At 60.9% G+C, this 57,671-nt stretch carries 47 protein-coding genes, 2 pseudogenes and 1 CRISPR repeat array (1 of these 50 running past the window's edge); of the genes and pseudogenes, 44 read left to right on the top strand and 5 right to left on the bottom strand.

The features are described from left to right. Nucleotides 1–37: 37 nt before the first annotated feature. Nucleotides 38–1,048 (bottom strand): IS5 family transposase, encoded by a 1,011-nt coding sequence (locus tag GZH52_RS14645; RefSeq protein ID WP_163317530.1) that lies wholly within the window; start codon nt 1,046–1,048, stop codon nt 38–40. A gap of 174 nt (nt 1,049–1,222) precedes the next feature. On the opposite strand from GZH52_RS14645, the gene GZH52_RS14650 reads away from it, so the two are divergent. The 8 genes from GZH52_RS14650 to ubiT all read left to right on the top strand — a co-directional run bounded on the left by GZH52_RS14650 (nt 1,223) and on the right by ubiT (nt 8,544). Continuing rightward, entirely contained in the window at nt 1,223–1,663 is a 441-nt protein-coding gene (locus GZH52_RS14650) for a putative zinc-binding protein (RefSeq protein WP_163317532.1), read from the top strand. Nucleotides 1,664–1,709: 46 nt separating this feature from the next. Then, complete coding sequence (gene moaA, locus GZH52_RS14655) at nt 1,710–2,699, top strand: GTP 3',8-cyclase MoaA (protein WP_163317534.1); 990 nt, start codon at nt 1,710–1,712, stop codon at nt 2,697–2,699. A 14-nt stretch (nt 2,700–2,713) separates the two neighbouring features. Next, entirely contained in the window at nt 2,714–3,382 is a 669-nt protein-coding gene (locus GZH52_RS14660) for a carbonic anhydrase (protein ID WP_163317537.1), read from the top strand. 79 nt (nt 3,383–3,461) lie between these two features. Then, nucleotides 3,462–5,366 carry a type IV pili methyl-accepting chemotaxis transducer N-terminal domain-containing protein gene (locus GZH52_RS14665; RefSeq protein WP_163317539.1) on the top strand — a complete coding sequence of 635 codons (1,905 nt, stop codon included), beginning with the start codon at nt 3,462–3,464 and terminating at the stop codon, nt 5,364–5,366. Between the two features lie 15 nt (nt 5,367–5,381). Then, the gene (locus GZH52_RS14670; RefSeq protein WP_163317541.1) at nt 5,382–6,032 is read left to right on the top strand and encodes a response regulator; all 651 of its coding nucleotides are present in this window, start codon (nt 5,382–5,384) and stop codon (nt 6,030–6,032) included. Nucleotides 6,033–6,172: 140 nt separating this feature from the next. Further along, nucleotides 6,173–7,180 (top strand): ubiquinone anaerobic biosynthesis protein UbiU, encoded by a 1,008-nt coding sequence (ubiU, locus tag GZH52_RS14675; RefSeq protein WP_163317543.1) that lies wholly within the window; start codon nt 6,173–6,175, stop codon nt 7,178–7,180. Between the two features lie 16 nt (nt 7,181–7,196). Continuing rightward, nucleotides 7,197–8,123 carry a U32 family peptidase gene (locus GZH52_RS14680; protein ID WP_203525786.1) on the top strand — a complete coding sequence of 309 codons (927 nt, stop codon included), beginning with the start codon at nt 7,197–7,199 and terminating at the stop codon, nt 8,121–8,123. Beyond that, complete coding sequence (gene ubiT, locus GZH52_RS14685) at nt 8,110–8,544, top strand: ubiquinone anaerobic biosynthesis accessory factor UbiT (protein WP_163317545.1); 435 nt, start codon at nt 8,110–8,112, stop codon at nt 8,542–8,544. The genes GZH52_RS14680 and ubiT overlap by 14 nt, the downstream gene beginning before the upstream one ends. Nucleotides 8,545–8,774: 230 nt before the next feature. Here ubiT and GZH52_RS14690 read toward each other — a convergent pair whose 3' ends face one another. After that, a complete protein-coding gene (locus GZH52_RS14690; protein WP_163317547.1) occupies nt 8,775–9,230 on the bottom strand; it encodes a ferritin-like domain-containing protein in 456 nt (151 codons plus the stop codon). A gap of 292 nt (nt 9,231–9,522) precedes the next feature. On the opposite strand from GZH52_RS14690, the gene GZH52_RS14695 reads away from it, so the two are divergent. Then, nucleotides 9,523–9,966: an RrF2 family transcriptional regulator gene (locus GZH52_RS14695; RefSeq protein ID WP_163317549.1), complete on the top strand. Its 444-nt coding sequence runs from the start codon at nt 9,523–9,525 to the stop codon at nt 9,964–9,966. Between the two features lie 135 nt (nt 9,967–10,101). On the opposite strand, the gene GZH52_RS14700 is transcribed toward GZH52_RS14695, so the two are convergent. Continuing rightward, nucleotides 10,102–10,473, bottom strand: a complete 372-nt coding sequence (locus GZH52_RS14700) for a hemerythrin domain-containing protein (RefSeq protein WP_163317551.1) — start codon at nt 10,471–10,473, stop codon at nt 10,102–10,104. A gap of 245 nt (nt 10,474–10,718) precedes the next feature. Here GZH52_RS14700 and GZH52_RS14705 point away from each other — a divergent pair, with 245 nt between their 5' ends. The 4 genes from GZH52_RS14705 to chrA all read left to right on the top strand — a co-directional run bounded on the left by GZH52_RS14705 (nt 10,719) and on the right by chrA (nt 14,938). Further along, nucleotides 10,719–10,985: a DUF2249 domain-containing protein gene (locus GZH52_RS14705; protein ID WP_239058144.1), complete on the top strand. Its 267-nt coding sequence runs from the start codon at nt 10,719–10,721 to the stop codon at nt 10,983–10,985. Nucleotides 10,986–11,121: 136 nt separating this feature from the next. Further along, nucleotides 11,122–11,847, top strand: coding sequence for an iron-sulfur cluster repair protein YtfE (gene ytfE, locus GZH52_RS14710; RefSeq protein WP_163317552.1), 726 nt, complete (start codon nt 11,122–11,124; stop codon nt 11,845–11,847). 4 nt (nt 11,848–11,851) lie between these two features. Beyond that, entirely contained in the window at nt 11,852–13,096 is a 1,245-nt protein-coding gene (locus tag GZH52_RS14715) for an NnrS family protein (RefSeq protein WP_163317554.1), read from the top strand. 669 nt (nt 13,097–13,765) lie between these two features. After that, entirely contained in the window at nt 13,766–14,938 is a 1,173-nt protein-coding gene (chrA, locus tag GZH52_RS14720) for a chromate efflux transporter (protein WP_163317556.1), read from the top strand. 241 nt (nt 14,939–15,179) lie between these two features. Here the strand turns inward: chrA and cobA are convergent, their stop codons facing one another. After that, nucleotides 15,180–15,965, bottom strand: coding sequence for a uroporphyrinogen-III C-methyltransferase (cobA, locus tag GZH52_RS14725; protein WP_163317558.1), 786 nt, complete (start codon nt 15,963–15,965; stop codon nt 15,180–15,182). Nucleotides 15,966–16,113: 148 nt separating this feature from the next. Between cobA and GZH52_RS14730 the strand changes: the two genes are divergently transcribed. From GZH52_RS14730 to moaC, 25 genes and pseudogenes are all read left to right on the top strand, one after another. After that, a complete protein-coding gene (locus tag GZH52_RS14730) occupies nt 16,114–16,539 on the top strand; it encodes a c-type cytochrome (RefSeq protein WP_163317560.1) in 426 nt (141 codons plus the stop codon). A gap of 47 nt (nt 16,540–16,586) precedes the next feature. After that, the gene (locus GZH52_RS14735) at nt 16,587–18,017 is read left to right on the top strand and encodes a cbb3-type cytochrome c oxidase subunit I (RefSeq protein ID WP_163317562.1); all 1,431 of its coding nucleotides are present in this window, start codon (nt 16,587–16,589) and stop codon (nt 18,015–18,017) included. 91 nt (nt 18,018–18,108) lie between these two features. Further along, on the top strand, nt 18,109–18,636 hold the full coding sequence (locus GZH52_RS14740; RefSeq protein ID WP_239058145.1) for a cytochrome c oxidase subunit 3: 528 nt from the start codon (nt 18,109–18,111) through the stop codon (nt 18,634–18,636). Between the two features lie 37 nt (nt 18,637–18,673). After that, entirely contained in the window at nt 18,674–18,934 is a 261-nt protein-coding gene (locus GZH52_RS14745; protein ID WP_163317566.1) for a cytochrome C oxidase subunit IV family protein, read from the top strand. Nucleotides 18,935–19,229: 295 nt separating this feature from the next. Beyond that, nucleotides 19,230–20,558 (top strand): RNA-guided endonuclease IscB, encoded by a 1,329-nt coding sequence (gene iscB, locus GZH52_RS14750; RefSeq protein WP_163317568.1) that lies wholly within the window; start codon nt 19,230–19,232, stop codon nt 20,556–20,558. Between the two features lie 108 nt (nt 20,559–20,666). After that, on the top strand, nt 20,667–21,458 hold the full coding sequence (locus tag GZH52_RS14755) for a CbbQ/NirQ/NorQ/GpvN family protein (RefSeq protein ID WP_432417441.1): 792 nt from the start codon (nt 20,667–20,669) through the stop codon (nt 21,456–21,458). A gap of 9 nt (nt 21,459–21,467) precedes the next feature. Continuing rightward, nucleotides 21,468–23,279, top strand: a complete 1,812-nt coding sequence (locus tag GZH52_RS14760) for a nitric oxide reductase (RefSeq protein WP_163317572.1) — start codon at nt 21,468–21,470, stop codon at nt 23,277–23,279. 357 nt (nt 23,280–23,636) lie between these two features. Beyond that, the gene (locus tag GZH52_RS14765) at nt 23,637–25,361 is read left to right on the top strand and encodes a nitrite reductase (protein ID WP_163317712.1); all 1,725 of its coding nucleotides are present in this window, start codon (nt 23,637–23,639) and stop codon (nt 25,359–25,361) included. A 51-nt stretch (nt 25,362–25,412) separates the two neighbouring features. After that, on the top strand, nt 25,413–25,721 hold the full coding sequence (locus GZH52_RS14770) for a c-type cytochrome (RefSeq protein ID WP_163317575.1): 309 nt from the start codon (nt 25,413–25,415) through the stop codon (nt 25,719–25,721). Between the two features lie 57 nt (nt 25,722–25,778). Next, nucleotides 25,779–26,129, top strand: a complete 351-nt coding sequence (locus GZH52_RS14775; protein ID WP_239058146.1) for a c-type cytochrome — start codon at nt 25,779–25,781, stop codon at nt 26,127–26,129. Next, a complete protein-coding gene (locus GZH52_RS14780) occupies nt 26,126–27,283 on the top strand; it encodes a cytochrome D1 domain-containing protein (RefSeq protein WP_163317577.1) in 1,158 nt (385 codons plus the stop codon). Before GZH52_RS14775 ends, GZH52_RS14780 begins: the two co-directional genes overlap by 4 nt. After that, nucleotides 27,283–28,266, top strand: coding sequence for a siroheme decarboxylase subunit beta (gene ahbB, locus GZH52_RS14785; RefSeq protein WP_163317579.1), 984 nt, complete (start codon nt 27,283–27,285; stop codon nt 28,264–28,266). The genes GZH52_RS14780 and ahbB (GZH52_RS14785) overlap by 1 nt, the downstream gene beginning before the upstream one ends. Next, entirely contained in the window at nt 28,247–29,224 is a 978-nt protein-coding gene (gene ahbB / locus GZH52_RS14790; protein WP_163317581.1) for a siroheme decarboxylase subunit beta, read from the top strand. Before ahbB (GZH52_RS14785) ends, ahbB (GZH52_RS14790) begins: the two co-directional genes overlap by 20 nt. Before the next feature lie 89 nt (nt 29,225–29,313). After that, nucleotides 29,314–30,528: a heme d1 biosynthesis radical SAM protein NirJ gene (nirJ, locus tag GZH52_RS14795; RefSeq protein ID WP_163317583.1), complete on the top strand. Its 1,215-nt coding sequence runs from the start codon at nt 29,314–29,316 to the stop codon at nt 30,526–30,528. Next, entirely contained in the window at nt 30,513–32,045 is a 1,533-nt protein-coding gene (locus GZH52_RS14800) for a nitrite reductase (protein ID WP_163317585.1), read from the top strand. The genes nirJ and GZH52_RS14800 overlap by 16 nt, the downstream gene beginning before the upstream one ends. Before the next feature lie 86 nt (nt 32,046–32,131). After that, on the top strand, nt 32,132–32,815 hold the full coding sequence (locus GZH52_RS14805; protein ID WP_163317587.1) for a Crp/Fnr family transcriptional regulator: 684 nt from the start codon (nt 32,132–32,134) through the stop codon (nt 32,813–32,815). A 331-nt stretch (nt 32,816–33,146) separates the two neighbouring features. Further along, nucleotides 33,147–34,451, top strand: a complete 1,305-nt coding sequence (locus tag GZH52_RS14810; protein ID WP_163317589.1) for an MFS transporter — start codon at nt 33,147–33,149, stop codon at nt 34,449–34,451. Nucleotides 34,452–34,475: 24 nt separating this feature from the next. Continuing rightward, nucleotides 34,476–35,861 (top strand): NarK family nitrate/nitrite MFS transporter, encoded by a 1,386-nt coding sequence (locus tag GZH52_RS14815; RefSeq protein WP_163317591.1) that lies wholly within the window; start codon nt 34,476–34,478, stop codon nt 35,859–35,861. Nucleotides 35,862–36,184: 323 nt separating this feature from the next. After that, nucleotides 36,185–39,916, top strand: a complete 3,732-nt coding sequence (locus tag GZH52_RS14820; RefSeq protein ID WP_163317593.1) for a nitrate reductase subunit alpha — start codon at nt 36,185–36,187, stop codon at nt 39,914–39,916. Continuing rightward, the gene (narH, locus tag GZH52_RS14825; protein ID WP_136555817.1) at nt 39,913–41,463 is read left to right on the top strand and encodes a nitrate reductase subunit beta; all 1,551 of its coding nucleotides are present in this window, start codon (nt 39,913–39,915) and stop codon (nt 41,461–41,463) included. The genes GZH52_RS14820 and narH overlap by 4 nt, the downstream gene beginning before the upstream one ends. Nucleotides 41,464–41,508: 45 nt before the next feature. Further along, the gene (gene narJ / locus GZH52_RS14830; RefSeq protein ID WP_163317595.1) at nt 41,509–42,162 is read left to right on the top strand and encodes a nitrate reductase molybdenum cofactor assembly chaperone; all 654 of its coding nucleotides are present in this window, start codon (nt 41,509–41,511) and stop codon (nt 42,160–42,162) included. Then, nucleotides 42,159–42,839, top strand: a pseudogene (narI, locus tag GZH52_RS14835) (respiratory nitrate reductase subunit gamma); the annotation flags it as partial. The gene narJ and the pseudogene narI, both read left to right, overlap by 4 nt. 169 nt (nt 42,840–43,008) lie before the next feature. Next, entirely contained in the window at nt 43,009–43,755 is a 747-nt protein-coding gene (locus GZH52_RS14840; RefSeq protein ID WP_163317599.1) for a peptidylprolyl isomerase, read from the top strand. A 177-nt stretch (nt 43,756–43,932) separates the two neighbouring features. Further along, nucleotides 43,933–46,272: a carbamoyltransferase HypF gene (hypF, locus tag GZH52_RS14845; protein WP_163317601.1), complete on the top strand. Its 2,340-nt coding sequence runs from the start codon at nt 43,933–43,935 to the stop codon at nt 46,270–46,272. A 98-nt stretch (nt 46,273–46,370) separates the two neighbouring features. Further along, a complete protein-coding gene (moaC, locus tag GZH52_RS14850; protein WP_163317603.1) occupies nt 46,371–46,850 on the top strand; it encodes a cyclic pyranopterin monophosphate synthase MoaC in 480 nt (159 codons plus the stop codon). 208 nt (nt 46,851–47,058) lie between these two features. Here the strand turns inward: moaC and GZH52_RS17175 are convergent. Further along, nucleotides 47,059–47,758: pseudogene (locus GZH52_RS17175) on the bottom strand (IS66 family transposase); the annotation flags it as partial. A gap of 184 nt (nt 47,759–47,942) precedes the next feature. On the opposite strand from GZH52_RS17175, the gene cas1f reads away from it, so the two are divergent. From cas1f to cas6f, 6 genes are all read left to right on the top strand, one after another. Then, complete coding sequence (gene cas1f, locus GZH52_RS14870) at nt 47,943–48,893, top strand: type I-F CRISPR-associated endonuclease Cas1f (protein WP_239058147.1); 951 nt, start codon at nt 47,943–47,945, stop codon at nt 48,891–48,893. Then, complete coding sequence (cas3f, locus tag GZH52_RS14875; RefSeq protein WP_163317616.1) at nt 48,890–52,243, top strand: type I-F CRISPR-associated helicase Cas3f; 3,354 nt, start codon at nt 48,890–48,892, stop codon at nt 52,241–52,243. Before cas1f ends, cas3f begins: the two co-directional genes overlap by 4 nt. 140 nt (nt 52,244–52,383) lie before the next feature. After that, a complete protein-coding gene (csy1, locus tag GZH52_RS14880) occupies nt 52,384–53,823 on the top strand; it encodes a type I-F CRISPR-associated protein Csy1 (RefSeq protein ID WP_239058148.1) in 1,440 nt (479 codons plus the stop codon). Next, on the top strand, nt 53,810–54,805 hold the full coding sequence (csy2, locus tag GZH52_RS14885; RefSeq protein ID WP_163317618.1) for a type I-F CRISPR-associated protein Csy2: 996 nt from the start codon (nt 53,810–53,812) through the stop codon (nt 54,803–54,805). Before csy1 ends, csy2 begins: the two co-directional genes overlap by 14 nt. Continuing rightward, on the top strand, nt 54,802–55,824 hold the full coding sequence (gene csy3, locus GZH52_RS14890) for a type I-F CRISPR-associated protein Csy3 (protein ID WP_163317620.1): 1,023 nt from the start codon (nt 54,802–54,804) through the stop codon (nt 55,822–55,824). The genes csy2 and csy3 overlap by 4 nt, the downstream gene beginning before the upstream one ends. Nucleotides 55,825–55,827: 3 nt before the next feature. Continuing rightward, nucleotides 55,828–56,415 carry a type I-F CRISPR-associated endoribonuclease Cas6/Csy4 gene (gene cas6f / locus GZH52_RS14895; protein ID WP_163317622.1) on the top strand — a complete coding sequence of 196 codons (588 nt, stop codon included), beginning with the start codon at nt 55,828–55,830 and terminating at the stop codon, nt 56,413–56,415. A gap of 169 nt (nt 56,416–56,584) precedes the next feature. Beyond that, nucleotides 56,585–57,671: direct repeats of the CRISPR family, unit length 28 nt; unit sequence GTTCACTGCCGGACAGGCAGCTCAGAAA (it continues 5,424 nt past the right edge of the window).

Genomic DNA, 57,671 nt, shown 5'->3' on the forward strand with positions numbered 1-57,671 from the left:
AGCCCGCATTTCGCGGACTCCGGACGCACTCCGAGCGTCAGAAGGCGGCCACCCCGTTGTTTTTCAGCCAGCACATCCGCTTCAGGTTGTAGGTCAGCACCTTGAGATGCAACTGCAAGTTCGCCCGAGCCAAGCCTACGCTGCGCAGGCACTTGCCACCCAAAGCACGTAACCCCGCGAACGGATGTTCGCCGCGTGCCCGGATCCTGGCGATGCGCCGGTTACGACCGGCCTGCGTTTCGGAGAGTGCCTGTTTCGGCTTGGCGCGGCGCTGGATGTGTTGCCGCCAACCGCACGCTTTGAGGACCTCCAGTGCGGTGTAGCCGCGATCGGCGTACAGGTCATGACTGGTATTGCTCCAGTCAAGCACCTTCAGCAGGTGAGTCTGGTCGCCTTCGTTGGCCGGACTGATGTACACGGTGCGGATCAGCTTGTAGCGGCAGCCGGTCGATACCGACAGCTTGTAGCCGAAGGTCTGCTTGCCGTGCTTCTCGGTCCAGCAGGCATCGACATCCTTGTGCGCGAGCTTCTTGGCCGACCAGTCCTCCGGCGTTTCGCCCTGCTTGATCTGCGCGTTCTCGGTCCGTCCGTTGCGCTGGATCGGCACCGGCACCAAGGTGGCGTCGATGATCTGGCCACAACGGGCGAGGTAGCCCTCGGCCTGCAGCTGGCGGTTCACTTCGTCGAACAAGCTTGCGCCCAGGCCCGCCTGCACCAAGCGCTCGCGAAAGGCCCACACTGTATTGCGATCCAGAACCTTGCCGGTGTCGCGGATGCCGAGGAAACGCTGGAAGCTGGCGCGGTCGAGCACCTGGAATTCAAGCTGGGCATCGGACAGGTTGAACAACTGCTGGATCACCAGCAGGCGGATCATCAACTCGGTTGGGTACGGCGGCCGACCGCCAAAGTAGCGATGCGGCCTCGGCAATGCGCGGTCGACGCTGGCCGCCAGCGCGGCGAAGTCGACATGACGGCCCAGCGACTCCAGCGGATCACCCAGCTTGGACAGCTTGCTTTCACGTTCTTCGGCGGCAAACAGGCTCTTCATGTCGGTGCGTCTCGGTCAGTGCATGCTCAGATCATGCCAGAACGGGAGGTTTCTGGAAGTTCCCAGCGGGCGTCGTGCCAAAGTGATTAGTTCCATCGGGCAATAGTCATGCAAGCGGCAAGACATGATCATGCCAACATCCATTGTGTGATGTCTTCAAGGCAGGAGAGATGTATGACTGGGCACCCGGATCGGCGCGTCGTTCCTTTGGTCTATGCCTGCAGCGGCTGTTCAAATGTGGCTCAGTTGTGCAACAACATCGCACTTGATCTTGATCGGAGTGGCCGGGCGCGGATGTCATGCATTAGTGGCGTTGGTGGCGGTGTGCCATCGCTAGTCCGACTGGCTAGGTCGGGATTGCCCATTCTTGCCCTGGATGGGTGTGAACTCTCCTGCGTGGCAGCCTGTCTTGGTCAGGTCGGTATCGTCCCGGATGAGCATTTGGTGTTGACAAATATTGGTTTGCGCAAGCGACAGGGTTGTGATGCTGCAGAAGAAGCTACGGCACTCGCGAATGCCCTCGTCGAAGCATCACTTGCCAAACTCTCAAATGAAGGTAGTAGCGATGCAGTGACTGTTGCGTCACCTGTTTGCTACCGGGAATTGGAAGAGTAGTCCGCTCCTATGAGCAGGAATATTTTGAATGAATGCGGGCGATTAAATGTCAAATAAAAAAAGGCTGATCGATGGTTTTGGACGGCAGATCAACTATTTACGGGTGTCTGTGACAGATCGATGTGATTTGCGCTGTAGTTACTGTTTGCCTAAGGGGTTCAAAAGCTTTGAAGAACCTGCACACTGGCTTTCTCATGAAGAAATGGCAAGACTTGTTGGTGTGTTTGTATCGCTTGGCATTGCTAAGATCAGACTGACCGGAGGAGAACCACTGACCAGAAAAGGAATCGCCGATTTCGCGGCTATGGTTTCGTCTTTGGATGGGGTTGAGGATTTGTCACTCTCGACTAATGCTACTCGACTTTCGGGTCAAGCCCAGGCACTTTACAGTGCAGGAATTCGTCGCCTCAATGTCAGTTTAGATACCCTTGATAAGGCTTGCTTTGCAAGCATCACAGGGCGTGATTGCCTAGAAGATGTTTTGGCAGGCCTTGATGTGGCTAAGTCAGTCGGGTTTAAGCCTATAAAACTTAACTGTGTCGTTCAGTCTGGTGTAAATGTAGAAACACTTCACACCCTATTTGACTATTCGTTGAATAATGGATTTGTTCTAAGGCTGATAGAGACTATGCCAGTTGGAGATACCGGGCGTGCTGCCGGATATGTCGATGTTACCCAACTTGGGGCAAGTCTGGCCAGAAAATACGGGTTGCTACCCCATTTGGATGACGCAGGGGCCGGTCCTGCCCGTTACTGGTCTAGGGGGGATGGTTTGGTGAATTTTGGTGTCATCACTCCACGTTCACAACATTTCTGCGAACGTTGCAATCGGGTTCGCTTAGGTGCAGATGGAACATTATATTTGTGCCTTGGGCACGAAGACAGTGTTCCGCTTGGCACTATGCTGCGAGATGGTGCAAGTGATTCCGCGATTGAATCGGAAATTCTCTCGGCAATTTCAGAAAAGCCAGAACGTCATTATTTCAATACGCAACCTGATAAGGTTGTGCGCTTTATGGCCCAGACTGGTGGTTAGGAAAGTGGTTGCGCATGCATGACATTGAGCGGTTTATTCATGGGTTCGAAAAATTTCAGAGCCACTATTTTGAAGATTCTCCAGGATTGTTCAATGATCTTAAGCATGGACAACGTCCAGGTACCTTGTTGATTGGGTGTTGCGACTCTAGGGTAGATCCCGCTTTACTACTTGGTTGTGATCCGGGAGATATTTTTACTGTCCGCATTGTTGCAAGTCTGGTGCCGCCTTGTGGTTCGGCCAGAAGTCATCACGGTGTGTCAGCGGCCATCCAGTTTGCAGTCGAGTCTTTGAAGGTCTCACGTATTATTGTTCTTGGTCATGCGCAATGCGGGGGCATTCGCGCACTTGTTGAACAGGACATTAACACATCGCGTGAAGATGATTTCATAGGTAAATGGATGTCAATCGCAGAGCCTGCGCGCGCGCGCGTGATGTCTACGATGCAAGGCGCTTCGCTGCTGGAACAACGGAGAGCTTGTGAGCTTGCATCAATTTTGGTGTCTCTAAAGAATCTGGAGACTTTTCCTTGGGTGAAGGCAGCAAAGTCCGCAGGAAATCTGACTTTGCATGGCTGGTATTTTGATCTGGATTCTGGCGCGCTGCTTGGATATGCGCCGCGTTCAGATGCTTTCTTGCCTTTGGTGTGTCCTATTGTACCAAAATTGGCTTGCACTCTATGACGGATGGGGTCATTCTGCTCGTAACGGCACATCTGGTCAAATGTGCACAAAATGTATGAATAGTTGGTGATAGATACTGATGGGCAAGGAAAAATTTGTTTGGAGGCACCGCCTTTCAACCAGAATTCTGGCACTCAACATTGGTGGACTGATTGTCATCATGTCCATGATCGTTGGGACGCTGTGGCTCTCATGGCAACTCGAGGGTGCTGGTGCTGCTATTAACGATGCAGGAAGCTTACGAATGCGGGCTAATCTAGTGCAGATTAAGCTGGATCGCGAAGAGGGCATTGACCAATCTGATGTAGATAAAGCAGTTCAAGAACAGAATAGACTCCTCGATAGATTGCTTTCTGGTGATCCAAGTAGACCTTTATTTATTCCTAATGATTCAGATGTAAGAAAACAGTTTTTGAAAGTCGCAGATCATTGGCGTAATAAGATGGTTCCGGCAATATATTCGAAAGACATCGAGAATCGTAGCAAAATATATTATGCTTTGCTGCCTGATTTTATAACGCAAACAAATTTGCTTGTTTCGATGATTGAGCGAGCGAACGAGCAGAAAAGCAATCTTCTTAGATTTTCCCAAGGCGTGCTGGCGTTGACAGTATGTTTGGGGGCGCTTGCTATTGCATACTTGCTGTATCTATGGATAATTCTTCCTTTGGGTAGACTTCAGAATGGCGTGCATAGAATGGCAAGCCATGATTTTACAGTTAGATTGCCTATCGATAGTCGGGATGAGTTTGGTGGTTTGATGCAAGGTTTCAATGCAATGGCTGACGAACTAGAGAGCCTGTATCGAGACCTGGAAGCTCGGGTAGCAGATAAAACGGCGCGAATGGAAAGGCAGAACCATGAGTTAACAACTCTTTACGATGTCCTTGTTTTTCTGAATCAACCTGCAGAAATTGAGACACTTTGCAGTGGTTTCCTTGGCAAGGTGATGCGACACTTCAATGCGCAAGGTGGTAGCTTAAGGGTTTTGGATGGCCGAAGCGATCGTCTGCATTTGGTTGTTTCTGAAGGACTTCCACAAGATCAGATTGGCGCTGAGCAGTGCACTCATGTAAATGCTTGTCATTGTGGTCATGCTACCTTCCAGAACAAGATTATTATTCAGAATCTGAATTATTCTAATAATAAGTTGCCATGTTCAAAGAGTGGTTTTGTTTCTCTAGCAGCATTCAGAATTGCGTGTTTAGATCAATCGCTTGGTGAATTCACGCTTCTCTTTTCTAAAGAACGCAATCTCAGTGCTGCGGAGGCGCAAGTGCTCTCCCTGCTGGGTCAACATCTTGGTGTCGCGTTGGAAAACAGGCGACTTTCAGCGCGTGCCCGCGAAATGGCAGTTGCTCAAGAACGGAATTTGTTAGCACAGGGGCTGCATGATTCCATCGCGCAGGGTCTCAATTTCCTGAAGATGCAAGTAGATCTTTTGAAACGAGCACGGAATGTAGGTGATCATGCCGAAGTCGAAGAAATTGTAGAGTTGATTTCGGGTGGGATTGATGAGAGTTATCAGGATGTCAGAGAGCTTTTGTTGAATTTCCGCAGCAAGCTGGGTCCTGGAGAGTTGTTTGAGGGAATAAGGGAGGCTGCAGATCGCTTCTCGCGTCAGACCGGCATTTCGGTTTCTTTTTTTGTGGAGGATGCGGGGGGAGCCCCGTTGCCGCCTGAACAGCAGCTGCAACTACTCTTCATTGTGCAAGAGTCGCTTTCAAACATTAGAAAACACGCGAATGCCCGCAGCGTAAGTATTAATGTTTTAAATAGTCCAGATTTTCAAATAGAAGTGACTGATGATGGTTCTGGCTTTGATCTGGCGGAGGTCGATGCCCGGGGTGAAGGTCACATCGGCTTGCACATCATGAGGGAACGTGCTGAAAGGATAGGGGCGCAGTTGGAGTTCAAAACAAGCCCGGGGATGGGGACCAAGATCAGATTGATCCTGAGTAAGCGTCTTCGTAAAGCCGCGTAGAATAAGAGAGAAAACATGCCGATTAGAATTCTATTGGTTGATGACCATAATCTGTTTAGATCTGGATTGAGGCTGCTTTTGCAGAAGCAGGATCACTTCGAAGTGGTCGGTGAAGCCTCTGATGGCGGGGAAGGTCTCAAGCTGACGAGAAAGCTAAATCCTGATGTCGTTCTGCTTGATTTAAACATGCCCGGCCTTTCCGGCCTGGATACACTCAGGTTGATTATCGCAGAGTTTCCTGACATCAAAGTTATTATTCTTACCGTCTCGGAAGAGAGTGATGAATTGGCTCAGGCACTGCGTGAAGGTGCTCGTGGATTTCTCCTGAAAAACATCGAAAGTGCAGATCTTGCTTCTGCTATAGAGCAGGTTAATTCTGGACAGTCTGTTGTTTCTCCTGCGATGACTGCAAAGCTTGTAGATTGTGTCAGGGAAGGAAATAATCGGCAGGCACCAATCCCCGCTGACTATGAAAAACTGACGACGCGCGAACGTGAAATTGTTCGCTTTCTTGTTCAAGGAAAGAGCAATAAAGAAATTGCGCTATGCCTTAATCTTGCAGACAGCACTGTCAAGATACACGTTCAGAATGTGTTGAAGAAGCTTGGCTTGAATAGTCGGGTTCAGGTTGCAGTGTACGCGGTTGAACGTGGACTGACTGATTGAAGGTAGTTTCATGAGGGATTGATCATTCGTTGAAGATTGATATTCATGAAATAATATTTTTATATTACACGATATGTCATCTGCGCAAATTAGGTTGGTCTGCCGACTGCTTTTCGATATTCGAGTGGTGGCCTGAGAATATGTCGACCCTGCCCGAACTGGTCTGCCCCGCCGGCAGCCTGCCCGCCCTGAAAACCGCGATCGACCACGGCGCCGACGCGGTATACATGGGGCTCAAGAACGAGACCAACGCCCGCAACTTCGCCGGGCTCAACTTCGACGAAAAATCCGCCGCCGCCGGCATCCGCTACGCGCACGACAAGGGGCGCAAGGTGCTGATGGCGATCAACACCTTCGCGCAGGGGGTCGACATCTCGCGCTGGCAGCGTGCGGTCGACCAGGCCGCCGACCTCGGCGTCGACGCGGTGATCCTCGCCGACATCGGCCTGATGGATTACGCGTGCCGGCGCCACCCGCGCCTCAGGCTGCACATGTCGGTGCAGGGCTCGGCGACCAACTACGAGGCGGTCAACCTCGCGCGCGAGCGCTTCGGCGTGGTGCGCGCGGTGCTGCCGCGCGTGCTGACGGTCGACCAGGTGCGCCACGTGATCGAGCACACCGACGTCGAGATCGAGGTGTTCGGCTTCGGCAGCCTGTGCGTGATGGTCGAGGGGCGCTGCCTGCTCTCCAGCTACGCGACCGGCGAGTCGCCGAACACCCACGGCGTGTGCTCACCGGCCAAGTTCGTGCGCTGGGAGCAGGAAGGCGCGGCGACCGCGTCGCGGCTGAACGGCATCCTGATCGACCGCTACGGCGCGGGCGAGGCCGCCGGCTACCCGACGCTGTGCAAGGGCCGCTTCGACGTCGAAGGCGACACCTACTACGCGCTGGAAGAGCCGACCAGCCTCAACGTGCTCGAGGTACTGCCGTCGCTCTTGGAAATCGGCGTCGCCGCGATCAAGGTCGAGGGCCGCCAGCGCAGCCCGGCCTACGTCGCGCAGGTGACGCAGACCTTGCGCGCGGCGCTCGACGAGGCCGCGCGCAACCCGCAGCGCTTCTCGGTGAAGCCCGCGTGGCAGGCGGCGCTTGCCAAGGTGGCCGAAGGCCAGCAGCAGACGCTCGGCGCGTACAGCCGGCCGTGGAAATAACCCGCAAGAAACCCCGATGAGCGCATTGAACCTCAAACTGACCCTGGGCCCGGCCTTGTTCTTCTGGCCGCGCGAGACGGTCTACGCCTTCTACGAAGAGGCGGCCACCTGGCCGCTCGACACCATTTACCTCGGCGAAGCGGTCTGCTCGCGCCGCCAGCAACTGCGTACCGCCGACTGGATAGACCTCGCACACCGGCTCGCCGACGCCGGCCACGACGTGGTGCTCAGTTGCCAGGCGCTGACCGAGAGCGAATCCGACCTCAAGCGGCTGCGCCGCGTGGTCGGCAACGGCCGCGTGCGCGTCGAGACCAACGACCTGGGCGCCGTGCATCTGGCAAGTAGCGCGGGCGTGCCCTTCGTCGCCGGCTGCCACAGCAACATCTACAACGTCGACACCCTCGCGCTGATGGCCAGCATGGGCGCGGTGAGCTGGGTGCCGCCCATCGAGATGGACCGCGACACGCTCGCCGCCATCCTCGCCGAGTGCCGCGCGCGCGCACTGCCGCTTGAAACCGAACTCTTCGCGTGGGGCCGCCTGCCGCTAGCGCTGTCGGCGCGCTGCTTCACCGCGCGCCACTACAACCTGAAAAAGGACGACTGCCAGTTCAAGTGCCTCGAACACGCCGACGGCGCGCGGCTGTCGACCCGCGAAGGCAAGGGCTTTCTGACCGTCAACGGCATCCAGACCATGTCCGATGGCTGCCACGCGCTGCTGCCGCACCTGACCGACATCGCCGCCATCGGCGTGTCCGCGGTGCGGGTGAGCCCGCAGGCCACCGGCACAGCCGAGGTGGTCGCCGCGTTCCGCCGGGCCATCGCAGGCGACGTGGTCGAGATGGACAGCCTGCCGCGCCCGGACGGCGCGTGCTTGGTCGACGGTTACTGGCGCGGCGAAGCCGGCATCAACCCGATTGGAGAACACCACCATGCGTGTGCCTGACCTCACCCTGCCCCCGCTCTTTGCCAGCGTGGTGTCCCGCCTGCCGGCCACCCCGCCCAACCTCGCGCTGGTCACCCTGCTCAACCAGTTGCTCAAGCGCGGCGTGCTGCCGGCCGACATGAGCCTGCTCGCGGGACGCCACTTCGCGGTCGACGTACTGGACGCCGGCCTCAGGCTGCGCTTTGGCGCCGACGACAACGGCTTCGTGCTGGACGACGGCCACGCCGAACCCGACCTGCGCTTCGCCGCCAACGCATCCGACCTCGCGCGCATGATGCTGCGCGAGGAAGACCCGGACACGCTGTTCTTCAACCGCAAGCTGACCATCGAGGGCGACACCGAGCTGGGCCTGATCGTGAAGAACCTGCTCGACAGCGTCGACTGGAGCGAGACGCCGCTCGCGCGCTTCATGGCGGCCTAATCCGAGACATTTTGCGCTTACCAGATTGCGCGGAAATGATCAGCATCCATTGTCATTTTCAGAAGACGCACGCGGTCAACTAGGATGATTTTCCGGCCTCTTTCATTCGGGTGATCTGCCCCAGCCAGCCGTGCCAACGATAAGGAGAGAAGTCCTAAGTCCACATGATCGGGTCGACAGTGATGGGGATACCGACGCTTGAACTCGCCGACTATCCACGCAAACCGGGTTCACTCCTTGAACGCGGCGGTGTCACCGGGGCGGCGCAGCATCTTGTTGACCTCATCTTGATGCAGCTCCTCAGCCAGGATCATTTCGCGAGCGTACTCTTCCAGCAACACCGAATGCCCCTCTGAAATCTTCAGCAAGTCGTAGTAAGCCGCCAGAGTCACCTTCTCATGCTCAAGGCTTTCCCGCAGGATATCTCCAATGTCATGCTTCTGCGTTTCCAGCAAAGAGGCAATCTTGAGCGATGGATGCCCCCCAAGCAGCGTTACCAGCTCGCCGGCCTTGTTGGCATGATTCAAGCCCTCTTCAGCGTTGTCTTTCAACCAGGATACGATGGGGATACGGTTGTAGCCGTACACCATGAGGGAGTAATGGGTGTACTTCACCACACCGGCTAACTCCAGCTCCATGATGCGGTTCAGTGCGTCGATGGCCGCTTTGGTCGTTTTGTCGTCCAAGGCACTTTCCTCCTGTGAATGGGGTGCCTCTCAAAAGTAGCCTGCTGCTGGTCGCTTTCCCATCTTTCCATCAGGTAGCTATGCAACTTGCCAAGCAATGTGCGCTGGCCATCGGTGCGGCAAGCGGCATTGGCCTCACTTTAGCCCGACCGTCTACAGCCGAAGGGCCTGCGGTGGCAATCCCCGTCCTTTCCGGCCTCAAGAGCCTCAAGACTGGCTCGCGAACGAATCGTGTTTATTTAAACATGTATTTGGAGGACAATATTTCCCACCTTATCTTGCGTACCCTGCCATGCGCCTGAACGCTTTTACCGATTACTGCCTGCGCACACTGATCTACCTATCAGTGCAACCTGACGGGCTGGCTACGCGCGCGCAAATTGCCGCCGCCTACGCTGTGTCAGACAACCATCTGATGAAAGTCGTGCATTTTCTCGGCAAGGCAGGATTGATCGAGACGCTGCGCGGTAGGCACGGTGGGATGCGGCTGGCGCGTCTGCCAGCCGATATCCGCATTGGTACGCTGGTTCGTCTGTGCGAGGAGGACGTGCCGGTAGTCGAGTGCTTCGAAAAGGGTAGCGGCTGCCGCATTGACGGCTTGTGCGCGTTAAAACACATCCTGTTTGAGGCGCGCGAGGCGATGTACGCTACGCTGGATTGCTACACGCTGGCGGACTTGAGCGCCAACCGCGAGGCACTGGCTATGCAACTGGGGCTGCCGCAGGCTGCGGAGTAGGCGCCACACCCCACAGGGGCGTGGCGCTACTAGTTGCCGTTCAAAGCACGCCTACGCCGTCCGCGCCATCCTTTCCCGGCCCTAAGGCCGAGACTTGCGGCGCACCTCCCTCTGTGGCAGACACTGGTGTCGTCTTCAGTCTGCCGCTGTCAACGCTTCCAGCGCCGGGAACAACTCTCTTTCCTCAAAGCGCACATGGGCTGCCAGTTTTTGCCCAAATTCGGGAAGAACGGTCAGTTCTGTCGCATGCAACCGCGCCATCAGCGCACGCAACTCGGCGTGATCATCAGCGAAACGGCAAGCCAGTTGTGGCAAGGTAGCCAATGTAGCGGAAAATTGGGCTTCTTCTGCCGAAAAGTGGGCCTCGAGATCGGCAAGAAACGCCGGTGCGGGTTGGACTGCGGCCAGAGCATGCACGTCGTTACCGGCACGGTTGATGCGCATGGCAAGTACCAGTGCCGAGTGATGCTCTCTTGAGAAGCTGATCAATGCAGGACTACGCTTCACTGTTGTTACTCCTTGCGATCTAAAACATGTATATAGTTTACATCTTTAACGGGTGGGCGCATAATGCGTAAAGGAAGTCGTAGCGATGCGTCTCGCGGCCGCCGGCGTGCGCGTCTGGAGGTCAGTTGGGGGTGAGGATCACGACCCTTGGCCACGATGGTGCTGTCCATGCGCCCGGTTGCCGACTAGCAGCGCAACATTTTTAGGTTGACGGATAGCCCGTCTGTGCAACGTTAAGGAAAAGCATGATGGCCCACGATTGTTCCATTCCCGTCATTCAGGACGGTATCTACAGTTTTGACGCACGCGGCATCGCCAGGCGTTTCCGTCACGCGGCAATCTTCGGCGCACTAAACGCGCTGCAGCCAGGTGAAACCATGCGCTTTTGCAATGACCACGACCCACTGCCGCTGCTCTCGCAGATCGGGCAATTTTTCGGTGAGCGGGTACGCATCGAGTATGTGCGGCGCGAACCTGGCGAAATTGTCATCGATTTTTGCGTTGCCTCCTGACCGATCCAGCCGCCGCAGGAGGCGCTGCCACATTGCGAATGGCCGCTTGGCCTGTTCGTGCTTGTTGACGGCTGCCTCGCTTGCCGGTGCGGCTGAGGTGACCTGCTTTTGAACTTGATTGTGTGGAGAATCCGCCATGACGACCCAGCAAACCGCGATAGTCATTGATGCAACGCAACCCATCGGCCAGATTGCCGTTGCCTTACCAGGGGCGATAGCTGTATTTCGCCGCTTGAAACTCGATTACTGCTGCGGCGGACAAATCAGTCTGCAGAAAGCCGCGCAGGACAAGGATTTGTCGTTGGAGCCGATTCTTGCGGAGCTGGCGGCACTGCAACGCCAAGACGACACGCCCGAGTTTGCCAGTGCCGGCGCACTGATCGACCACATTCTCGAGCGCTACCACGATGTCCATCGAGCCCAGTTGCCCGAGTTGATCGAGATGGCCAAGTGCGTGGAGGCCGTGCACCGCGGTCACGCCAACGTGCCGGCGGGGCTTGCCGTGTTGCTGACCGAGATGCAGGCTGAGCTGTTCGATCATATGAAGAAAGAGGAGCTGATCCTGTTTCCGATGCTTAGAACCGGCGGTAATCCTTACGCGGCGAATCCGATCGGGATGATGCGCAGCGAGCACGTCGAGCATGGCGCGACACTGGAGTATCTGGCGGCAAAGACAAATGACATGATTGCGCCTAATGACGCTTGCACGACCTGGCAAGCGCTGTACGCCGGACTGAGGCAGTTGAGGGAAGATCTCATCAACCACATTCATCTGGAAAACAACGTTCTGTTTCCGCAGTTTGAAAACAATACCGCCAGTACCGGATGCGGCCCCAACGGCTGCGCGTGTAGCGGAATGTAACTGTATGCGGCACACATCCGGATCCCAAGCCGGGCGCACGCCGGCACCCACCGAGCCTGCGTCGTCGGTGAGACTGTTAACGCTGGCGCCTCATCGCGCCGGCTTTTTTCTTGGCGGCAGTGTGCTGCTGCTGGCACTGCTGTGGTGGCTATTGGAGTTGGTCGGACGCAGTTACGGGGTCAGTCTGTCAGAACTGCCAGCAAGTTTCTTGCACGGCCAACTGATGTTAAGCGGCTTTTTCCCGCTCTTCATACTGGGATTTATCTACACGGCCGGGCCGAAGTGGCTGAGCGTCGTACCGCCAGCCACCACTGTGTGGCTGGCGGCCATCTTGCCTTATGCCTTGGGCAGTGTCGGCTTGTTGCTGGCGACGCGCCTGCCTGTGTTATGGCCGCTTGCCAGTATGCTGCAGGCGCTCGCCTGGCTGTGGGCTTGCCTAATTTGGGGCGGCCGCATTCACGCGAGCACCACACCGGACCGCAAGCACGCATTGCTGATCTTGGCCGCCTTCGCGCTAGGGGCGGCTGCGCTTGGCTTGTACGCATTCGTTGCAGTGAGCAGGCAATGGCAGCTCGTCCACCATGCGGAGACCCTGTTGCTGTGGGGGATGTTGCTGCCCGTCTTCCTGATTGTCTGTCATCGCATGTTGCCGTTTTTCTCGGCCAACGTGCTGCAGCCCTACCGGACGTGGCGCCCCCTCTGGCTGCTGTACGCCATGGTAGGCGGCGCATGGCTGCATGGCCTCATGCACCTGATGGCGCTGCCAAGCTACTTGCTTGATGCCGGGCTGGCTGGGCTACTGCTGTTTACCAGTTGGCGCTGGCGACTTGCCCGGTCGTTCAAGGTACCGCTCCTTGCCATGCAGCACGTCGCCTTTCTGTGGGCCGGCTTGGGAATGGTCGTGCTTGTCCTGGAAACTGGGCCTTTCTCAACGCCGATCATCGGCGCAGGCTACGCGGCTTTGCACGCGCTGGCTCTGGGTTTCATGCTGTCGATGTTGTTGGCGTTTGTCACCAGGGTGACGCTCGGTCACTCTGGACGGGCGCTGATCGCCAGTCGATTGACGTGGACACTGTTCTGGTGTCTGCAGGCCTTGACTATGCTGCGCCTGCTGGGGGAGTGGGTGCCCGGCCTGCGCACCCCGCTGTTGCTGGCAACTGCAGTCGGCAGTGTTCTGGTACTGGGGGCGTGGTCCGCACGTTACATGCCGATGTATACGCAGCCAAGGCCGGATGGGAAAGAAGGATAAAGAGTACTAATTAAAGATCTTGATCGTGAGCGTTCGGTGGCTTCACCTTGTCAAGCCGGCGCAGTAGCGATCAACGCTTGAGAAGAAGGAGTTCGTCGATACGGCTGTTCGGCCAGACAGGGAGCTTTTCTGATCTGAGGGGTAGACAGCCGGATCCAGAATGTTGCGTCCGGCGTTGGTCAGCAGGCTCTGGATGGCGGCCGCACGTCGGCCGGTGTGTTCGCAGGGGGTGCTGCGGGGTAGCGGCACTTGGGCACGGCCGGCGATTGCTTTACACCTGAAGTTTCGATGGTGTGACTACCGCCAGCCACACCTGCTCGGCGCGTATCATGTCAGGCGCCGCAACAGTTCGGCCAGCCTAGCCGGCGAAGTGGTGCCCGGCAGGCTGAGGCGCCAACTGGCCTGCCCCAGCGCGACGGGCGCAGCAGGGGGCATGATATGTACCGGAACCATGACGGGCATGCTGTCCTGCAGGGTAAACGCTCGTTGCCATCGGCACTGGGAAGATGAAGCCAGTCCCAGCTGGCGGGCATTAGCGCTCAGGTTCAGACCGCTACACGCCCCGCCTTTATTTGTCTTATTTCGCTATCGGGATCTTACCATTATGACCCAACGAACCAGGAATTAAGATTCAACGATGAGCGATACCACCAAGACTGACCGCAGCCCTTGGGTTATTTTTTGATCTTTCTCAGGCTTGGCCTGACCTCCTTCGGCGGCCCGATAGCCCATTTAGGCTACTTCCGTGATGAATTCGTAACACGACGACAGTGGTTGACCGATCGCAGCTATGCGGGTCTGGTCGCCCTCTGCCAATTCCTGCCGGGGCCGGCCAGCAGTCAGGTCGGCATCGCAATTGGGCTGTCCCGATCCGGCTATGCAGGAGCGTTGGCTGCGTGGGCGGGTTTCACGATACCTTCAGCGATTGCGCTGATCCTGTTTGCACTGGGGATGGCCAGTCACGGGAGTGCGATGCCTGCTGGCGTACTGCACGGATTGCAAGTGGTTGCCGTGGCGGTGGTCGCGCAAGCCGTATGGGGAATGGCTCGCAATCTCTGTCCAGATGCACCGCGCATCACCGTCATGGCTGCGACAACTTGCTTTGTACTTCTGGTACCGTCCGTTTGGGGGCAGGTAGGAGTCATTGCCATTGCGGCGTTCATTGGTCTGTTGCTGTTCAAACCTCAGCAGAGGGCGGCGCATGACCCGTTGCCAATTGCCATGCGGCGTCGCGTTGGCCTGCTCTGGCTAACACTGTTCTTTGCGCTGCTGATCGGGTTGCCGTTGTTGACAGCCATGTTCCCGAGTCAGACGCTGGCGATGGTGGATGCCTTCTACCGGGCAGGATCACTGGTCTTTGGTGGAGGGCATGTCGTGCTGCCGTTGCTGCAAGCCGAGGTCGTGCCTTCCGGTTGGGTCAGTAATGATGCATTTCTGGCAGGCTACGGTGCCGCGCAGGCCGTCCCTGGCCCTCTGTTCACCTTTGCGGCGTTTCTCGGCGCTTCGATGAACCAGGCACCCGCCGGCTGGTTGGGTGGCTTGGTCTGCCTGCTGGCGATCTTCGTTCCGTCCTTCCTGATGGTCGTGGGTGCGTTGCCGTTCTGGGAGCGTCTGCGCCGCAACATCCGAACGCAAGCGGCGTTGTTGGGCATCAATGCGGCCGTGGTTGGCCTGCTGCTGGCCGCTCTCTATCAACCGGTCTGGACGAGTACGATTCACGCACCGCAAGACTTCGGCTTGGCCCTTGTGGTGCTGATTGCCTTGATGTTCTGGAAACTGCCACCGTGGCTGGTCGTAGTTGGCGGTGGTGTCGCGGGCTGGTTTTTAAGCGTGGCCCTGTAAGGTTCTGAGCTTGACCGACAAAGCCCTTTACGGCGGGTCGATTGATCAGTTGCGCGGCAAACCTCGCCCTTCAGGGCGGAGAAGGATAGCGCGGTCAGCGTAGCGGTCAGACGCAATAGGAATCCCCGCCCTTTCCAGCCTCAAAGCTGGCAAGCGAAAACGAAAGGTCGGGGAGGATGTCAAAGTCCGTGCAGCCGTATTCTGAAAACGACAGTTTGGTCTTGCCGAGACTTTAGGCTCACTAGGAACTAGCTAGTTCGCCTTTAGGGTAGTGGCCCGCAATTGACCCGATAAAAAGCAATGACGGTGGTTTGATGCCGGTTTCCTTCAGCGTTAGTGGTAATGCTGACAGGACAGTGCGTACGCAGCGCTCGCTAAGGCGTGTAGCATTTTCGACCACGGCAACCGGTGTCATTGGGCTGCGGCCGGCAGCCAGCAAAGCCTCGACAATGGCTGATGCTTCACCGATTCCCATGTAGATGACAAGTGTTTCATCTTCATCACCATGCAGTGCCCAAGACAAATTACTAAGTCCGTTTCTGCGATGCCCAGTGACAAAGCGGCATGACTGTGCGTGATCACGGTGTGTCAGCGGAATGCCACACGATGCTGCCGCGCCCAACGCAGCGCTGATGCCGGGAACGACCTCCCATTTGATGCCGGCATCACCCAAAGCATCAATCTCTTCCCCGCCGCGCCCGAACATGAACGGATCACCACCTTTGAGCCTGACGACGCGCTCGCTACGTTGAGCCGCGGCAACTAACTCGGCGTGAATTTGTGCTTGCGCCATGGTATGCGTGCTGGCGCGCTTACCCACACAGACCATGCGAGCATGCTTCGCCAGCTTAAGGATCGCCTCGTCAACCAGCAGATCGTAGAACACGGCGTCCGCCTCTTCCAACCGCCTCAGGGCGACCAGCGTCAGCAGGCCTGGATCGCCGGGACCCGCGCCGACCAGGCTGACGCTGCCGGGGGGCTGGCTGCTGATATTGCTCCAGCCTGAAAAAGTAACTGATTGCTCCATGGTGTGCTCCCTCATGCAATTTGCACGGCCAGTGTGGGTACTCCTGCTGCCGAAATCGTTGATTCCGGTCAATGCTATTCGAATTGCGTGGTTCGTATAGTTGACCGCGGTGCCGGGGCTTTCCGGCGTGTGTTTCGGGAGAGATGCCATGAGTTCAAGCTTCACCAAATCGACAGCACGAAATATTTTCTTCGGCGGAAGTATGTTCTTTTTCCTGCTGTTTCTCGCTTTGAGTTACGACACCGTTCAAGCCATTCCCAAGCAAAGTCCGAAAGCAGTCATGACCGAACAGGTTGCGTTGGGGAAGCGGGTGTGGGAGGTCAATAACTGCATCGGCTGCCATACCTTGCTGGGCGAGGGCGCATATTTTGCGCCCGAACTTGGCAACGTCTACCAGCGGCGCGGCCCCGAGTTCATCAAGGCTTGGATTCAGGCACAGCCGACCAATGCACCGGGTCGCCGCCAGATGCCGCAGTTCCATCTGAGCCAGGAAGAGCTTGATGCGGTCGTTGCCTTCCTCAAGTACAGCTCCGAGATCAATACCAACAACTGGCCGCCGAACATCGAGGGCTGAGTTCAGATGAAAGCTGCAAAGATTCATAACGCCCAAGGAGAGATCCAATGACCAGTCATGTTGCCGCACTCAATGCGGCAGGCGCGCAGCGGGCCGACGGCCATGCGCAATTACGCTTCCGCTCGCAAGCGGTCGCCAAACCCTATTTCATCGCGGCGATCGGCTTGTTCTTCCTGCAGATCGTATTCGGCCTGATCATGGGCCTGCAGTACGTGATCGGCGATTTCATGTTTCCAGAAATCCCGTTCAACGTGGCGCGCATGGTGCATACCAACCTGCTGATCGTGTGGCTTCTGTTCGGCTTTATGGGCGCGGGCTACTACCTGATTCCGGAGGAATCCGAGCGAGAGCTTTACAGTCCGAAGCTGGCGATCTTCACCTTCTGGATCTTTCTTGTGGCCGGGGTGTTGACGGTTGTCGGCTACCTTGCCGTGCCGTATGCCACGCTGGCGCAGATGACCGGTAACGATTTGCTGCCGACGATGGGGCGTGAATTCCTCGAGCAGCCGACTATTACCAAGATCGGCATTGTCGCGGTGGCGCTGTCGTTCCTGTTCAATCTGTCGATGACCATCCTGGCCGGCCGCAAGACCAGCATTTCGCTGGTGATGATGCTCGGTCTGTGGGGACTGGCGGTTTTCTTCCTGTTCTCGTTTTACAACCCTGACAACCTGGTGATGGACAAGTATTTCTGGTGGTGGGTGGTCCACCTGTGGGTGGAAGGGGTGTGGGAACTGATCATGGGTGCGATGCTGGCGTTCGTGCTAGTCAAGGTGACCGGTGTTGACCGCGAAGTGATCGAGAAATGGCTGTACCTGATCATCGCGATGACGCTGATCACCGGCATCATCGGTACCGGCCACCACTACTTCTGGATTGGTGCTCCCGCGTACTGGCAGGTGCTGGGTTCGGCTTTCTCGGCGCTGGAGCCGATTCCGTTTTTCATGATGACGCTGTTTGCCTTCAATATGGTGAACAAGCGCCGGCGCGAGCACCCGAACAAGGCAGCCGTGCTGTGGGCACTGGGTTGCGGGGTCATGGCGTTTCTGGGCGCCGGTGTCTGGGGCTTCATGCACACCCTGGCGCCGATCAACTACCTGACGCACGGTACGCAGATCACCGCCAGTCACGGCCATATGGCGTTTTATGGCGCGTATGCAATGGTGGTTCTGACCATGATCTCGTACGCGATGCCGCTGATTCGCGGCCGCGAAGCCAACAGCAATGCGTCGCAGGTGGTGGAGATGTGGTCGTTCTGGCTGATGACGATCGCGATGGTGTTCATCACGCTGTTCCTGACCGCCGCTGGTGTGCTGCAAGTCTGGCTGCAGCGCATGGGAGACTCGCCGATGTCCTTTATGGCAACGCAAGACCAGGTAGCGTTCTTCTACTGGTTGCGTGAAGCGGCAGGGGTGGTGTTCCTGATCGGTGTCATTCTCTATGTCGCAAGCTTCTTCATTAACAAGCAGGACAACTAACGAAGCGCTGACCTTGTCCGTGCCGGTGCACGGACAAGGCCGGGGTGATCGTTTAACGCCCGGCGAGCGATCCCTGTCGGGCGATCTGGCCATGTGGGGACTGATCGTCGCTGAGTTGGCCGTTTTTGGACTGCTGTTTTTTGCCTATGCCTGGCAGCGGCGCAGCCACGCCGAAGCGTACGCGACAGCACAGGCGACGCTGGCGTTGTGGCCGGCGCTCGTAGGGACGCTGGGCTTGCTCACTGGCAGCTTCGGTGTCGCGCTGGCCGTGCACGCCTGGTCACAGGGCTGGCACGCGCTGGCGCGCGCGGCGCTTTATCTTGGCATCGTGTCTGGTGCGGTCTTTATCCTGCTCAAGGGCGCTGACCTGCTGTCGCTTGGCGGTCGGGGCATCAGCCTGTCAAGCGGGGGGTTCTGGACGTTCTATCTTTTTCTGACTGGCTTTCACTACCTGCACGTGCTGCTGGGCTGGGGCTTACTACTGGTTGTAGCCTGGCGTGCCCGGCGCGGACGCTACGACCACGGCGACTATTCAGGCGTCGAAACGGTCGCCGCCTATTGGCACATGGTCGACCTGGTCTGGGTTGTCTTGTTCGCACTAATCTATGTCGCACGTTGATCCGCGCGTGTCCGATGCTGTCGGCCAGGGGAAAAAAATGGAATCGAAACCTCGGCTGGATTTTCCGCTGTTAAGGCTGATCGTGGTGTTGCTGTTGCTGCTGGGCTTGTCGCTGGTTCAGGCAGGCGGCGAGCGCGAAGCCTGGCCGATGTCTGTTTTTATGCTTTTTGCCTGGCTCAAGGGCGCGCTGATCGCCGAGTACTTCATGGCGCTGGCGTGGGCGCCGTGGGTGTGGCGGCTGCTGATCCACGTCTGGCTGCTGCTGGTTTGTGCCGGGCTTGCCCTGAGCTTCTTCTGAGAAATAACCGTCAACTACCCCGCCCTGAAGGGCGGAACTTGCTAACCGCGAGCTAGGTTGACCAGGGCGAGCGGATTTCCGAATCCGCTACGTGTGCAACAGGTCGTTAAGACTTACCAAGGGATGCTTCCTCAGTCCCTTGCTCTAAAAGGATTCGATCATGCTGGCGAAAGGTAAAGCGCCGAAGGTTGTTTCCGCCGCAAAAGCGGGAGCCGGTTGCGGACATGCCCGAGGAGAGCGAGGCGAAAGCCTCTGTCACAAGGCGCGTAAGCGCAAGATTTAGGAGTAATACGCAGTGAGCGTGTTTGTACTCGATAAACGCAAAAAGCCGCTGATGCCGTGTTCGGAGAAACGCGCCCGCAAGCTGCTGGATGCAGGCCGGGCGGTGGTGGTTCGCGTCGTGCCGTTCACCATCCGGCTGAAAGACCGCGTGGGCGGGGAAGTCCAGCCGCTTCAGGTCAAACTCGATCCCGGCAGCAAAACCACCGGCATCGCGTTGGTGCGCGTAGAGGACGAGGCTGATCCTGAAAGCGGAGAGATGCGTCGCACTGTCCATCCGCTGTGGCTCGGCCACTTGCAACATCGCGGCGCAGCCATTCGGGAGGCGTTGCAGGCGCGACGCGCCTTGCGCCGCCGTCGCCGCAGTCAAAACCTGCGCCATCGTGCGCCACGGTTCGACAATCGCACCAGACCGGAAGGCTGGCTTGCACCCTCGCTACGGCATCGGCTGGAAACCACGCTGTCGTGGGTGCAACGGCTGTGCCGCTGGACGCCGGTTTCCGCGCTCGCTGTTGAGCGCGTGAGGTTCGACATGCAGGCGATGCAAAACCCCGAGATTACCGGCGTCGAATACCAGCAAGGCACGCTGCACGGGTACACCGTGCGCGAATACTTGCTGGAAAAATTCCAGCGCCAGTGCGCGTACTGCGATGCCTCGGACGTTTCCCTGCAAGTCGAGCATGTCCAGCCGCGTGCGCTGGGCGGATCGGATCGCGTCAGCAACCTCGCACTGGCTTGTCCGCCGTGCAACCAGAAGAAGGCTGCACAGCCGGTCGAAGTATTCCTGGCGAAGCAGCCGGAACGACTGGCCAAGCTGCGCCGGCAACTGAAGACCCCGTTGCACGACGCGGCTGCGGTCAACAGCACGCGCAATGCCATCGTGCAGGTGTTGCGGAAATCCGGCCTGCCCGTTGAGGCATCGGACGGTGGCAGAACGAAATACAATCGCCTCGCGCTGTCCGTACCCAAGATATATGCGCTGGATGCAGCCTGTGTCGGCAGAGTTGATGCGATTGGACTCTGGCAGCGCCCAGTGCTGGGAATCAAAGCCACCGGACGCGGCAGCTACCAGCGCACGCGACTGGATGGTTCGGGTTTCCCGCGTGGCTACCTCACCCGCAGCAAATGGCATTACGGCTTCCAGACCGGCGACCGGATACGGGCAGAAGTACAGACTGGCAAGAAAGCCGGTTCGTACACGGGGCGTGCGGCAGTTCGCGCCACCGGAAGTTTCAACATCCAGATTGCCGGTCAGCCGGCTGTACAAGGAATCAACCATCGGCATTGCCGGCTGATCCAGCGTGCGGACGGCTACGGTTACGCTTTTCAACCAAAGGCTGCTTAGAGAAAGGAGAGCGGGTACAGGGAGCAGTCCAGCATCGACGCCTGAGGCGTCGGCGCTATCCCTCCCCGGCATGAATGCCGGGGCTTCCCGCGCAAACTGATGAATGCATTGCTTGAAATAATCCCGGCGCCGCCTTTTTACCAGAGTGTCGGTCGCGAGTGCGAGGTCTTTACTGCAGCATTCGAGGCGCGGCTGCCGGTACTGATCAAGGGGCCGACCGGTTGCGGAAAAACCCGTTTCGTCAGCCACATGGCCGAGCAGCTGGGGCTGACGCTGCATACCGTTGCCTGCCATGATGACCTGACCGCGGCCGACCTGGTCGGGCGGCACTTGATCACTGGCGGCGACACGGTCTGGGTTGACGGCCCGCTGACCCGTGCCGTGCGCAGCGGTGGTATCTGTTACCTTGACGAAGTGGTCGAGGCACGCAAGGACACGACGGTGGTCCTGCACCCGCTGACCGACGACCGGCGGATCCTGCCGATCGAGCGCACGGGCGAGTTGTTGCACGCGCATCCTGACTTCATGCTGGTGGTGTCGTACAACCCCGGCTACCAGCATGTGCTGAAGACGCTCAAACCGTCGACGCGGCAACGTTTTGTCGCGTTGTCGTTCAATTTTGCCAGCCCCGAACTCGAGCGATCGGTACTGGTGACCGAGACCGGACTGGACGCCGGGCGCGCCGCCAGCCTGGTTACGCTCGCCGGACAAATCCGCCGCCTTGCCGGCGTCGACCTTGAAGAAGCTGTCAGCACCCGTTTGCTGGTCTACGCCGCGCGGTTGATGGTCGCCGGCATGGACGAACGTGTCGCCTGCCGCGCCGCGCTGGTCGAGCCGCTGAGTGACGAGGAAGACACGCTCGCCGCCCTTGAGACCATCATCGCCGCCCAGTTCGGTTAAGGAGTCGCAGTGGAAGATACCGTCGGTAAGTGGTGGGACCGCCTGATCCGGCGAGTCGCGCGGCGTAGCTACCCACAAGCGGCGGTGACGCTGGAACAGGTCGAGCGGCTGGCACCCGTATTTTTTCGTGCATTGGGCGGTAGCAGCGCGCTGACGCTCAAGAGTGCCGTGGGCAGTCAGCACGGCGCGCGGCGACGGTTTATCGAGCGTATTGCCGGTATCGGTGAGCGCGCCGAATTCGCCTGGGCCGATGACCATTCGTTTTTCCTGCCGGCGACCATGGACGCGTTTGCTTCGCCGGACCTGAACCGTGACGTCTACCTGTGGCTGATCGCCTTGCTGGCGTTCGACGGTGGCGAGGCGTCGTGGTTCGAGCGCAACGTGCTGGCCAGCCGGCGCGTGTTAGCCGCGCTGCCGGGCTTTGTGCCGCTTTACCGGCGCTTGGTCGCCGCGCACCTGGCCCAGCGTGCGCCAGCGCCAGCGCCGGCCGCCGCTTTTGAGCACGCGCTGCGCCGGCAACTGACTGACACTGCGGCCGCCCTGGCCTGGTCCGGCCCGGTGCCGGCGCACGAGCCGGTGCCGCTCTGGTTGCACCCGTCAGCACCGGCCGAAGGTGCCGCCGCTGCGCCTAGGTCGGCACAGGACAACGCCGGTGGTAAAAGCCAGGACGGCAAACGCCGCCGGCGTTACCGGACGCGCCGTGAAACGCCGGACGAGCGGTGCAACGGCATGCTTCTGGTATTCCGTGCCGAGAGCATTTTCACCTGGGACGAGTACGTAAAAGTCAATCGACACCAGGACGAGGACGACGGCGACAGCTGCGCCAGCGCCGCCGAGGACATGGATCGGCTGACGCTGGCGGACGGCACGACCAAAGCCGGACGCTTGCGCTTCGACCTTGACCTGCCCGCGGCCGCCTACGATGACACGCCGCTTGGCCCCGGCATCCTGTTGCCGGAGTGGCACTGGCGGCAGCAAAGGCTGGTGCCGGCACACTGCCACCTAAAACCGATGTACCCGGCCAGCGTGGTGGCACAGCCGCTGCCGGAGCATTTGCGCCGGACGGCACGCAGCCTGCGGCGCCAGTTTCAGGCACTGGCGCCTGAGCGGCAGCGGCGCAGTGGTGAAATGGACGGGCCGCAGATCGACCTTGACCGGCTGATTGCGTTTTTGAGCGAGCGCCGGCACGGCAATGTCAACGCCGAACCGGCGCTGTACCAGGCGTGGCCGCGTGCTGCGCGCTCGCTGGCATGCCTGACGCTGGCCGATTTGTCGTTGTCCACCGAGAGTTGGGCGGGGAGTGCCGGGCGGGTAATCGACGTGATCCGCGATAGCCTGCTGCTGTTTGGCGAAGCACTCGACGCGTGCGGCGACGCGTTTGGCGTCTACGGCTTTTCCTCGATCCGGCGCAGTGAAGTGCGCTACCTGCTGCTTAAGGACTTCAGCGGCCCGTGGGATGACCTGGCGCGCGGCCGCATCATGGCGCTGCGGCCGGGCTACTACACCCGGCTGGGTGCCGCCATTCGCCATTCGGCTTCCATCCTGGCCGGCCAGCCGGCAGCGCGCAAACTGCTGTTGATCTTGTCTGACGGCAAGCCGAACGACCTGGACCATTACGAAGGCCGCTACGGCATCGAGGACACGCGCCAGGCTGTGCTCGAAGCGCGCCGTGCCGGGCTGGTGCCGTTTTGCGTTACCGTCGACGCCGAGGGGAGCGAGTATCTGCCGCACCTGTTCGGTGCCAACGGCTACGTCGTCGTCACGGACCCACGTCGGCTGCCTGCGGTGCTGACCCGGCTGTACAGCACGCTGACGCGCTAGCCTACGACCCGGCCAAGCCGCCTTCCTGCACGAGGGCGGGGCGGCATGATTGTCCTCACGGCGCTGCCGTGCAAGCAGGCGTTTCCCTAGGTGTGTGGTAGCACCGTCACGTCTGCCACTTCCCCCTGTTGCGCCCCCTGCCTGCGGCTGGCGCCTGGTCGCTTAGTCTCGGCGAACGGATAACTGTGGTCCCATTAGTGGTGCACCCGTGTGGCGCCAGGCGTGTTGTGTGCGGACAGGTCGGGGGGCTTCCGCGTCCGGCTGTGCTTCTTGCGAATCATTGACCCGAATCAAGGCTGCTAGTTCGGTCAAGATCTGAATATGACATTCATCTTTTCAGAGATGAGGGAGCGCAAAATGTTTGTTCCAACCCTAAGAACCTTGGCTCAAGGCACCCTGTTGTTGACCTTACCCTTGGCCACCTCCTTGGCAATGGCTGATGCCGCTAAGTCGGTGGGGGCCGCAGAAATCGCTTATCAGGCAGGCGGCTCTCCATTAGCCAAGGAGGAGATGCACCAGAACATCAACCCCAAAGCGCCGCCGATGACCAAGGCCGAGTTTGCACGGGCATCGCAGATTTATTTCGAGCGCTGCGCCGGCTGTCACGGCGTGCTGCGCAAAGGGGCGACCGGCAAGGCGCTGACGCCAGACATTACCTTGGGTAAAGGCACCGATTACCTGAAGATCTTCATTGCCTACGGCAGCCCGGCTGGCATGCCAAACTGGCAGACTTCCGGTGAAATGAGCGAAGCCGATGTCGATCTGATGGCACGCTACATCCAGCAGGAGCCGGCGACCCCACCTGAATTCTCTCTGGCCGACATTGAGAGGTCGCGCAAGGTTCTCATTCCGCCCGCACAGCGTCCTAAGCGGAAAATGAACAACTACAACCTGGATAATCTGTTCTCCGTCACCTTGCGCGACAGTGGCGAGATTGCCCTGATCGATGGCGACAGCAAAGAAATCATCAACATCATCAAGACCGGCTACGCGGTACACATCTCCCGTTTGTCCAAGTCTGGACGTTACCTGTACGTGATTGGCCGCGACGGCAAGATCAATCTGATCGATCTGTGGATGCCCAAGCCGGACAACGTGGCGGAAATAAAGGTTGGTCTTGAGGCCCGCTCGGTCGAAACGTCGAAGTACAAGGGCTTTGAAGACAAGATCGCCGTCGCTGGCAGCTACTGGCCACCGCAGTTCGTAATCATGGAAGGCGACACCCTCAAACCGCAGAAAGTGGTGTCGACCCGGGGCATGACCGTTGACAACGAGTACCACCCGGAGCCGCGCGTCGCCTCCATCGTGGCCAGCCACTACAAGCCCGAGTTCCTGATCAACGCCAAAGAGTCCGGCAAGATCATGATGGTCGATTACTCCGACCTGAAGAACCTCAAGACCACGACCATCGACGCAGCCAAGTTCCTGCACGACGGCGGTTTTGACAGCACCGGCCGTTACTTCCTGGTAGCGGCCAATGCGTCCGACAAGATTGCCGTGGTCGATACCAAGCTTGGCAAGTTGTCGGCGCTTGTCAATGTTGGCAAAACACCCCACCCAGGTCGCGGCGCAAACTTTATCCACCCGAAGTACGGCCCAGTCTGGGCAACCTCACACCTGGGCAGCGAAGACATCTCGCTAATTGGCACTGACCCGCAGGGACACAAGCAGCAGGCCTGGAAGGTCGTGCAGACCATCAAGGGCCAAGGTGGCGGCTCACTATTCATCAAGACCCATCCCAAATCGAAGAACCTGTGGGTGGATACGCCGCTAAACCCGGATACCAAAATCAGCCAGTCGGTCGCGGTGTACGACATCAATAACCTGGAAAAGGGACCGCAAACGATCGATATCGCCGGTTGCGCCAAGCTCGGAGATGGAGCCAAGCGCGTCGTGCAGCCGGAGTACAACAAGGCAGGCGACGAAGTCTGGTTCTCGGTCTGGAGCGCCAAGGACAAGGCTTCCGCAATCGTCGTGGTCGACGACAAGACCCGCCAGTGCAAGAGCGTGATCAAGGACGCCAAGCTGATCACGCCGACCGGCAAGTTCAATGTGTACAACACGCAGCATGACGTGTACTGAGCCCGGTTAACCGATCATTGATCCGAAGCGATACACCTCAAGGAGAGAAGCATGAGAACGCTGTTGATTGGACTGACTGCTGCGGCCTTGCTGCTGCCGTCCGTGGTGCGCGCGGCCACGCCGCAGGAAATGGCCAAGCAGTACAACTGTCTGGCGTGCCATAGCACTGACAAGAAGCTGGTCGGCCCGTCGTTCAAGGAGATTTCCGCCAAGTACAAGGGGCAACAAGTGGAAGCGCGGCTGGTGGAGAAGGTCAAGAAGGGGGGGGCTGGCAGTTTCGGACTGGTGCCGATGGCACCCAATGCACAGGTACCGGACGCTGACCTGAAGGCCATGGTCAAGTGGGTACTGGCGATGTAAGAGCAGGGGGCCGGTCCTGTGTCGGGCCGGCTGTTGTCCAGTTTGTGGAGTTGACTGATGAAGCGCGTGCTGGAGGTCTTGAGACTCCTGATGGAGACAGCAGTGCTGGTGGGTGCGAGCCTGATGTTTGTATCCGAAGCCTTCGGAGAAGAGCTAAGTGCCATTAGACAGGCGGAACTCCGCTATCTGGTACGCCAGGACTGTGGCGCGTGCCACGGTCTGACCTTGCAAGGCGGCCTGGGCAGCCCGCTAACTGCCGCGGCGCTGGCCGGCAAGGACGACGACGGCTTGGTGGCCACGATCTTGCAAGGCCGCCCCGGCAGCGCGATGCCGCCGTGGCAGGCGTATATCAACGGAGCTGAGGCGCAGTGGATCGTGGATTGGCTGCGCGCGGGGGGGCAACCATGAAACGGCTTGTGTGGTGTGTGCTGGCACTACTGGCCGGCTGCAGCACGGTACGCGGCAGCGGCGACTTGGGCGTCGTCATCGAGCGCGCGTCGGGTAGCGTCCAGGTGGTCGAGCACAGCGGCGAGACCCGTCTGGGTCGGGTGGAGGGACTGGGTGACCTGTCGCACGCGTCAGTCGTGTTTTCGCGTGACGGCCGCTACGCTTTTGTCTTCGGCCGCGACGGCGGCTTGTCCAAGGTCGACCTGCTTGAGCGCAAGCTGGTGCGCCGGGTGCTGCAGGCAGGCAACAGTATCGGCGGCGCCATTTCAAGCGATGGCCGCATTGTTGCGGCACAAAATTACCAACCCGGCGGGGTACGCCTGTTTGACACGGACACGCTCTCGCCGCTGGCCGATATCCCGGCACGCGACGAACAGGGCACACCGTCCAAGGTCGTCGGCCTGGCTGACCTGCCTGGCAACCGTTTCGCCTTCAGTCTGTTTGACGCCGGCGAGATCTGGCTGGTCGACGCAAGCCAGCCGCAAGCGCCGAAAGTAAAAAAATTCCAGAATATCGGCCGCCAGCCGTACGACGCGCTGGGCAGTTATAACGGCCGCTACTATATCGCCGGCCTGTACGGCGAGGATGGACTGGCGCTCCTGGACACCTGGGCGCCCGAGAGTGGCGTACGCCGCATTTTGGCCGGCTACGGCCGCGGCGAGCAAAAGCTGCCGGTGTACAAGATGCCGCACCTGCGTGGCTGGGCACTGGCGGGCAACCGTGCTTTCCTGCCGGCAATCGGCCGCCACGAGGTGCTGGTGGCTGACGGCACCAACTGGCAGGAAGTTGGCCGCGTCAAGGTGCACGGCCAGCCGGTGTTCGCGATGGCCGAGCCTTCCGGGCGCCGGGTGTGGGTCAACTTTGCATTTCCGCACAACGATACCGTGCAGGTGATCGACGTGCCGACGCTGACAGTGGCGGCGACGCTCAAGCCCGGACGCGGCATCCTGCATATGGAGTTTACCCCCAAGGGTGACGCAGTCTGGCTGTCCAGCCGCGACGACAACAAGGTAGTGGTGGTCGATACCGCAACGTTGACGGTGCGGCGCGAGCTGGCGGCGGTGTCGCCGTCGGGAATCTTTTTTAGCTGGCGTGGGAGCCGCATGGGGATGTGATGGCAGAACTGCTGATGCGCTTATTGCCCCTGATCGACGCCTCGCAGCACCGTTTGCCACTGTGCCCGCGCCCGTTCGCCGAGCTGGCTGCACGCTTCGGGCTGGTCGAAGACGAAGTCATCGCCGGCTTGGCGCAGTTGCAGCGCCGTGGCACCGTCAGCCGGATCGGTGCCGTCTGCGCGCCGGGTGCCGTCGGCGCGTCGACGCTGGCGGCGCTGTCGGTACCGCCGGCGCGCATGGCCGAGGTGGCGAGCATGGTTAGCGCACAGGCCGAAGTCAATCACAATTACGCCCGCGCCCATCGCTACAATTTGTGGTTTGTGCTGACGGCAGCCGACCGTGCCGGCGTCGAGGTGGCGCTTGCGCGCATTGGCCGTGATAGCGGTCTGGCGGTGCTGGACTTGCCGCTGACGCGCGAATACCACATCGACCTCGGCTTCTCGCTGACCCAGACGGCGCCGGCACGTGCGCGGGCGGTTCGCCCGGCGGCGGCGTTTTTGCAAGACGCCGCCGAGCGCGCCTTGCTGCGCCGGCTGGCCAGGGGGCTACCGCTACAGGCGGCGCCTTACGCTGCGGTGGCTGCCGAACTGGGCTGCAGCGAAGCGTGGGTGCTGGATACGCTGGCCCGCCATCTGGACAGCGGTGCCGTGCGCCGCTTCGGTGTGATTGTCCGCCACCACGAACTGGGCTGGCGCCACAACGCGATGTGCGTGTGGCACATCGCCGACGAGGCGCAGCGCGACGCCGCCGGCGCGGCGCTGGCGCGCGAGCCGCACGTCAATCTTTGTTACGCACGCCGCGCTGCGGTGGGCTGGCCGTATACCCTGTACGCGATGCTGCACGGACAGGACGCGCTGGCGATGCGTGACCTGGCCGCCGCACTGTCGCGCCGGCATGGTTTGTCGGCGCTGCCGCGTGCCGTCTTGTTATCGACCTGCCGTTTCAAGCAAAGAGGAGCGCGCTATGACGCCCGAGCTGGATGAACTGGATAGCCGCCTGATCGACAACCTGCAGGCGGATTTTCCGCTATTGCCCCGCCCGTTCGCCGCGTTGGCACCCGACTTCGGCCTGGACGAGACGACGCTGATCGGACGGCTGAGCGGTTTGCTTGAGCGCGGCGTGCTGACCCGCTTCGGGCCTCTGTACCAGATAGAACGGCTCGGGGGCGTGTTCATGCTTGCCGCGCTGCAGGTGCCGGAAGCGGTGTTTGATAAGGTGGCTCAGCAAGTGAACGCCTACCCGCAAGTCGCGCACAACTACCGGCGCGAACATCCACTGAACATGTGGTTTGTGCTGGCGGCCGACTCGGACGCCAGCTTGCAGGCGGCGGCCGCTGCGATCAGTAGCCAGACCGGCTTGCAGGTGCACTGCTTCCCCAAGGAGCGCGAGTACTTTGTCGGCATGCGCTTTAGCGTAGGCGGTCACGCACCGGTTGGCGCCTGCGCGCTGGCTACACCACCGTTACCTTACCAGGCGCAGCCGGAAGACCTGGCGCTGGTGCGGGCGACGCAGCAGGGGCTGCCGCTGTTGGCACAACCTTATCTTGAGGTTGGACGCGGGCTGGACATGTCGTGCCAGCAAGTACGCGACCGACTGGCGCGCCTGCTGGCCAGCGGCGTGATCCGGCGCATCGGGGTGGTGCCCAACCACTACGCGATTGGCTACCTCGCCAACGGCATGGCGGTATTCGACGTGGACGACGATCAGGTCGACGCGGCCGGCGAGGCGATCGGCCGGCTGCCTTTTGTCAGCCACTGCTACCGGCGCGCCCGGCATCGGCCGGCGTGGCCTTACAATCTGTTCGCGATGTGCCACGGCGCAACGCGCGCAGCGGTGATGCAGCAGCAGCAGACGTTGCGCGCGCTGCTGGGATCAGACTGCCGCGGTAGCGACGTGCTGTTTTCCTGTCGGATCCTGAAAAAAACCGGACTGCGTTTGTAGCTGCCGTGCATATCGTTGACGGCAGTCAAGGCGAGCAGCAACCCAATCCGTGACATTGATGATGTCATAATTTGCGGGTGGGCAAGCCAATGCTGCGACTGACACCTTACCTTGCCATGCTGGAGCATGGCACCCCGGCACCGCGCGTCAGGGCACCTGCCGCGCCGGTCGTGATCTGGAACCTGATCCGCCGCTGCAACCTGACCTGTGCGCACTGCTACACGACTTCGGCGGACAAGGATTTTTCTGGCGAGTTAAGCACCGACGAAGTGATGCGGGTGATGGACTCGCTGCGTACGGCCGGCGTACCGGCGCTGATCCTGTCCGGCGGCGAGCCGCTGATGCGGGCGGATATCTTCGAGATCGGCGCCCGGGCCAAGACGCTGGGCTTCTACCTTGGGCTGTCGAGTAATGGCACCCTGATCGACCCGGCCTCCGTGGCGTCGATGCAAGCGAGCGGTTTTGACTACGTTGGCGTCAGCCTGGACGGGATAGGCGCCACGCACGACCGCTTCCGCCGCCAGGAGGGCAGTTACGCGCGGGCACTCAACGGCATCCGCCTGGCGCGCGACGCCGGCCTCAAGGTGGGCGTGCGCTTTACGCTGACTGAGGATAACGCGGCAGATTTGCCGGCCTTGCTCGACCTGATCGACACTGAGTGCATCGATAAATTCTACTTCTCACACCTTAACTTCGCCGGGCGCGGCAACAAGCACAAGGACCACGCCGCGCGCCACGCGCAGGCGCGCCACGCGATGCTGCTGCTGTTCGAGCGCGCACGGATCGACGTGCGGGCCGGGCGCGAGCGCGATTGGGTGACCGGCAACAACGACGCGGACGCGGTCTTCCTGCTGGCCTGGGCGCGTCAGCACTACCCGCGGCGCGCCGACGCGCTGCAGGCGGCATTGCAGGCGTGGGGTGGCAACGCCAGCGGGGTCAATATCGCCAATATTGACAACCTGGGCAACGTCCACCCCGACACCATGTGGTGGAAAATCACGCTGGGCAACGTGCGCGAACGCGAGTTCATCGATATCTGGCGTGACACCTCCCACCCGCTGATGGCTGGTCTCAAGGCGCGGCCGCGGCCGGTACACGGGCGCTGCGGTGCGTGCGCCTACCTCGCGCTTTGCAACGGAAACACCCGGGTGCGGGCGTGGGAAACCACCGGCGACTGGTGGGCCAGCGACCCGGCGTGCTACCTCAGCGACGAGGAAATCGGCGTATCCGGTGCGGCGCAGCCCGCCGCCCGCCACCCGCACTTTCCCATCTACGCGGCGGAGGCATCATGTGGCGCTTCCTGATGGTGCTGACGCTGCTGGCTGCGCCGGCGCAGGCAGCCACGCCCGAACAGCTGTACCAACAGCACTGCCTGACATGCCATGGCAGCGGCAGGATGGGGGCGATGGCACCGGCCTTGTTGCCGCAAAGCCTGGACCGGTTGCGGCCGCAGCAGATCGAACAGCTGATCCGCAGCGGGCGCACGGCGACGCAGATGGCCGGCTTTGCCGACCGGCTGAACGAGGATGAAATCCGCGCCCTGACCCAGTGGCTGCTGCAGCCGCCGGCGCAGGCGCCAAAGTGGGACGCCGCAGATATCACGGCTTCACACGTGATCCACCATCAGCCAGACCCGCAGGCGCGGCTGCCGGCCTCGATCGACCCGCTCAACCTGTTTGTCGTGGTCGAAGCCGGTGACCATCACCTGAGCGTGGTTGACGGCGACCGCTTCCGGGTACTGGCCCGGGTGCCGACGCGCTACGCCTTGCACGGCGGGCCGAAGTTTTCGCCGGATGGCCGCTTTGTCTACCTGGCCAGCCGCGACGGCTGGGTAAGCCAGTTCGACCTGTATACACAGCAGATGGTGGCTGAAGTCCGGGTCGCGCTGAACACCCGCAACGTTGCGGTCTCGTCCGACGGCCGCTGGGTGCTGGCCGGCAATACCCTGCCTGAAACGCTGGTGCTGCTGGATGCCAACGGCTTGCGTCCGGTGCGCACCCTGCCGGTATGCGACGCCCGCGGCAATACCTCGCGCGTCTCGGCGGTATACGACGCGGCGCCGCGCAACAGCTTTGTCGTCGCGCTCAAGGACGTTCCCGAACTGTGGGAGATTTCATACGACCCGAAAGCCGGGAAGATTTATCCGGCGTTCGTGCACGACTACAAGATGGGCGAAGGCTTCGCGCTGGACGGCTACCTCAACCCCAGGGTCACCGCGCTGGACGGGGTGCTGGACGACTTCTTCTTCGATCCGAGCTACCGCTACGTGTTCGGCGCCTCGCGCGACGGGCGGGCGCAGGTGATCAATCTGGACATCCGACGCAAGCTGGTCGACCTGCCGCTGGTGGGTATGCCACACCTGGGCTCCGGCATCACGTTCGAACGTAGCGGGCGTACCCTGATGGCCAGCCCGGACCTGAAAGGCGGGCAGATCGACGTCGTCGACCTGGCATCGTGGCAAGCAGTGGCGCAGATCAAGACCCCGGGCCCCGGTTTCTTTTTGCGCAGCCACGAAAGAACGCCGTACGCGTGGACCGACTCGATGATGAGCAAGGACGCGCGCGACACCATCACGCTGATAGACAAGCGGACGCTGGCGGTAGTCAAAACCTTGCGCCCGCGGCCGGGACGCACGACGGCCCACGTCGAATTCACCCGGGACGGACGTTACGTGCTGCTGTCAGTGATGGAAACACCGGGCGAATTGCTGGTGCTGGATGCTGACAGCGGGCGCGAAGTGGCGTCGCTGCCGATGATGAAGCCGATCGGTAAGTACAACGTATATAACAAAATCAACCGATCGGAAGGCACTAGCCACTAGGTGTAGTTACATTGCATAGCTCTTGCGGGTAATGCCATTTGTATATTTGATGTCTTATCCTGTGGTTTTATTCTGGAGCAATAGCGATGCTTAAGACCGACCAGTTGTCACTGTTGTCGCACTTGCCATTGTTCCGCCAGCTTAATAACGCGCAGTTGGCAAGACTGGCGGGTTCCGTACGGATGGTGCATGGCGAACGCGGAAAATTGATCTTTCAGCGCGGCGACTCATGTGTGGGATTTTATATTGTTGTTTACGGACGGGTAAAACTTGCCATCAGCAATCGCGCCGGTGTGGAGAAGATCATTGAGATTTTTACTCCGGGACAAAGCTTCGGCGAAGCTGCGCTTTTTGCTGGGCAAGGCTACCCTGCGAATGCAGAATTCCTGGACGATGGACTACTGCTGCTGATCCAGAATGAGTCCATAGATCTAGCGATGGAAAGTGACCCGCAGTTTGCTCGCACGTTACTCGCAGGGTTATCCATGCGCCTGCACGGACTGATCCGGGACGTCGAGCGCTACTCGATCGAGAGTTCGGCCCAGCGCGTGATTGGCTATTTGTTGCAGGAACTACCCGACGAAGCTGATGATCATTGCACGGTCTGCCTGACACTGAGCAAGAACGTGATTGCGTCGCGCTTAAACCTGACCCCCGAAACGTTTTCCCGCGTTCTGTCGCGCCTGAGCCAGGCAGGCCTGATCGAGGTGGTAGGACGTTACATCACGCTTCACAACCCGAAAGAGTTGTCCAGTTTCGGTTGCGAATAGACGCTTCCCGCCGCCTTTCTGGGCGGCGCTTCCTCTGCACCTGCCCGCCAAACCCGGCCTTGGGCGCTTTGCGCACCCAGAGGCGGGTTTCTACGGAACGATACGCGGACATCTGCTTTCGCTGAAATCTGCCAATAGTCCTTTGCTCTCCTGAGTTCGCAGCCCAAGGAGCAATCGGAATTAGCCATTGTGACTAGCCAGAATGGCGCTATCTGCTGAGATTTTGTACTCCAAAAAACTGGTTGGACTCGGCCAGGTGGAGAATTGGCCAACGCTTGCCAAGGTCATAAGCTGCCTTCATTACTGATCACTGGGTAGACGGGAGGTGGCTATGTCAGCACAAGACGCCGGCAACATGCGGCAGGCCTATACGGTCCTCGCGTCCAGTACTTTCGCGTTCACCATCTGTTTCGCGGTATGGATGATGTTCGCGGTGCTGGGCATTCCGATCAAGAAACAGCTGGGACTGAACGAGACCGAGTTCGGCCTGCTGGCGGCGATGCCGGTGTTAACCGGCTCGCTGGTACGGGTGCCCTTGGGCATCTGGACCGACCGTTTCGGCGGGCGCATCGTGTTCTTCGTGCTGATGCTCTCGACCGTGGTGCCGATCTGGCTGATGAGCTACGCGACCGAGTACTGGCATTTCCTGGTGCTCGCGCTGTTCGTCGGCCTGGCCGGCGGCTCGTTCTCGGTCGGCACGCCCTACGTCGCACGCTTCTTCCCGAAGAACCGCCAGGGCCTAGCGATGGGCGTATTCGGCGCCGGCAACTCGGGCTCGGCGCTGACCAAGTTCGTCGCGCCGGCGATGATCGTCGCCGCCGGCGGTAGCTGGACCATCGTGCCGCAGGTGTATTCGGTGGCGATGCTGGTCACTGCCTTGCTGTTCTGGTTCTTCAGCGCGAGCCGCCCCGAGCACAAGGTGGCCTCGAAGGCGAGCTTTGCCGAACAGTTGAAGATGCTGAAGGATCCGCGCGTGCTGCGCTACTGCCAGTACTACTCGGTGGTGTTCGGCGGCTACGTGGCAATGGCGCTGTGGATGACCAAGTACTACATCGGCGAGTACGGCTTCGACATGCAGCTGGCGGCCTTCCTCGCCGCGTGCTTCTCGCTGCCCGGCGGCGTGCTGCGCGCGATCGGCGGCTGGGCGTCCGACCGATTCGGCGCTTACCGCACCACCTGGTGGGTGATGTGGGTGTGCTGGGTGTGCTTCTTCATCCTCAGCTACCCGCAGACCAACTTCACCGTGCTGACCGTCGACGGCCCGCGCACCTTCCATATCGGTCTGAACCCATGGGTGTTCACCGCGCTGATGTTCGTGGTCGGCGTCGCGATGGCGGTGGGCAAGGCGTCAGTATTCAAGTTCATCTCCGATGAGTTCAGCCACAACATCGGCGCAGTGTCGGGCGTGGTCGGCCTGGCCGGCGGTCTCGGCGGTTTCGTGCTGCCAATCATGTTCGGCGCGCTGGTCGATCTGACCGGCGTGCGCAGCTCCTGTTTCATGCTGTTGTACGGCACGGTGTGCGTCAGCCTTGTCTGCATGTACTTCAGCTTCCGGTCTGAGCGCGTTGCCCACGACGAAGCAGTGCTCACTGCCCACGCTCAGGACACTTCAAAACTGGTACGTAAGCACGCCTAAACGGCGAACAACACGGAGAACATCATGTCTAGTCACGTCATCAAACGCTGGGAGCCGGAAAACCCGGCGTTCTGGCAGAAAGAAGGGGCGCGGATCGCCAACCGCAACCTGTGGATCTCGATCCCCGCACTGATGCTCGCGTTCAGTGTGTGGATGCTGTGGAGCGTGGTCGTCGTCAACCTCGACAAGGCGGGCTTTACCTTGTCGAAAAACCAGATGTTCTGGCTGACGGCGCTGCCGGCGCTCTCCGGCGCTACTTTGCGCATCTTCTACTCCTTCCTGGTGCCGATCTTCGGCGGGCGCAAGTGGACGGCAATCTCGACCGCGTCGCTGCTGATCCCGGCCTTCGGCATGGGCTTCGCGCTGCAGGACCCGACCACCAGCTACCCGACGCTGCTGGCGCTGGCGCTGTTGTGCGGCCTGGGTGGCGGCAACTTCAGTTCGAGCATGGCCAATATCAGCTTCTTCTTCCCGAAGGCGAAGAAGGGCCTGGCCACGGGGCTTAACGCAGGCATCGGCAACCTCGGCGTGTCGCTGGTGCAGTTCGTGGTGCCGGTGGTGATCACCGGCGCCTTCCTCGGTGGCTTTGGCGGAGACGGTCACGTCTTCGTCAAGGACGGCGTCGAGAAGACGATCTGGTTGCAGAACGCGGGTTTTATCTGGGTACCGTTTATCGCGGTGGCCGCGCTGGCCGCGTGGTTCGGCATGAACGACATCGCCGACGCCAAGGCTTCGTTTGCCGACCAGGCGGTGATCTTCAAGCGCAAGCACAACTGGTTGATGTGCTGGCTGTATATCGGCACCTTCGGCTCCTTCATCGGCTTCTCGGCAGGGCTGGCGATGCTGACCAAGTCTCAGTTCGAGGGGATCAATCCGACCACCTACGCCTTCCTGGGCCCCCTCGTCGGCGCGTTGACCCGTCCGATCGGCGGCTGGATCTCGGACAAGGTCGGCGGTGCACGCGTCACGCTGTGGGTGTTTGTTGCAATGATCATGGCGGTGCTGGGCGTGCTGCAGTTCCTGCCGCACGGTGGCGTCGGCGGCAATTTCTACGGCTTCCTCGCGATGTTCATCGTGCTGTTCGCGCTGACCGGCATCGGCAACGGCTCGACCTTCCGCATGATTCCGGTAATCTTCCTGACCGAGCGCCAGCGCGCTGCAAACGGCAAGGGCGACAAGGCGCAGAAGCAGGCCTTGCTCGACGCGGGCAAAGAGTCGGCCGCGGTACTCGGCTTCTCCGGCGCGATCGGCGCCTACGGCGGCTTCTTCATCCCGAAGAGCTTCGGCACCTCGATTGACCTGACCGGCGGAGTAGATGCTGCGCTGTACGCTTTTATTGCCTTCTATCTCAGTTGCGTAGTGATTACCTGGTGGTGCTATGCGCGCAAGAATGCGGCGATGCCCTGCTAGTTTTAGTTCCTCCTGAACCAAGGTCTAGCGACCCTTTCCGCGCCATTTGGCGCGGTTTTTTTTTGCCTGCAGGACAGCCCACCTCAACTGGGATGTGGCAACGCAAAGCCAAGTCAGCGTTTCAGCCGAGAAACTAACACTTCCTTGTCGAGCGATACCCATGGATAGGAGTGAGGGTAGTCATTTTGGCTTAGCCAAAATTAGTCCAATTGCCTTGCCTGTATTCGCACTCTGGAGAATGGGAGGTTTTATTGCTTCGGAATAAGCTGTCAGCGTCGCAATTCGAGTCCAGGCCGCCATTGCCGGCCACAAGGAGAGCCAAGATGAGTCACTTTCTGGATAGGCTGAAGTTCCTGTCCCGGACGAAGGAAACCTTCGCCGACGGGCATGGTGCAGTAGTGGAAGAAGACCGCAAGTGGGAAGACGGTTACCGCAGCCGCTGGCAGCACGATAAGATCGTCCGCTCCACGCACGGCGTGAACTGCACTGGTTCGTGTTCGTGGAAGGTGTACGTCAAGAACGGCTTGATCACATGGGAAACCCAGCAGACCGACTACCCGCGCACCCGACCTGATTTGCCTAACCACGAACCGCGCGGCTGTCCGCGCGGCGCGTCTTACAGCTGGTACGTGTACTCGGCGCAGCGCGTGAAGTACCCGATGATCCGCGGCCGCCTGATGGAGATGTGGCGCGAGGCGAGAAAGACCATGGACCCGGTCGCCGCCTGGGAGAGCATCAGCCAGGACCCGGTGAAGGCCAAGCGCTACAAGAGCGTGCGTGGTCTGGGCGGCTTCGTACGCGCCGACTGGGACACCGCGACCGAGATGATCGCTGCGGCCAACGCACTGACGGTGAAAAAATTCGGTCCGGATCGTGTGGTCGGCTTCTCGCCGATCCCGGCGATGTCAATGGTCAGCTACGCTGCTGGCGCACGCTACCTGAGCCTGATCGGCGGCGGCTGCCTGTCGTTCTACGACTGGTACTGCGACCTGCCGCCGGCCAGCCCGCAGATCTGGGGCGAGCAGACCGACGTGCCCGAGTCGGCCGACTGGTACAACTCGACCTATTTGATGGTGTGGGGTTCCAACGTACCGATGACGCGTACGCCGGATGCGCACTTTTACACCGAGGTACGCTACAAGGGCACCAAGACTATTGCCGTTTCCAGTGACTTTGGCGAGATGGCCAAGTTCGGCGACATCTGGCTTGCTCCCAAGCAGGGCACCGACGCCGCGCTGGCGATGGCGATGGGCCACGTGGTGCTCAAGGAGTTCCACCTTTCCGGCAAGTCCGACTACTTCAATGGCTACGTGAAGCAGTACACCGACATGCCGATGCTGGTGCTGCTCAGGGAGCGCGCCGGTACGCTGGTACCTGACCACTTCCTGCGCGCGTCGCACCTAGCCGGCAACCACGGCGAGGCGAACAACCCTGACTGGAAGACGCTACTGCTTGACGGTGTCAGTGGCGAGCTGGTGGTGCCGAACGGCACGGTCGGCCTGCGCTGGGGCGAGGGTAGCGTCAACGGCGGTGAGAAGGTCGGCCGCTGGAACCTGGAAATGAAAGACGGCGGATCCGGCCGCGAAGTCGACCCGGTGCTGTCGTTGAACGGCCGCCACGACGAAGTGGTTGGCGTTGGCTTCCCGTACTTCGGCGGCGAACACGACGAACTGTTGGTACGTAAAGTGCCGGCACGCAAGGTGACGCTCGCCGACGGCTCCAGTGCCTGGGTCGCAACCGTGTACGATTTGACGCTCGCCAACTACGGCGTCGACCAGGGCTTGGGCGGCGGCAACGTCGCGACCAGCTTCGACGACGACGTGCCGTACACCCCGGCCTGGCAGGAGAAGCACACCGGCGTGCCGCGTGCGCAGGTGGTGCAGGTGGCGCGCGAGTTCGCGCAGAACGCGCACGACACCCACGGCAAGAGCATGGTGATCGTCGGTGCCGCGCTCAACCACTGGTACCACATGGACATGACGTACCGCGGCATCATCAACCTCCTGATGATGTGCGGCTGTGTCGGCCAGAGTGGCGGCGGCTGGGCGCACTACGTCGGTCAGGAGAAGCTTCGCCCGCAGTTCGGCTGGGCACCGCTGGCGTTTGCTGCGGACTGGGTGCGGCCTCCGCGTCAGATGAACGGCACTTCGTTCTTCTACGCGCATACCAGCCAGTGGCGGCACGAGAAGCTGGGTCTGGATGAACTGCTGGCACCGACCGCGGACGCCGCGCGCTGGCAGGGCGTGTCGATGCTCGACGCCAACGTGCGCAGCGAACGCATGGGCTGGCTGCCGTCGTTGCCGCAGCTGGGTACCAACCCGTTGGACATCACTGCCGCGGCCGAGGCCGCCGGCAAGGATCCGGTCGCGTACGCGGTGGAAAACCTCAAGTCCGGCCAGCTCTCGATGAGCTGCGAGGACCCGGACAACCCGGCCAACTTCCCGCGCAACCTGTTCGTGTGGCGCTCCAACATCCTGGGCTCCAGCGGCAAGGGCCACGAGTACTTCCTGAAGTACCTGCTGGGCACGCAGAACGCGGTGTTCAGCGACGAGAGCGACTGCATCAAGCCAACCGAAGTCAAGGTGCGCGAGGCGGCCGAGGGCAAGCTTGACCTGTTGACCGTGCTCGACTTCCGCATGAGCACCACCTGCCTCTACGGCGACATCGTGCTGCCAACAGCGACCTGGTACGAGAAGGACGACCTCAACACTTCGGACATGCACCCGTTCATCCACCCGCTGTCCGAAGCGGTGCAGCCTTTGTGGGAGAGCAAGACCGACTGGGAAATCTACAAGCTGATCGCCAAGAAGTTCAGCGAGATCGGCGGCGCGTACCTGGGAACCCGCAAGGATCTGGTGCTGACCCCGCTGATGCACGACACACCGGCCGAACTGGGCCAGCCGCTGGAGCCGAAGGACTGGAAGAAGGGCGAATGCGATCTGATCCCGGGCAAGACCGCGCCGAACATGACGGTAGTCGAGCGCAACTATGCCGACATCTATCGCAAGTTCACCTCGGTGGGACCGCTCTTGGACAAACTGGGTAACGGCGGCAAGGGTATCGGCTGGAATACCGAGCACGAGGTACACGAGTTGGCTGGCATCAACGGCAAGGTCGCGGAAACCGGCGTCAGCGCCGGACGCCCGCGCCTTGATACCGCGATTGACGCGGCCGAGATGATCCTCACCTTCGCGCCGGAAACCAACGGCCACGTGTCGGTCAAGGCGTGGGACGCACTCTCCAAGATCACCGGCCGCGACCATACCCACCTGGCCGTCGGGCGCGAGCACGACAAGATCCGCTTCCGCGACGTGCAGGCGCAGCCGAGGAAGATCATCTCGGCGCCGACCTGGTCGGGCCTGGAGAGCGAGGAGGTCAGCTACAACGCCGGCTACACCAACGTGCACGAGCTGATCCCTTGGCGCACCCTGACCGGCCGCCAGCAGTTCTACCAGGACCACCGCTGGATGCTCGACTTTGGCGAGGGACAGTGCGTGTACAAGCCGGCAGTCGACCTGAAGACGGTGGCGCCGATGCTGGGCCGCAAGCCCAACGGCAATAGCGAGCTGGTGCTCAACTGGATCACACCACACCAGAAGTGGGGCATCCACAGTACCTACTCGGACAACCTGCGCATGCTCACCCTCAGCCGCGGCGGCCCGCACGTGTGGATCTCGGAGGATGAGGCCAAGGCCGCCGGCATCGTCGACAACGACTGGGTCGAGGTATTCAACGTCAACGGCACTCTGACCGCGCGGGTGGTGGTCAGCCAGCGCGTGCCCAAGGGCATGTGCCTGATGTACCACGCGCAGGAAAAGATCGTGAACGTGCCCGGCGCCGAAACCAGCGGCAAGCGCGGCGGCATCCACAACTCGGTCACCCGCACCGTGCTCAAACCGACCCACATGATCGGCGGTTACGCACAGCAGGCGTACGGCTTCAACTACTACGGCACCGTGGGTGCCAACCGTGACGAGTTCGTGGTCCTGCGCAAGATGAAAAAGGTCGAGTGGCTGGAAGGGCCGCGCGCCGAAGAAGAAGGAGTCGCCCAATGAGAATCCGTGCCCAAGTAGCCATGGTGCTCAACCTCGACAAGTGCATCGGCTGCCACACCTGTTCGGTGACCTGCAAGAACGTGTGGACCAGCCGCGACGGCGTCGAGTACGCGTGGTTCAACAACGTCGAGACCAAGCCCGGCATCGGTTACCCGAAAGAGTGGGAAAACCAGAAGAAGTGGAACGGTGGCTGGGTGCGCGGCGCCGACGGTCGGCTCGAACCCAAGCAGGGCGGCAAGCTGAAGATTCTTGCAAACCTGTTCGCCAACCCGAACCTGCCGCAGATCGACGACTACTACGAGCCGTTCACCTACGACTACGAGCACCTGCAAAAGGCGCCGTTGAGCCAGACGCCGCCGACCGCGCGTCCGGTGTCGGTGATTACCGGCAAGAAGATGGACAAAATCGAGTGGGGTCCGAACTGGGAAGACGACCTGGGCGGCGAGTTCGCCTCGCGCAGCCGTGACGCGCTGTTCGAGGGGGTGCAAAAAGAGATGTACAGCACCTTCGAGAGCACCTTCATGATGTATCTGCCGAGGCTTTGCGAGCACTGCCTGAACCCGGCGTGCGTCGCCAGCTGCCCGTCCGGCTCGATCTACAAGCGTGACGACGACGGCATCGTGCTGGTCGACCAGGACAAGTGCCGCGGCTGGCGGATGTGCGTGTCCGGCTGCCCGTACAAGAAGATCTACTTCAACTGGCAAAGCGGCAAGGCCGAGAAGTGCCTGTTCTGTTACCCGCGTATCGAGGCGGGGCAGCCGACGGTGTGTTCGGAGACCTGCGTCGGCCGTATCCGTTACCTGGGCGTGATGCTGTACGACGCTGACCGCATCGAAGCGGCTGCATCGGTCGCCTCCGAGAAGGATCTGTACCAGTCGCAGCTGGACGTCTTCCTCGACCCGCACGATCCGGCGGTGATCGCCGAGGCGCGCGCACAGGGCATCCCGGACAGCTGGCTGGACGCCGCGGTGAAGTCGCCGGTGTACAAGATGGCGTGCGAGTGGAAGGTCGCCTTCCCGTTGCACCCGGAATACCGCACGCTGCCGATGGTGTGGTACATCCCGCCCTTGTCGCCGATCCAGGGCGCGGCCGAGGCCGGCCACATGGGCATGACGGGCATGATCCCCGACGTGAAGAGCCTGCGCATCCCGGTACGCTATCTGGCCAACCTGCTTACCGCGGGCGATGAGGCGCCGGTTGTCAGTGCGCTCGAGCGCATGCTGGCGATGCGTGCGTACAAGCGCGCCGAGGTGGTGCACGGCAAGGAGGACAGTGCGGTGCTTGCGCAGGTCGGTTTGAACGCGGCGACCATCGAGGACATGTACCAAACGATGGCGATCGCCAACTACGAAGACCGCTTCGTGATCCCGAGCTCGCACAAGGAAATGGTCGAAGACAGCTTCAACGACAAGGCCTCATGCGGCTTCACTTTCGGCAACGGCTGCTCGGGCGGCACCTCGGACGGTTCGCTGTTCGGCAAGAAGCCGCAAGGCAGCGTGATCTTTGTCGACATGCCCAAGTCGCGCAAGGCGAAGGCCGAGCTGTAAGCGACGCGCCGGCGGCGACCCGCCGGCGCCCACCAGGAGATACGCATGATTTACCGCATCTTATCCGCGCTGGCGAGCTATCCGGACGAGGCGCTGCTTGCAGCGCTGCCCGAGATCCGCCAGTCGCTCGACGCCTGGCCCGACGCGCGCGAGACGCTCTCGCCGCTGACCAGGCTACTTGCCGGCGGCGACCTGATCGCGCTGCAGGAGAACTACGTCGCGACCTTCGACCGCAACCCGGCACACTCGCTGCACCTCTTCGAGCATATCCACGGCGAGAGCCGTGACCGTGGCCAGGCCATGGTCGACTTGCTGGAAGAGTACCGCCGGCACGGCGTCGAGCCGTCGGGCAGCGAGCTGCCCGACCATGTGCCGACCTTCCTCGAGCTGCTGGGGATGATCGCGCCGGAAGAGGCCGAGGCGCTGCTGGACGAGGCGATCCACGTGCTTGCAGGCATCGGCGCGCGCCTGGCACGCAACGAAAGCCCGTACGCCGCGATTTTCGCGGTGCTGACCACGCTGACCGACGTGGTGCCGCGCGAACTGGGCGAGCCGCCGATACGCGATATGGACGAGGCGATGGCCGCTTTCGGCGTCGGCGACGACGGTGTCGAGCCGCTGCTGAAGCCCGACAGCCAGCACACTATCCGTTTCTACCCGCGCCGCGAAGGCGCACAACGTACGGGAGCCATGCAATGAGCTACCTTGACCACTTCCTGTTCGGGATCTACCCGTATATCGCGCTGGCGATCTTCTTCTTCGGTTCGCTGGCGCGTTTCGAGCGCGAGCAGTACAGCTGGAAGACCGACTCGTCGCAGCTCTTGCACACCGGCGCCTTGCGTACCGGCAACATCCTGTTCCACGTCGGCATCCTCGGCCTGTTCTTCGGCCACTTCGTCGGCCTGTTGACGCCAGTCGCGGTGTGGGACGCGCTGGGTGTCAGCCACGGCTTCAAGCAGATGGTCGCGGTGGTGATGGGCGGTATCTTTGGTACCAGCGCGCTGATCGGTATGCTGATCCTGTTAGCACGACGCTTCGGGAACGAGCGTATCCGTGCGGTCACCAAGCCGGCTGACAAGTTGGTTTCGCTGTGGATCCTTGTGACACTGCTGCTGGGCTTGTCGACCATCTTCCTGTCGGTCCAGCACACCGACGGCCACCTGATGGTGGTGCTGATGACCTGGGCGCAGCATATCGTGACCTTCCAGGGCGGCACGGGTGAATTGATGGCCGAGGTGCCGTGGCTCTTCAAGGCGCACCTCTTCATGGGCATGACGCTGTTCGTGATCTTCCCGTTCACCCGCTTGGTGCATGTGTGGAGTGGTTTCGCGTCGGTCACCTATCTCTCCCGCGCCTGGCAGCTGGTGCGTCCGCGTAATGCGGCGCTGCGCTACGGCCATAGCCAGCGCGCGCTGGCCAAGAAAGCTGCTGCGGCCCCAGCGGGGGCGCAGGTCAAGGGCCGCCCGGCTGCGCCGCAGGCGAGCTACCGCAAGTAAGCCATTCTACGGCCGCCCTCGGCGGCCGTTTTACATGCAGGAGAAACCTATGCCCGTCATCGTCAACGGCGTCGAACTGACTGATGCAGAAATCGAGGCCGCACTGCCCGACTATCAGGATGACCCAAACCCTCTGCGTGCGGCGACCACCGCTTGGGTGGTGCGACGAGTGCTGGTTGATGCGGCGGATGCTGCCGGTATTGATTGCCGCGACGGCGAAGCCGCGATCGACGCATTGCTGGCGCGTGAAGTCAAGGTTCCCGTCCCTGACGAAGAGTCTTGCCGACGTCACTACGCGCAACATCGGGAGCGCTTCACTGTTGGCGAACTGGTCGAGGTCGACCACATCCTGTTCCAGGTGACCGACCATGTCGACCTGACTGCACTGACCGAACGAGCAGAAGCAGTGCTTTCCGAGGTGCAGGCCGAACCGGCGCGCTTTGCCGAACTGGCCGCGCGCTACTCGAACTGCCCGTCAGGTGCACAAGGCGGCAACTTGGGGCAGATCCGCCGTGGCGAGACGGTGCCCGAGTTCGAGCGCGCAGTGTTTGCGCTAGCCGACGGCGAGCTGATGGGGCGCTTGCTGCCGACCCGTTTCGGCCTGCATATCGTGCGTGCAGCCCACCGCGAACCGGGGATGCTGTTGCCTTACGAGGCGGTCAGCAAGCAGATCGAAGATGTGCTCGCCGCGGCCAGTCGCGACGCGGCGACTCGTCAATACCTGAAACGGCTGGTCGGCGCAGCAAGAATCAGCGGTATCGACCTGCCCGGCGCAGAAACTCCGCTGGTGCAATAGACCGCAGAAGGCCGGTCAGTATCCTGTGCTGGCCGAGTCCTCTTGCATGTAGTGAAATTAGCCGTCAACAAAGACGGCTGATTTATGCACTCCGCTAATTTGTACAAAACCAGCAGATCTGCAGCAAATATCTGGGGAGCAGCGGGCTAACTGAGGCTTCTTGAGAAAGAAAGCTCGATGAATCCCTGTCGAATCAAACTAACTTTTCGCGGCCGCGTTCAGGGCGTGGGCTTTCGTCCCTATGTGTGGCGGACCGTCAAGGCCTACCCGCTCACCGGCTTTGTCCGCAATACCGGCGCGGGCGTCGACGTCGAACTGCAGGGCGACCCCCAGCAGCTGCGCGCGTGCCGCCGCGCGCTGACCCTGCACCTGCCGCCGCTCGCCCGCGTCGACACGCTCGACGAGACGCGCCTGCCGCTCATCGAGACCGAAACCCAGTTCGAGATCGCCGACAGCCAGGGCAAGGCCAGCGGCGCGCGCATCCCGACCGATATCGCAACCTGCCCGAACTGCCTTAACGAACTCTTTGACGGCAGCGACCGCCGCTACCGCTACGCGTTCACCAACTGCACCGACTGCGGGCCGCGCTACACCATCACCCACTCGCTGCCTTACGACCGCGCCGAGACCAGCATGTCGGCGTTCGAACTGTGCCCGGCGTGCTGCGAGGAGTACGAAGACCCGGCCAGCCGCCGCTTCCACGCCGAGCCAAACGCCTGCCCACAGTGCGGGCCCCGCCTGATGCTGACCGACCGCTTCGGGCAGTTGCTCAAGGGGGACCCGATCGCAGGCGCCCTGCAGATCATCGGCATGGGCCGCAGCGTCGCCATGAAAGGGCTGGGCGGCTTCCACCTGGTATGCGACGCGACGCGCGCCGACGCAGTCGAGCGGCTGCGCGGCCAGAAGAAACGCCAGCAAAAACCGCTGGCGGTAATGGTGCTCAACGTCGAGTCCGCGCGCAGGCTGTGCCATGTCAGCGACGCCGAGGCCGAGGCGCTCGCGTCGGTGTCGCGCCCCATCGTGCTGCTGAGCAAGAAGGAAGACATCGACGCGCTGTTGCCCGGTGTCGCGCCGGGGCTCTCCACACTGGGCGTGATGCTGCCGTACACACCGATGCAGTGGCTACTGTTCCACGAGGCGCTCGGCCGTCCGCAAGGCAGCACCTGGCGCGACGAGGCGTGCGACCGCGTGTGGGTGATGACCAGCGCCAACCCCTCCGGCGAGCCCATCGTCACCAACAACCAGGAGGCACGCGAACGGCTGAACCAGGTCGCCGATGTCTTCCTGTTGCACAACCGCAATATCGTCGTGCGTTGCGACGACAGCGTGCTGGCACTGCACGACGGACAAGTGCTGATGCACCGGCGAGCGCGCGGCTACGCGCCGGACCCGGTGCTGTTGCAAAACGACGGCCCCAACGTGCTGGCAACCGGCGTGCCGGCAAAAAACACGCTGACCGTGCTGCGCGGGCGCGAGGCCTTCGTGTCGCAGCATGTCGGCGACGTCGGCGATTCGCTGTCGTGCCAGGCAATGGAGGAAGTCTGCCACCACCTGCTCGAGCTGACCGCGGTCAGACCGGAGGCGATCGCCTGCGACCTTGACCCCAGCCACTACCCGAGCGAGCTGGCCGAGGAGCTCTCCGGCCACTTCGGCATCCCGCTGATCCACGTCCAGCACCAGCACGCGCATATCGGCGCGGTGCTCGCCGAACACGGCCGCAGCGGGCCGGTGCTCGGCCTTGCGCTCGACGGCCTCGGCGACGACGGCAAGGCTTGGGGCGGCGAGTTGCTGCGCTGTGCGGGCGGCGAATTCACGCGGCTGGGCCAGCTCGCGCCGCTACCGCTGATCGGCGGTACGCGTGCGGTGCGCGAACCGTGGCTGATGGCGGTCGGCCTGTTGTGCGCGATGGGCGAGGACGCCGAGGCACAGCGGCGCTTTGGCCGCCATCCTGCGTGGCCGGCGTTTGCGCCGCAGCTGGGCAAGCCGTTCGACGGTTGGCTGACCAGCAGCCTCGCACTGTGGACGGGGGCGATCGCCGCACTGGCCGGGCTGTGCAAGGAGCAGCGCTTCGACAACGAGGCCCAGCAGAAACTCGAGGAGATGGCGGAAGATTGCGCGCCGCTGCCTGGCGGCTGGCGGATGGTCGACGGGCAGCTCGACCTGTCGCCGCTGGTGCGCCACCTGCTGACGCTCGAAGACGACGCCTGCGCGATCGCCAGCCTCTGGCACGCAACGCTGGCCGCCGCGCTCGGCGACTGGACCGTGCAGGCCGCCCGCCAAGCCGACCTGGGTACCGTCGCCATCGCTGGCGGCTGCTGCGCCAACCGCCGCCTGATGAGCCTGTTGCTGGAGAGGCTGACCGCGGCCGGCCTCAGCGTGCTGCGTCCCATCGCCCTGCCGCCGAACGACGGCGGTCTCAGCCTCGGCCAGGCCTGGGTCGCCAGACAGAAGCTTCTAGAACATTCTCTTGCTGAGAACAACTCAGTTAAAAAATTTCGAAACTTTTATTTTAATTGAAGTTGTAAAATTAATTACCTAGGCTGCTTTTTCAGGTTGAAAATCAGCTGCCAAAACATGAAATAAATGGATAATGCATTCATATAAAGGATGTTGCTTTGACAAATCTAACTCACTTTGATGCTAATGGACAGGCTCATATGGTTGACGTCGGATCTAAGCAAGAGACATTGCGCTCAGCCTATGCAACTGGCTCTATAAGAATGAATGTTGAAGCGTTCGATGCAATCATCTCTGGGATAAGTAAAAAAGGGGACGTTCTGGGAATTGCACGCATCGCAGCAATACAGGGCGCTAAGCGTTGTTCTGACCTGATACCTTTGTGCCATCCAGTTCCGCTGACTAATGTTTCTGTCGAATTTTCTGCTAACAAGGAAACTTCTACTGTGCGCATTGATGTCACATGCCAAACATTAGGACGCACCGGAGTAGAAATGGAGGCGCTCAGTGGAGTCAGTACAGGCCTACTCACCATATATGACATGCTGAAAGCAGTTGACAAAAGAATGGATATAAATGGAGTTCGCCTCCTGAGGAAAAGCGGGGGGAAATCTGGCACATGGCTGGCTAATTCTTAGTAACATATGTCGTCCATATTTTCTAGATAGATTAAAAACGAGTGAAAGGCCCTGTAATTCGCAGTACGAGAGCGTGTGCGCGAGACTGCGGCTCATGAAGCGCATCCTGCGCAAGTACAAGTACCCGCCGGACACTTACCATCGCGTCGCTGAAGTCGTACATCCTGTTCACGGCCTGACAGGCAGCTCAGAAAGCAAGGTCATTACGCAGAAAGTCGCGCACATGCTGGCCACCGCGGCTGGCCTGATAGTCGAATACCACCATCGGAGGACCGCCCGCCAAGTCGTTGCTGCGGTAGTAGGCCCACAGGTAGGCGCATTTGATCTTGCCTTTGCCGGATCCAGGTGCTGCAGCGCAACCCCGGTGCGGCCGATCCATTCGCTGCGAGCGCTGCGTGGCAGCGGCACTTAGGCGCGTCCGGCAATCTGCTCGATGCGGTACAGCGGCAGATGATCGAGGTATTTGCTGGGCGTCACCCTGGCCAACAACCCTGGGTGGCCAGAGAGTCGTCGATCACCGCCGGCGCGACAGGCGCAACCTAGACGGTTTCGCCGCTATGGCTGGCATACTGTGGACGGATATGGCGGATGACGAAGAAGCGGATGGGTTCGACGTTGAGCTGTTCGCTGACGTCCTCACCGATCAGGGTGAGCGGGCCCTAACGGTGGCCGCACTGGCAGCTGTCCGGCTCATGGCGGACATCGATCCGCTCCAGATGGTCGGGAGCTGCTGGCGGCCGGCCTTGCGCGGTTGGCGCGGTGCTGGCGAATCGCCTGCGGCCGGCAGTTGTTCCAGCTCGGCCTCGACTGCGGCGATGTTTTGCAGCCGGGCTGTCGAACAGCTGATGTTGTACGGCCTTGCAGGCTTCGCTGCTGGCGCCGAAATACACATGCTTGAGGTAGGCGAGCTAGTGGGTGAGCTGTTGGTTCTTCAGTTCAAATGGGTAGCTTGCTATTCGAGCTTCCGGAGCATGGCCTGCACCCCGGCGACGAGCGTCGGGTCTGCGTTCAGATGGGTCAGTGCGCGACATGGCTGCCCTGGCCCACTCTCATAGATAGGAATACCTCATGCAAGTCACATCGCCATCCGACATGAAGACCATCCTGCATTCAAAACGCGCCAACATGTACTATCTGGAGCACTGCCGGGTCTTGGTCAACGGTGGTCGCGTGGAGTATGTCACCGAGCAGGGAAAGCAGTCACTTTACTGGAACATTCCTATCGCAAATACCACTACTTTGCTGTTGGGAACCGGAACCTCCGTGACTCAGGCCGCCATGCGTGAGTTAGCCAAGGCCGGCGTGATGGTCGGATTTTGCGGTGGTGGCGGCACCCCATTGTTTACCGCGGGAGAACAAGAATTAGAGGTTGCCTGGCAGTCCCCTCAGTCTGAATATCGCCCCACCGAATACCTGCAATGGTGGGTGAAGTTCTGGTTTGACGAGGATAAACGGCTGGATGCCGCCAAACAGTTGCAACAGGCACGGCTAGCGCGTATCCGGCAGCATTGGCTGGCTAGCCGTGCCCTGCGCGAGGCGGGGTTTGAGGTGGATCCGCCGCAGCTGGAGGCGCTGCTTGAGAACAGTTGTTCCATGCTGCAACATGCGCCGGATCATGCCTGCCTGCTTACAGAAGAAGCACGGCTGTCAAAACAACTGTTCCGCCTTGCCGCACACGCGACACGCTATGGCGAATTTACCCGCGCCAAGCGTGGAACTGGCGGTGACCCTGCCAACCGCTTTCTCGATCACGGCAACTACCTCGCCTACGGCTTGGGCGCGACGGCAACCTGGGTACTCGGCCTGCCGCATGGCCTCGCCATCCTGCATGGCAAGACGCGGCGCGGTGGGCTGGTTTTCGATGCCGCCGATTTGGTGAAAGACGCGATCATCCTGCCGCAAGCCTTCATCAGTGCCATGCGCGGCGACGACGAGCAAACCTTCCGCCAGCAATGCATCAACCAGCTCACCCGCAGCGAGGCGCTGGATTTCATGATCGACCAGCTCAAGGCGATTGCCGAGCAGCAGGGGAGGGGGGCATGAACATCCTGCTGGTTTCACAGTGCGACAAACGTGCGCTGACCGAGACGCGCCGCATCCTCGACCAGTTTGCCGAACGGCGCGGCGACCGCGTGTGGCAGACGCCGATCACCCAGGCCGGCCTAGACACTTTACGCAAGCTGTTGCGCAAGACCGCACGCAAAAACACTGCCGTCGCCTGCCACTGGCTACGCGGCCGCGACCACAGCGAACTCATGTGGATCGTTGGCGATGCGCGCCGCTTCAACGCCCAGGGCAGCGTACCCACCAACACCACCCAAAGCGATGTTTTGCGCGACCACGACGAAAACGACTGGCTGACCGGCGAAGACATTCGCCTCGTCGCTACCCTGGCGGCGTTGTTTCACGACCTTGGTAAAGCCTGCGAAGCCTTCCAGATGCGCTTGCGCAGCAAACAGAAACTGCCCGCCAACCTTTACCGCCACGAATGGGTGTCGCTGCGGCTGATCCAGGCCTTTGTCGGGCAGGACGACGACGCCAGCTGGCTGGCGCGACTGCAAGATGCGGCGCAGATGACGACGGTCAACTGGAAAAAGCACCTGAAACAGGCTGCCCTGCGCGACGGCGAAGACGCCCAGGCCCGCGGCAACAAGCCGTTTACTGATGGCGTGCTGCCACCCTTGGCTGCCGCCGTGTGCTGGCTGGTGCTCAGTCATCACCGCCTGCCAGTCAGCAACGATGAAACGCTGACCGCCGCTCGCATCGATACCGGCTTGTGTGACCTCAATAGCCAGTGGAATCAGCCCTTCGACAACGTCACCGTCAAAGAGGCCAAGCCTTACTGGCAGTTTCCCTACGGACTGCCGTGTGACGACAAGCTGTGGCGCGAGCGGGTGGCCGATATCGCCCGGCAGCTGGCTGCACGCCAAAGCGCGGCGACGCCGTGGCTGGATCAGCCTTACCCGCTGCATCTGGCGCGGCTCACACTGATGCTGGCCGACCATCACTTTTCCAGCCAGACCGTCAAGCAAGGCTGGCTGGCTGGCAAGGAAGACGAAACCGCCTTCGCCAACACCCTGAGCCATCCCCAGAAAAACGACCCCAAGCACCAGGGCCGCCAGTTCAACCAGACCTTGCCCGAACACCTGAACGGCGTCGCCCGTCATGCGTTGAGTACTGCCCGCGCCTTGCCCGACATTGCCCGCGCGCTGCCCACGCTGGGCCGTCATCCCCTGCTGCAAAAGCGCAGCGCCGACCCGCGTTTTGCCTGGCAGGACAAGGCCTATGATCTGGCCGCCAGCTTGCGGGAACGCGCCGCCGCGCACGGTGCATTCGTCGTCAATCTGGCCTCGACCGGCTGCGGCAAGACGCTGGCCAACGCCCGCATCATGTACGCCTTGGCGCGGCCGGACACCGGTTTTCGCTGCGCCTTCGCGCTAGGTCTGCGTACGCTGACGCTGCAAACCGGCCATGCCTTTCGCGACAAATTGAATCTGGGCGAAGACCAGCTCGCCATCCGCGTCGGTGGCGCGGCCAGTCGCGAGCTGTTCGAGCAGCAGGCCAAGGATGCCGAAACTGCTGCTGAGGCGACCGGCTCGGCCTCAAGCGAGGCGCTGCTGGACGAAGACAGCGCCATCCACTTTGAAGGCAACCCCGATCACCCGCTGTTACAGCAACTCAGCCACGATCCGCGCTTCAATGCCTTGTTGGCCGCACCGCTGCTGGTCTGCACCATCGACCACCTGACGCCTGCCACCGAAGGCACTCGTGGCGGCCGGCAGATTGCGCCCATGCTGCGGCTATTGAGTTCGGACTTGGTGCTGGATGAACCGGATGACTTTTCGGTGGAAGATATGCCGGCACTCACGCGCCTCGTGTACTGGGCGGGTTTGCTTGGCAGCCGCGTGCTGCTGTCGTCCGCCACCTTGCCGCCAGCGCTGGTGCAGTGCCTGTTTGATGCCTGGCTGGCCGGTCGCGCCCAATACCAGCAACATCGCGGCCAGCCCGGCTTGCCGCTGGATGCCTGCTGCCTGTGGGTAGACGAAAACGGTAGCCATGCAGCCAACTGTGGCGACAGCGCCAGCTTCGCCGCGCAACACCTGGCCTTTGCCCGCCGACGCAGCGACTGGCTGGCTAGCCAGAAACCACGCCGCACCGCGGCCTTGCTGCCACTCACTGGCGTGCCACGCGATGAAAAAAACCTGTTTGAGCCGCTGGCCAGCCTGCTGCGCGAACAGGCGTGGCAATTGCATGCGGCCAACCATGACTGTGATCCGCACACCGGCAAGCGCGTCAGCATCGGTCTGATCCGCCTCGCACATATCGACAAGATTTACCCGCTGGCCCGCGCTCTGTACGCGCAAGCTGCGCCAGCCGGCAGCCGTATTCATCTGTGCGTTTACCACTCGCAATACCCGCTGTTGTTGCGCTCCGCCATCGAACGGCGGCTGGACGCTGCGCTGACCCGTCATAAAAGGGAGGCGCTGTTCAGCCTGCCCGACATCCGCGCCAGGCTGGACGGCAGCCCGGCCGAAGATCACCTGTTTATCGTGCTGTCTTCGCCAGTCAGCGAGGTTGGCCGCGACCACTCGTACAACTGGGCCATCGCCGAACCATCGTCCATGCGTTCGCTGATCCAACTGTCCGGCCGCGTGCGCCGCCATTGGCCTGAACCCTACGAAACGCCAAATCTGCTAATCCTGCAACACAGCCTGGCCGCCTGGCTGGGGCAAAGGCCCGCCTATTGCCGCCCCGGTTTCGAAAACGGCAATTTCAAACTCAAAGCGCACGATCTGGGCACCCTCCTGCCCGAATCCGACTACCGCCACCCCGACGCTCGCCCGCGGCTACTGCCACGGGCAGACTTGCAGCCCGAGTACCGGCTGGTGGATCTTGAACACGCAAGGCTGCAGGCTGACCTTAACCAGACGCACATGCCTGCCCAACGTCGTGGTGAAAGCGACCAAGCCAGGCTATGCGCCGCCAGTTGCTGGGCCATGCCCCGCGCCAGCCTGCACGGCGCGCTGCAAAAAAAACAGCCCTTCCGCCAAAGTCACGGCGAGGAGTGGGAGATGGTGGTGCTGCCCGATGAAGATGGCGGCATCCGCCTGATACGGCGGGAAGAGGGCGACAAAAAATGGGAAGTCCGCGAGTCGGACAACAACCATCTGATTCACCCGATCAGCGATGATGAATTGCTAACAGGGCAGGACATCCGTCCGTGGGGTAATGAAGACTACCTGACCGAACTCGCCGCGCTGGCCGCCACCATGGACATGGAAGACACCGCCTGTGCCCGTCGCTACGGCGGCTTCAGCTTGCGTGTCGACAGCAATAATCTGCAAGGCTGGCACTTTCACCCTGCACTGGGATTTTGCCAAAAGCGGGATTGAGCGCGGCGGACATATTTGTGGCCAACTTTAAGGTTGGCCACAGGTGTTTTTAAGGCAAATCAAAGCATTATTCATTCAGCAATGATATTTTCGTAATTGAATTATGACAATGATATTGCAGGAAGGATTCATGGTCTGTGATGGCCAAGTGCTTCCAAACCCTTTTGCAGGTGGAGGATATGGGCGAACAAACACCCCGCAGCAAGACCCTTGCGGCCTTGATTGCCGAATTTATTCACGGCCGCCTCACCGACAAGCTCGACAAGCTTGCCGAAGACGACCCCAAACGCGACGCGCTGCTTGCGCAATACCAGCCCACCGTCTGGCTGGCAGACGCGGCCCGCCGCGTGTCGCAATTGCAGCTGGTGACGCACCCGCTGAAAGCCACCCATCCTGATGCTCGTGGCAGCAGCCTGTTTGTCACCCCTGATAGCCTGCCGGTGCGGCAGGAGGTCGGCACCCATGCACTGGCCGGTTTTGCCAGTGATGTGGTGGGCAATGCGGCGGCACTGGATGTGTATAAATTCCTCAAGCTGGAGCACGAGGGCTGCAGCCTGCTGGCGCTGTTGCAGGCTAGCGATGCCGATGTACTGGCGGCCTTGAGCGACGATGCCGAACAGGCCGAAGCCTGGCGCGAGGCGTTTTGCAGCATTACCGAGCCGGCCGGCGGCCCCGCCAGCCATAGCCTGGCCAAACAGGTCTACTGGCCGGTGTCGCCAGACGACTTTCCGCCCGATGCGCTGGATGACAGTCATTTCCACCTGCTGTCGGTGCTGAATTCCAGCGCGGTGTCGCACTGGCTGTATAGCCGGATTCAGACGCACCGTTTTGGCGAGGATGGCAAGGCAGCGCGGCAGGCGCGGCGCGATGGCGTGGCGCATCCGCATGGCTATCACGATTACCCCTTGCTGGCCGAGGAGAAAAAAGGCGGCACCAAGCCGCAGAACATCTCCCAGCTCAATAGCGAGCGCAAGGGCAGCAACTACCTGATCGTCTCCTTGCCGCCACTGTGGGACAGCAGCCTCACCCGCCCGCTGTATGGTGTGGACAGCCTGTTCGTGCGTTTTGGCCGCCTGCCGCAGGTACGCCGCCTGTTGCGTGAGCTGCGCAACTACCTCGGCAAGCAAAAGCCCGAGGCCAACAATATGCATATCCGTAATCGTCGCGATGCTTGGCTGGATGACATTTTTACCGAGCTATTGCAGTTTGGCGCGGCGTTCAGCAATGGCTTGCCCAAGGGCTGGACGGCCGATAACAACTGCCGTCTGCCGCTGGATGAGCAATGCTGGCTGGACCCGTACCGCGCCGAAGACGACGCAGACTTCAATCAGACTTTCCAGCGGCAGGATTGGCCGACTCAGCTGGCCGAGCGCTTTGCGCGCTGGCTCAACGGCCAACTGGGGGCGGAGCGCCTTGCGAAAAACCAGTTGTCGCTGAACGAGGCCGAATTTGACTACTGGCGGCGCGAGCTGGCGCACGATCTGGCCTGGCAGCGTGATCTGGATACCAGGCGCCGCGGGCTGGACAACCGCCTGTTGCCCACCGCCAGCACCGAGGAGGCACAGCATGAGCCAGCCTAAACTGCCCGATATCGACGCGCTGCTGCACATCCCGCAGTTGTCGGTACAAAACGCCAATGCCATCAGCGGCCCGCACAGCTGGGGCCACCCCGGCCCCACGCATTTCACCGGCCAGATGACGGCACTGGAACGCAAGCTCGGCGCGGATTTTGGCCTGCACTTTGTCGCAGTCGGCATCATCAGCCACGGCTACCAGACCCAGACCAATGGCGATTATGTGCAGCGTTTCAACCTCAGCCGCAACCCGGTCGGCAAGGATGGTTCAACCTGCGCCATTGTTGAGGAAGGCCGCATTCACCTGCAGCTGTCGCTGGTCTACGGCCTGCAACTGGATACGGCACGCAAAGCCGCCAGCGATGAGACGCTGGACGCGCTGGCGCAACAGGTTGACCGCACGCTGGAAACCTTGCGCATTGCCGGTGGCAGCGTCTTGCCCGGCCGCAGTGCACTCAAGCCGCGCCTGATCAGGCTGGCCGATGGCGAAGATGATCGCGCCACGCAGTTCCGCCATTTGCGCCGTTACCTGATGCCGGGCTATGCACTGGTAGCGCGTGACGACCTGCTGCATAGCCATCTGGCCACGCTGCAGCAGGACACACCCGACGCCAGCCTGCTGGATGCCTGGCTCGACCAGTCGCGCCTGAACCATACCCCGACGCAAGACGACGAAGGCAACACTGTCTGGCAGGCGCAGCGTGGCAGTGGCCAGGGCTGGATGGTGCCGCTGCCGGTGGGCTACGGCGCGATTTCGCCGCTGTATGAGGCTGGCACGGTAGCAGGCACCCGCGACGACAGCACGCCGGTGCGCTTTGTCGAAAGCCTGTATTCGCTGGGCCAGTGGCTCAGCCCGCATCGCCTGCACGATTATCGCCAGCTTTTGTGGTACCCGACGCACGACGCGGCCAGCGGTGTTTACCGCTGCCGCAATGACTACCAAGCAGCCACCCAAACCGAACACGACACTGTGGGAGTAACAGCATGAGCAAACTGGAAAACGCCTCCGTCCTCGCTTTTGAACGCAAGCTGGATCCGTCCGACGCGCTGTTTTTTGCCGGCAACTGGGCCGACCGCCAGACCAGCGAAGCTTGGACGCATGTCGAAGTGCGTGAAAAATCCGTGCGCGGCACCATCTCCAACCGTCTGAAAGCCAAAGATCAGGATCCGGCCAAACTCGACGCCGCGATTGAAAACCCCAACCTGCAAACCGTCGATGTCGCCACCCTGCCGCACGATGCAGACACCCTGAAAGTGCGTTTCACCTTGCGTGTACTGGCCGGCGTGGGCGAGCCTTCCGCCTGCAACAAGGCCGATTACCGCGCCAAGCTGCTGGCCACCGTCGCCGCCTATCGCGAGGCTCACGGCTTTGGCGAGCTGGCGCAACGCTATGCGGCCAACCTGGCCAATGGCCGCTATCTGTGGCGTAACCGTATCGGCGCCGAACAGGTGGAAGTCCATGTCGAGCAGCTGCAAGACGGCAAGGCCGTGCAGGGTTGGACCTTCGATGCGTTGGCGATGGGCCTGAACGAGCTCGCCTCTGGTGGCAATGTCATCGAGCTGGGTGCGCTGATCGAAGACGGCCTCGCCGGCAAGGCGCATGTGTTGCTGCAAATCACCGCCTATGTGCGCAGCGGTGCCGGACAAGAGGTGTTTCCGAGTCAGGAGCTGATTCTCGACCGTGGCCGTGGCGACAAGAGCAAGACGCTGTATTTTGTGACGCAGAAAGACCGCAAGATCGCCGCCATCCACTCGCAAAAGATCGGCAACGCCCTGCGCACCATCGATACCTGGTACGAAGACGCCGCCGCTAACGGCCCTATCGCCATCGAGCCCTACGGCTCAGTCACCACCCAGGGTAAGGCTTATCGCCAACCCAAGCAGAAGCTCGACTTCTACACCCTGCTCGACAACTGGGTGCTGAAAGATGCCACGCCACCAGCCGAACAGCAGCATTTCGTTATCGCCACCCTGATTCGCGGCGGCGTATTCGGTGAGGCGGGCTAAACCATGGACCACTATCTGGATATCCGCCTGAGGCCGGACCCGGAATTCGCCCTGCCGCTATTGATGGGCGCGCTGTACGTCAAGCTGCACCGCGTGCTGGCCGCGCAGCAGCGCAGCGACATCGGCGCGAGCTTCCCCGGCTATTCGCTGGTGACCCCAACCGGCAAAGGCAAAACCGTACCGCCCACGCTGGGCGACACCTTGCGCCTGCACGGTAGTGCCTCCGCGCTGGATGGCCTGATGGCCGCCAACTGGCTGGCCGGCATGCGCGACCACGTCACGCTGGGCAATATCCAGCCGGTGCCGCTACACGCCAGCCTCATCCGCGTACAGCGCAAGCAGGCCAAGAGCAACCCGGGTAAGGAACGCGAGCGGCTGATGCGGCGCAAGGGCGTCAGCGAAGCCGAAGCACTGCAGCTGATCCCAGACGACAAGGCCAAATGGCTGGATTTGCCTTACCTGACGTTGACGAGCCAGAGCACCGGCCAACGCTTCCTGCTGTTTATTGCGCAGCAAGCGGCAACGCAGGCGGCCAGCGGCGAATTCAACGCCTACGCACTGAGTCAGACCGCCACCCTGCCGGCGTTTTAACGGCAACGGGTTGCGGCCAACCTACCAGCGTTGGCCGCAACCCTTTTTGGGGTGAGTAAATCCTGTTCTTTAAAAATCAGAGACTTATGGCAAGGCGTGGAAAAAGGGTTTCTAGCAGTAAAGTCGCTGTGCGCCTTGCCAGCCAAGGCGTGCAGCCGGAAGGCCGCTAGTTCACTGCCGGACAGGCAGCTCAGAAAATTTCCGAGTCAAGGGGATGATATGAAAGACCGTTCACTGCCGGACAGGCAGCTCAGAAAATGGAAAAACATGATTTGTTGCTCGAACGGGCGTTCACTGCCGGACAGGCAGCTCAGAAATCCATCCTTCGGCCTGCCGCTTGGCAGCAAACGTTCACTGCCGGACAGGCAGCTCAGAAATTGTGGATGGCTGGGTTACGCCTCGTCATCCAGTTCACTGCCGGACAGGCAGCTCAGAAAACATCATCGTCGCTCCGCAGTCCACCCAGACAGTTCACTGCCGGACAGGCAGCTCAGAAATGAAGGCAATCTTCGTCAACCTGAAGACCACCTGTTCACTGCCGGACAGGCAGCTCAGAAAAGAGGCTGGCGAGGTCGATCTCAACGCTTTCAGTTCACTGCCGGACAGGCAGCTCAGAAACTGATGATCGACAAGGGGCAGGCCGGCTACGAGTTCACTGCCGGACAGGCAGCTCAGAAATTTAGGGAAACGGTCGGGAAGCAGTTGGGACAGTTCACTGCCGGACAGGCAGCTCAGAAATGAGACTGCGGGGTAGCCTCAAAAGGAGGCGTGTTCACTGCCGGACAGGCAGCTCAGAAAAGATCATCCGGCAGATCGGCCTTCCTGTGTCCGTTCACTGCCGGACAGGCAGCTCAGAAAACGGTTTTGACGCCTCTTACGGCCGTGTTTGTGTTCACTGCCGGACAGGCAGCTCAGAAAGCTGTGGTGCTTGCATCCGTCCAGGAGCCGCCGTTCACTGCCGGACAGGCAGCTCAGAAAAGCCAGGTCAGCGCGGACGCCGTTGCGCCATGGTTCACTGCCGGACAGGCAGCTCAGAAAATCCACGGCACGCGGTTCTGGCCGATGCGCCAGTTCACTGCCGCACAGGCAGCTCAGAAAGTACTTGGTGGCCTTGGCGGCGATCAGCGCGTGTTCACTGCCGGACAGGCAGCTCAGAAATGCACGGCGGACACTTCGAGCGCGTCCGGGATGTTCACTGCCGGACAGGCAGCTCAGAAATTAACTGCCACCGTCGCCGGAGAGAGCTGGATGTTCAC

Origin of the sequence: Crenobacter caeni (assembly GCF_010435965.1) — a bacterium.
Classification (GTDB): Bacteria; Pseudomonadota; Gammaproteobacteria; order Burkholderiales; family Chromobacteriaceae; genus Craterilacuibacter; species Craterilacuibacter caeni.

What these genes read in the sequence shown, in the direction of transcription:
- GZH52_RS14645 (WP_163317530.1), bottom strand. Translation starts at nt 1,048, where the DNA reads ATGAAGAGCCTGTTTGCCGCCGAAGAACGTGAAAGCAAGCTGTCCAAG.
- GZH52_RS14650 (WP_163317532.1), top strand. Translation starts at nt 1,223, where the DNA reads ATGACTGGGCACCCGGATCGGCGCGTCGTTCCTTTGGTCTATGCCTGC.
- moaA (WP_163317534.1), top strand. Translation starts at nt 1,710, where the DNA reads ATGTCAAATAAAAAAAGGCTGATCGATGGTTTTGGACGGCAGATCAAC.
- GZH52_RS14660 (WP_163317537.1), top strand. Translation starts at nt 2,714, where the DNA reads ATGCATGACATTGAGCGGTTTATTCATGGGTTCGAAAAATTTCAGAGC.
- GZH52_RS14665 (WP_163317539.1), top strand. Translation starts at nt 3,462, where the DNA reads ATGGGCAAGGAAAAATTTGTTTGGAGGCACCGCCTTTCAACCAGAATT.
- GZH52_RS14670 (WP_163317541.1), top strand. Translation starts at nt 5,382, where the DNA reads ATGCCGATTAGAATTCTATTGGTTGATGACCATAATCTGTTTAGATCT.
- ubiU (WP_163317543.1), top strand. Translation starts at nt 6,173, where the DNA reads ATGTCGACCCTGCCCGAACTGGTCTGCCCCGCCGGCAGCCTGCCCGCC.
- GZH52_RS14680 (WP_203525786.1), top strand. Translation starts at nt 7,197, where the DNA reads ATGAGCGCATTGAACCTCAAACTGACCCTGGGCCCGGCCTTGTTCTTC.
- ubiT (WP_163317545.1), top strand. Translation starts at nt 8,110, where the DNA reads ATGCGTGTGCCTGACCTCACCCTGCCCCCGCTCTTTGCCAGCGTGGTG.
- GZH52_RS14695 (WP_163317549.1), top strand. Translation starts at nt 9,523, where the DNA reads ATGCGCCTGAACGCTTTTACCGATTACTGCCTGCGCACACTGATCTAC.
- GZH52_RS14705 (WP_239058144.1), top strand. Translation starts at nt 10,719, where the DNA reads ATGATGGCCCACGATTGTTCCATTCCCGTCATTCAGGACGGTATCTAC.
- ytfE (WP_163317552.1), top strand. Translation starts at nt 11,122, where the DNA reads ATGACGACCCAGCAAACCGCGATAGTCATTGATGCAACGCAACCCATC.
- GZH52_RS14715 (WP_163317554.1), top strand. Translation starts at nt 11,852, where the DNA reads ATGCGGCACACATCCGGATCCCAAGCCGGGCGCACGCCGGCACCCACC.
- cobA (WP_163317558.1), bottom strand. Translation starts at nt 15,965, where the DNA reads ATGGAGCAATCAGTTACTTTTTCAGGCTGGAGCAATATCAGCAGCCAG.
- GZH52_RS14730 (WP_163317560.1), top strand. Translation starts at nt 16,114, where the DNA reads ATGAGTTCAAGCTTCACCAAATCGACAGCACGAAATATTTTCTTCGGC.
- GZH52_RS14735 (WP_163317562.1), top strand. Translation starts at nt 16,587, where the DNA reads ATGACCAGTCATGTTGCCGCACTCAATGCGGCAGGCGCGCAGCGGGCC.
- GZH52_RS14740 (WP_239058145.1), top strand. Translation starts at nt 18,109, where the DNA reads ATGTGGGGACTGATCGTCGCTGAGTTGGCCGTTTTTGGACTGCTGTTT.
- GZH52_RS14745 (WP_163317566.1), top strand. Translation starts at nt 18,674, where the DNA reads ATGGAATCGAAACCTCGGCTGGATTTTCCGCTGTTAAGGCTGATCGTG.
- GZH52_RS14765 (WP_163317712.1), top strand. Translation starts at nt 23,637, where the DNA reads ATGTTTGTTCCAACCCTAAGAACCTTGGCTCAAGGCACCCTGTTGTTG.
- GZH52_RS14770 (WP_163317575.1), top strand. Translation starts at nt 25,413, where the DNA reads ATGAGAACGCTGTTGATTGGACTGACTGCTGCGGCCTTGCTGCTGCCG.
- GZH52_RS14775 (WP_239058146.1), top strand. Translation starts at nt 25,779, where the DNA reads ATGAAGCGCGTGCTGGAGGTCTTGAGACTCCTGATGGAGACAGCAGTG.
- GZH52_RS14780 (WP_163317577.1), top strand. Translation starts at nt 26,126, where the DNA reads ATGAAACGGCTTGTGTGGTGTGTGCTGGCACTACTGGCCGGCTGCAGC.
- ahbB (WP_163317579.1), top strand. Translation starts at nt 27,283, where the DNA reads ATGGCAGAACTGCTGATGCGCTTATTGCCCCTGATCGACGCCTCGCAG.
- ahbB (WP_163317581.1), top strand. Translation starts at nt 28,247, where the DNA reads ATGACGCCCGAGCTGGATGAACTGGATAGCCGCCTGATCGACAACCTG.
- nirJ (WP_163317583.1), top strand. Translation starts at nt 29,314, where the DNA reads ATGCTGCGACTGACACCTTACCTTGCCATGCTGGAGCATGGCACCCCG.
- GZH52_RS14800 (WP_163317585.1), top strand. Translation starts at nt 30,513, where the DNA reads ATGTGGCGCTTCCTGATGGTGCTGACGCTGCTGGCTGCGCCGGCGCAG.
- GZH52_RS14805 (WP_163317587.1), top strand. Translation starts at nt 32,132, where the DNA reads ATGCTTAAGACCGACCAGTTGTCACTGTTGTCGCACTTGCCATTGTTC.
- GZH52_RS14810 (WP_163317589.1), top strand. Translation starts at nt 33,147, where the DNA reads ATGTCAGCACAAGACGCCGGCAACATGCGGCAGGCCTATACGGTCCTC.
- GZH52_RS14815 (WP_163317591.1), top strand. Translation starts at nt 34,476, where the DNA reads ATGTCTAGTCACGTCATCAAACGCTGGGAGCCGGAAAACCCGGCGTTC.
- GZH52_RS14820 (WP_163317593.1), top strand. Translation starts at nt 36,185, where the DNA reads ATGAGTCACTTTCTGGATAGGCTGAAGTTCCTGTCCCGGACGAAGGAA.
- narH (WP_136555817.1), top strand. Translation starts at nt 39,913, where the DNA reads ATGAGAATCCGTGCCCAAGTAGCCATGGTGCTCAACCTCGACAAGTGC.
- narJ (WP_163317595.1), top strand. Translation starts at nt 41,509, where the DNA reads ATGATTTACCGCATCTTATCCGCGCTGGCGAGCTATCCGGACGAGGCG.
- GZH52_RS14840 (WP_163317599.1), top strand. Translation starts at nt 43,009, where the DNA reads ATGCCCGTCATCGTCAACGGCGTCGAACTGACTGATGCAGAAATCGAG.
- hypF (WP_163317601.1), top strand. Translation starts at nt 43,933, where the DNA reads ATGAATCCCTGTCGAATCAAACTAACTTTTCGCGGCCGCGTTCAGGGC.
- cas1f (WP_239058147.1), top strand. Translation starts at nt 47,943, where the DNA reads ATGAAGACCATCCTGCATTCAAAACGCGCCAACATGTACTATCTGGAG.
- cas3f (WP_163317616.1), top strand. Translation starts at nt 48,890, where the DNA reads ATGAACATCCTGCTGGTTTCACAGTGCGACAAACGTGCGCTGACCGAG.
- csy1 (WP_239058148.1), top strand. Translation starts at nt 52,384, where the DNA reads ATGGCCAAGTGCTTCCAAACCCTTTTGCAGGTGGAGGATATGGGCGAA.
- csy2 (WP_163317618.1), top strand. Translation starts at nt 53,810, where the DNA reads ATGAGCCAGCCTAAACTGCCCGATATCGACGCGCTGCTGCACATCCCG.
- csy3 (WP_163317620.1), top strand. Translation starts at nt 54,802, where the DNA reads ATGAGCAAACTGGAAAACGCCTCCGTCCTCGCTTTTGAACGCAAGCTG.
- cas6f (WP_163317622.1), top strand. Translation starts at nt 55,828, where the DNA reads ATGGACCACTATCTGGATATCCGCCTGAGGCCGGACCCGGAATTCGCC.